Source organism: Streptomyces sp. NPDC005878, from assembly GCF_040629815.1.
Taxonomy (GTDB): domain Bacteria; phylum Actinomycetota; class Actinomycetes; order Streptomycetales; family Streptomycetaceae; genus Streptomyces.
In genome coordinates, this window is record NZ_JBEXWK010000006.1 from 1 (window position 1) to 56,220 (window position 56,220).

Genomic DNA, 56,220 nt, shown 5'->3' on the forward strand with positions numbered 1-56,220 from the left:
GTGAACGGGCCGGGTGAGGCGCGTGAGGCGGATCTGGGGGTGGCTTCCGGCAACGGCAAGGGGCAGATCTTCGTGAAGGGGGAGGTCATCAAGACGGTCCCGGAGTCGAAGATCGTGGAGACGCTGATCGAGGAAGCGATGAAGATCGCGGAGCGGATGGAGGGAGAGGGCGCCGTCTCCGGCGTCCCCAGCGTCACCGCACGGGGCTGACCGCAACCACCGAGAGCTGAACGGGATCCGAAGGGGGCTCCAGCGTGACGATCTTGGAGAATGTTCGGGGGCCGCACGACCTGAAGGCGCTCCAGGGCGCCGAACTCCCCGCGCTGGCACAGGAGATCAGGGAGTTCCTGATTCAGGCGGTGGCGCGGACCGGGGGCCACCTGGGCCCGAACCTCGGGGTGGTGGAACTCTCCATCGCCCTCCACCGGGTCTTCGACTCGCCCGCCGACCGCGTCCTGTGGGACACCGGGCACCAGAGCTACGTACACAAACTGCTCACCGGGCGGCAGGACTTCTCGAAGCTGCGCTCCAAGGGCGGCCTCTCCGGCTACCCCTCGCGCGCCGAGTCCGAGCACGACGTCATCGAGAACAGCCACGCCTCGACCGTGCTCGGCTGGGCCGACGGCCTCGCCAAGGCCAACGAGGTCCTGAAGAGGGACGACCACGTCGTCGCGGTCATCGGCGACGGCGCCCTGACCGGCGGTATGGCCTGGGAGGCGCTGAACAACATCGCCGCCGCCCGCGACCGGCCCCTGATCATCGTCGTCAACGACAACGAGCGCTCCTACGGCCCCACCATCGGCGGCCTCGCCGACCACCTGGCGACCCTGCGCACCACCGACGGTTACGAACGGTTCCTGGCCTGGGGCAAGCAGGTGCTCCAGCAGACGCCGGTGCTCGGACGCCCGCTCTACGAGTCCCTGCACGGCGCCAAGAAGGGGTTCAAGGACGCCGTCGCGCCGCAGGGGATGTTCGAGGACCTGGGGCTGAAGTACGTGGGACCCATCGACGGGCACGACATCGAGGCCGTCGAGTCGGCGCTGCGGCGCGCCAAACGCTTCCACGGCCCCGTCCTGGTGCACTGCCTCACCGAGAAGGGCCGCGGCTACCAGCCCGCCCTGGACGACGAGGCCGACCGCTTCCACGCCGTCGGCGCCATGGACCCGCTGACCTGCGTCCCGCTCACCCCCGCCGGCGGCCCCTCCTGGACCTCGGTGTTCGGCAAGGAGCTGGCGGCGCTCGGCGGGGAGCGCGAGGACATCGTGGCGATCACCGCCGCCATGCTCCACCCCACCGGGCTCACCGAGTTCGCCGCGCGCTTCCCCGACCGGGTCTGGGACGTCGGGATCGCCGAGCAGCACGCCGCCGTCTCGGCGGCCGGGCTCGCCACCGGCGGGCTGCACCCGGTAGTCGCCGTCTACGCCACCTTCCTCAACCGCGCCTTCGACCAGGTCCTGATGGACGTGGCCCTGCACAGGTGCGGAGTGACGTTCGTCCTGGACCGGGCCGGCGTCACCGGAGTCGACGGCGCCTCCCACAACGGCATGTGGGACCTCTCCGTCCTCCAGGTCGTGCCCGGCCTGCGCATCGCCGCCCCGCGCGACGCGGCCCAGCTGCGGGCCCAGCTGCGCGAGGCGGTCGCGGTCGACGACGCCCCGACCGTGCTCCGCTTCCCCAAGGAGGCGGTCGGCCCGGACCTCGCGGCCCTCGGGCGGATCGGCTCGATGGACGTGCTGCGCCGGGACGAGGACGCCGAGGTGCTGCTGGTGGCGGTCGGGGTGCTCGCGCCCGTCTGCCTCCAGGCCGCCGACCTGCTCGCCGGGCGCGGCATCCGCTGCACGGTGGTGGACCCCCGCTGGGTCAAGCCCGTCGACGAGCAGCTCGCGCCGCTGGCCGAGCGGCACGCGCTGGTCGCGGTCGTGGAGGACAACTGCCGTACCGGGGGCGTCGGCTGGGCGGTCGGGCAGGCGCTGCGGGACGCCGGGGTGGACACCCCGCTGCGCACCTTCGGCATCCCCGAGCAGTTCCTCGCGCACGCCAAGCGCGCCGAGGTCCTCGCCGACATCGGGCTCACCCCGGTGGAGATCGCGGGACGGATCAGCGCCGCCCTCGCGGCGCGCCAGGACGCCGCAGCGGCGGCCGAGAAGGGACACGACGGATGACCGACGGCGGACCCAAGGGCTTCGACCTGGCCCGGCTCCTCGCCGAACGCGGCGGGGAGCGCTACGAGCTGCACACGAAGTACCTCAACCACCAGCTGCCGCGCATGCTGCACACCATCGGCTTCGACAAGGTCTACGAGCGGGCCGAGGGCGCGTACTTCTGGGACACGGAAGGCCAGGACTACCTGGACATGCTCGCCGGGTTCGGGGTGATGGGCCTGGGCCGCCACCACCCCGTGGTGCGCAAGGCGCTGCACGACGTCCTCGACGCCTCGCTCGCCGACCTCACCCGCTTCGACTGCCAGCCGCTGCCCGGCCTGCTCGCCGAGAAGCTGCTCGCCCACAGCCCGCACCTGGACCGGGTGTTCTTCGGCAACAGCGGTACGGAGGCGGTGGAGACCGCCCTGAAGTTCGCCCGGTACGCCACCGGCAGGCCCAGGGTCCTGTACTGCTCCCACGCCTTCCACGGGCTGACCACCGGCTCCCTCTCCGTCAACGGCGAGTCCGGCTTCCGCGACGGCTTCGCCCCGCTGCTGCCCGACACGGCCGTCCCCCTCGGCGATCTCGCGGCCCTGGAGCGGGAGCTGAAGCGCGGGGACGTGGCCGCGCTGATCGTCGAGCCGATCCAGGGCAAGGGCGTCCACGAGGCGCCGCCCGGCTATCTGCTCGCCGCGCAGGAGCTGCTGCACCGGCACAGGGCGCTGCTGATCGCGGACGAGGTGCAGACCGGTCTCGGCCGGACCGGCGACTTCTACGCCTACCAGCACGAGCAGGGCGTCGAGCCGGACCTGGTCTGTGTCGCCAAGGCGCTCTCCGGCGGGTACGTGCCCGTCGGGGCGACCCTCGGCAAGGAGTGGATCTTCAAGAAGGTCTACTCGTCGATGGACCGGGTCCTGGTCCACTCCGCGAGCTTCGGCTCCAACGCCCAGGCGATGGCGGCGGGCCTCGCGGTGCTCGCGGTGATGGAGGACGAGGAGGTCGTCGCCAACGCCCGCGCCGCCGGCGAACTCCTGAAGTCGAGACTGGCCGCGCTGGTCGACCGCTACGAGTTGCTGCACGACGTGCGCGGGCGCGGCCTGATGGTCGGCATCGAGTTCGGCAAGCCCTCCTCGATCCGGCTGCGCGGGCGCTGGACCATGCTCCAGGCCGCCCGCAAGGGCCTGTTCGCGCAGATGGTCGTGGTGCCGCTGCTCCAGAAGCACCGCATCCTCACCCAGGTCTCCGGGGACCATCTGGAGGTGATCAAGCTGATCCCGCCGCTGACGATCGGCGAGCGCGAGGTGGACCGCTTCGTCGAGGCGTTCACGGCCGTGATGGACGACGCACACGGCGGGGGTGGCCTGATGTGGGACTTCGGGCGCACCCTGGTCAAGCAGGCGGTGGCCAACCGGTAGCGCTTTTTGCCTCTGGGGCAAAAAATTTGCCCCAGAGGCAAGGCGCTGACTGAATGGAGTGCATGAGCACTCCCGCCGAAGGCGCCGGGGAGCCGGCGGGCCCCGCCCTCCCCGATGTCGCCCCGCGCCTGCGCGACCTGCGCCGCCGCCGGGGCCTCACCCTGGAGGCCGCCGCCCCGCGGGCCGGTCTCTCGCCGGCGCACCTCTCCCGCCTGGAGACGGGCGCCCGCCAGCCCTCGCTGCCGATGCTGCTGGCGCTCGCCCGTACCTACGGTACGACCGTCTCGGAGCTGCTGGGCGAGATGCCGCCCGGGCGCGAGCCCGTCATCCGGGGCGGCCGGGCCGAGCCCGCCGAGGCCGACGGCTGGACCTACCACCGGGCCGGGCACCCAGGCCGCGCCATGCAGGCCCTGCGCGTCGAGGTCCCGTACGGCACCCAGCGCGAGCTCGTCCGCGTCCACCCGGGCGAGGAGTGGCTGCACGTCCTGTCCGGGCGGCTGCGGCTCACCCTGGGCGACGCCACGCACGAACTCGACCCCGGCGACAGCGCGCACTTCGACTCGCTCACCCCGCACCGGATCTCCGCCGTCTCGCCCGGCGGGGCCGCGTTCCTGTTCGTCCACACCCTGCTCCAGAGCCCCGATCCGCACCCGCACCATCCGCACGGCTGAGAGGTACGACATGTCGCAGAACCAGGAACGGTCCGGCGTCGACACCCGGGAGACGAAGTTCCCCCGGGGTCTCGTGGTCCGGCTGTTCGCCTATCTGATCGCGGGCCACATCTTCGCGGCCTTCCTCTACCTGCTGTTCACGGTCGGCAAGTGACCCGGCGCGCCCGTTAGACGGCGTCCTCGACCAGCCGCTCGCGCAGCCGCTCACGGGTCTCGGGGGAGAGCCCGAGGCCTTCGGAGAGGTAGCGCTCGGTGCTGCCCCAGGTCTCCTCGATGGTCTCGAAGGCCGCGTCGAGATAGCCGGCGCGGGCGTCGAAGAGGGGGTTGAGCAGCTCCACGACCTCGGTGCTCAGGCCGGCGGGGGAGCTGTCGCTGCGGTGCATCTTGTAACGGCGGTGCGGGTCGTTGGACTTGAGGTAGTCGGCCTCGATGGCGTCGCGCTCGACGCCCACCGCGAGCAGCGCCACCGCGATGGACAGGCCCGCGCGGTCCTTGCCCGCCGCGCAGTGCATCAGGGCCGGGACGCTGTCCTCGGCGAGCGCGTGCAGCACCCGGCTGTGCTCGGCCGTGCGCTGCCGGATGATCGTGCGGTACGAGCGCGCCATCCGCTCGGCGCCCCGGCCGTCGGAGAGCACCGACCGCAGCTGGTTGATGTCGCCGTCGCGAACCATCTTCCAGAACTCCGCCCCGTCCGCCGGGTCCGTCAGCGGTATGTTCACGTTGCGCACCCCCGGCAGCTCCACGTCCGGGCCCTCCAGCTTCTGGTCCGCCGCGTTGCGGAAGTCGAAGACGGTGTGCAGGCCGAGCGAGGCGAGGAAGGCCGCGTCCTGCGCGGTCGCGTGGGCGAGGTGGCCGCTGCGGAAGAGCCGTCCGTACCGCAGCCGCCGGCCGGGCACGGTCGGCAGTCCGCCCACGTCACGGAAGTTGCGGACGCCGGAGAGCTCGGGTTCGGTCGAAGGGATCTGCGGAGTCTGCTGGGTCACGTTGGCTCCTGATGGGGGTCGAAAGAAGATCACGCCGCCTCGGTCCCGACGATACGACATGGGTTCCCGGGGCAATCATCTCGATCGTCTGGCCGGAATGCGACCCCTTCGCGCCCATTGCCCGCGCGATGTCCTGTCCCGAAGCCGGCGCCGCTGTTCGTGCCTGTGTGTACCTGTGCCGTACTGGGGCTCGGGATGCTCCGGACCGGGGGCGACGGGTGAGCCCGGCGGCTTTCCGGTCGCATCGGATCAAAACGGGCAGAGTGGGGCGATGGTGTGGGAGAGGGGTGAAGAGGGGCAGAACTTTCGACCTTATGGGGCGATTTGGTGGCCCCTGTCCATCTCCCGCTCGGCACAGGGGGATTACCCGTGAGCAGCGTCATATCCGTGACGTTCCGTGGTGGCGGCCCCGGATGAATTCCCCCGTCCGGCCGGGCCCGTTGGGAATGACGGTCGACGCAGGGTGACCGCGATTCCCGTAGGAATTCCCGGCCGGGAATGCCGAAGGGAAATCGGCACTTGTCGTGGCCCACCGGGCTCGCTTACGGTCACCGCAATCCGAGTGGACCGCCGAATCCTGCCACCGCTCGGAATCCGCACCCATCCACGCGTGGCAGGAGCGGGGGACCCAGGTAAGCGCCGTCCGGAATTCCGGCACGGCTCGGGGTGAAGCCGAAGCACCGTGACCGGTGCCCGGCCGGGCATCTCCAGCCCGAACCCGACAGCTCACCTCGCAGGCGCCGGAGAGGAATCCGCCATGCCCGCGAAGGGTAAGCACCGCCGTCCCAAGTCCAGCCCGATATCCCGGGGCATCGCCGCCGCCGGTACGGGTGGCGCCGCACTCGCCATCCCGCTGCTCGGCGCCACCGGCGCGCACGCCGCGGTGCAGACCGCCGCCCCCGCCACCGCGCCCCAGCAGGCCGCCCGCACCACCGGGACCCTCGCCGCCGCCGCGCCCCAGGCCGCCCCCACCACGTACAAGGTCAAGAGCGGCGACTGCCTCTCGCGGATCGCCGAGGACCACCGGCTCGGCAGCTGGCAGCGGCTCTACCGGGACAACCGCGAGGTCGTCGGCGCCGACCCGGCGCTGATCCGCCCGGGCATGAAGCTCGTGCTCGGCGCCAAGGCCAAGACCGGCGCGCCGCACGGGTCCGCCAGGACGACCACGCACGAGTCCGGCACGAAGGCGTCGACCCCCGCGCCCCGCACCCCGGCGCCGTCCTCGCCGGCCCCGGCCACGAACACCTCCACCACCACGGACCAGGGCTCCACCACCGCGGACCAGGGCTCCTCCACCGGCTTCCGCGCGCCGCTCGACAGCGTGAGCATCGGCACCCCGTACCGCATGGCCGGGTCCATGTGGTCCAGCGGCTACCACACCGGCGTCGACTTCGCGGCCGAGACCGGCACCACGGTCAGGGCCGTCGGCCCGGGCACGGTCGTCTCGGCCGGCTGGGGCGGCGCCTACGGCAACCAGGTCGTCATCCGGCACGCCGACGGCATGTACTCCCAGTACGCCCACTTCTCCCAGCTCTCCGTCTCGGCCGGGCAGACCGTGACCGCGGGCCAGCAGATCGGGCTCTCCGGCGCCACCGGCAACGTCACCGGCCCGCACCTGCACTTCGAGATCCGCACCACGCCCGACTACGGCTCGGACGTCGACCCGATCGCCTACCTCAGGCAGCAGGGCGCGGCTCTCTAAACGAAGCCGGCCGGCCCCGGTTTTGTCCGGTGGGCCGGAGGTATTCGGCGTATTCCCGCTGGGCGAAACTGACCGGGTGGTCTATATCACCCACCGTCAACCCCTCCTTACGGTCGCGTAGGTCACACCGGTAGGGGAAAGATATGGTCCCGTGGCAGACGATTCGAGATCATTCAACAGCGGTACGTTCGGGTCGTACACGGCGATCGGCGACAGCTTCACGGAAGGCGTCGGCGACCCCGGCCCGGACGGGGCGTTCGTCGGCTGGGCGGACAGGTTCGCCGTGCTACTGGCAGATCAGCGACCGGAGGGGGCCTTTCGCTACGCCAATCTCGCGGTCCGCGGCAGGCTCCTCGACCAGATCGTCGAGGAGCAGGTGCCGCGGGCCAAGGAACTCGCGCCCGACCTGGTGACCTTCTGCGCGGGGGGCAACGACATCATCCGGCCGGGCAGTGACCCGGACGACGTGGCCGAGCGCTTCGAGCGCGCGGTCGCGGACCTGAAGAGCACGATCCCGACGGTGATGGTGACCACCGGGTTCGACACGCGCGGGGTGCCGGTCTTCAAGCATCTGCGCGGCAAGGTGGCGACGTACACCGCGCACGTGCGCTCCATCGCGGACCGCTACGGGTGCCCGGTGCTCGACCTGTGGTCGCTGAAGTCCGTGCAGGACAGGCGGGCGTGGGACGGCGACCGGCTCCACCTGTCGCCCGAGGGGCACACCCGGGTCGCGCTGCGCGCCGCCCAGGTGCTCGGGCTCGCGGTGCCGGCCGACCCGGACCAGCCGTGGCCGCCGCAGCCGCCGCGCGGCACCCTGGAGGTGCGGCGCGACGACATCCAGTGGGCGCGCGAGCACCTGGCGCCGTGGATCGGGCGACGGCTGCGGGGCGAGAGCTCGGGCGACCACGTGGAGCCCAAGCGCCCCGATCTGCTGCCCCTCTGACGGGGCATCAGCCCAGTCGGCCCTCCGTGGGCCGACGGCGTCACCGACGGACCGCCCCGAGGGCGGCGCCCGCACGGCTCAGCCGTGCAGCAGCTTCCGCTCCGTCTCCGGGTCCAGTCCGACCCGGGGGCGGTCCGGCCGCTGCGGCGCCTCGCCGCCGAGGGACCCGAGCCACGCCCAGGTGTCGGCGACCGTCTCCTCGACGGGCCGGCAGTCGAGCCCCGCCAGCACGGCCTTCCACACGTTCGAGCCGTGCATCGTGTCGTGCAGCTCACCCGGCGGAATCCACACCGGCAGATGGTTCCAGGGCTCGACCCCGGCGGCCAGGATCGGCTCCGGGTCCGTCCAGCGCAGCTCCGCGCCGCCGCCGGTGACCCGCGCACACGCGTCGAGCAGCTCGCCCATGGTGGTGTGGTCCGGCGGGCAGACCAGGTTGTAGGGCCCGCAGAGCCCGAAGTCGGCGGCGCTCACGATCCACTCCGCCAGGTCCCGGACGTCGATGAACTGCACCGGAAGACCGCGCGGCCCCGGCGCGAGCACCTCACCGCCGCGCGCCATGCGCCCCAGCCACCACGGCAGCCGCCCGATGTTCTCGTACGGGCCGAGGATCAGCCCGGCGCGCACCAGCAGCGAGCGGTCGGGGCCGAACTCCCGCACCGCGGCCAGCTCGCCGCCGCGCTTGGCCTGCGCGTACGCCACCTCGCCCTCGGCGTCCGGCGACCCGTCGACCAGCGGCGCGCCCTCGTCCGCCCCGGCCGGGACCGGGTACGCGTACACGGAACGGCTCGACACGTACACGTACCGGGCGGCGCGGCCCTCCGCCAGCAGCCGGGCGGCGTCGCGGACCGCCGAGGGCGCGCCCGACCAGGTGTCCACCACCACGTCCCAGCGGCCGTCGGCCAGCGCCGCCAGACCGTCCTCGGCCGTCCGGTCGCCGAGGAGCGCCCGCACTCCGGCGGGCGGCTCGTGGCGGCCCCGGTGAAAGACCGTCACCTCGTGCCCCCGCGCCACGGCGGATTCGGCCACGGCACGTCCGACGAACTCCGTACCACCCAGTATCAACAGCTTCATGGCCGCAACTCTGCCCGCTCGCAGGGGTCCTGAGAACAGCTCCATGCTGAGGGCGAAATCGCGACACCCACCGGGCCGTGCGGGCACGGCCGGCGGGGCGGGGTGCGTCAGGGGCGGTAGAGCCGGCCCGGCTCCGGAGCCGCGGGGGCGAGCAGCTGGGGCACGGTCACGAAGGTGAAGCCGCGCGTCTTCAGCGCGTCGATGATCCCGGGCACGGCGGGCACGGTCCCGTCGTAGATGTCGTGCAGCAGGATGATGCCGTCGCGGTCGGCCTGGTCGAGGATGCGCTCGGTGATCAGGGCCGAGTCGTTGGTGGAGTAGTCCTTGGCGGTCGCGCTCCACAGGATCTGCGAGAGCCCGAGCTCCTTGCTGACCTTGGTGACCTCCTTGTTGGTACGGCCCTGGGGCGGCCGCATCAGGACCGGCTTGCGGCCGGTCAGCGCGGCCACCGCCTCCTGGGTGCGGTTGAGCTCGGCGCGTATCTCGGCGGGCTTGAGCTTGTCCAGGCGCTCGTGCGACCAGGTGTGGTTGGCGACCTCGTGCCCCTCGGCCGCGATGCGGCGCACGGTGTCGGGGTACTTCTCCACGTGGTTCGCGCCGAGCAGGAAGAAGGTGGCGTGCACCTTCTTCTCCTTGAGCGTGTCGAGCAGTTGGGGCGTCTTCACGCCCGGTCCGGCGTCGAAGGTCAGGGCTATGCACTTGGCCTTGCGGCAGTCGACCCCGGTGGCGCTGCCCGCGTCGGCGCCGGCCGCGGCCTTGCTGTCGAGCGCGTCGTCGCGGGCCGAGCGCGGCGAGACGGCGTTGTCGGAGCAGCCGGTCAGCGCCAGTCCGAGCGCGGCCACCGCCACCAGTGCGGCCGCGGACCGCCCCCGGGCACGGCGGACTCCGGAATTGCTGCTGCGCATGAGGCGACTCCCCTTCGGCCTGGACCTGAACATGCTAAGGACTATACGCGAGGTGTATACACGCAATGCATAGTGGGGTCGGGGCTGCGGCCGACGGACAGCAGGCCGACCGGCTACGACCGGCGCGATCCGGCCGGGCCGGCGCCCCGGCGCCGGGCGCCACCGGACCTGCGGGACGGACCGCCCCGGCGGCCGGCGGTACCCGGGGCCTTCTCCCGGCCGCCGGACCGCGCCGCGGGCCCCGTCGTCCCCGCGCGCCAGTGCGAGGGCCGGTCGAGTCCGGCCGGGAGTACGGTGGCGTCGTCGCCCCGGGCCGCGTTGACCTGTGTCTGGGTGAGGAAGAGGCAGTCCGTGAGGTCCGCCCCCGCGAGGTCGGCGTCCCGGAAGTCCGCGCCGATCACATCGGCGAGCCGCAGATCCGCCCCGCTCAGATCGGCCGCGATGAGGTACGCCCCGCGCAGGTCCGCGCCGCGCAGATCGGCGCCCCTGAGCCGGGCCCCGAACAGATCGGCGCCCCTGCGGTCCTTCCTGCCCCTGACCTCTGCGCGCACCAGTTCGCTGGTGCGCAGCAGCAGGGTGTTCACCCCGGCGCGGAGTTCGGCGACATCCAGCTCCAGGAGCGTGTCCACGTCGCTGAGGGTCAGCCGCTCGATCCGCTCCCGCTCGGCCGCCGCCCGGCGGTGGACCGGACGCGCGGCGGGACGGCTCCCCGCCTCGGCGAGGTACCAGAGCAGCTCGTGCAGCTGGCGCATCACCGGGAGCGCCGCGAACATCTGCCGCGACCCGTCCGGAGACTCACGCCAGTTCCGGCCGACGAAGGTGACCTGCGAGATCTTCTGGCCCGCGCCGAAGCAGTCGTACACCGTGCAGCCCTGGAAGCCCTGGGGGCGCAGCCGGTCGTGGATGCCGCAGCGGAAGTCCTGCTGGAGGTTGGCGCAGGGATCCCCGGCGGCCTTGTCGACGGCGAAGTCCGTGGACCGCGAGAACGCCAGCGCCACACAGCACAGGCCGAAGCAGTTCGCGCAGTCGGCCCGCAGCCCGGAGCGGTCGTCCACCGGGCCGGGCGCCGCCGCGGCCCGCTCCTGTACGCGGTTCTCGGATGTCTCGGACACGGCGGACGCTCTCCTGCGGTTCTCTGGGGCCCCGGGGGTGCCGCGTGACGGTGGGACGCGGGCCCGGGCGGGCACAAAGGAGGGTCGAGCCTACCGCCGGGAGGTCACACGGACCGCAACGGACCGGGCCGTGACGGACCGGACCGTGACGGACCGGTTCGCAGCGAGACGTCACCGGACGTACGAGACGTGCGGGCAACGGCCGCCGGGGGGCCGGGCCGGCCCGGCAGGCGCTACGCGGCCTCGTCGAGGTCGGCCGTCGTGGCCTGCGCCCACACCGTGAGCAGTCGCTCGTACTCCTCCGACGGCCAGCCGCCCTCGGGGTCCGTGCTCTCGACGAGGTCGCGGATCGCCGCGTTGGCGGCTTCGGCGTCCGGCAGTACGGAACCAGGCTGGTCGGAGGAAGTGGACATGCGTCCAGACTAGGGCCCCGGCCCGCCGTTCCGCTCCGTACAGTCATGCCAGGTCCATCACACAGTCATCGAGCGCTCCCCACACGACCTTCACCCCGCGGGGGCCCACCGGGGAATCCGGAGCCCCGCGCGCGCTGTTCCAGTGGCCATGACGGCATTCGACGCATCCGAGGAAGCCCTGCTCAAGCTGGTCGCACAGGAGAAGGGCGGCGTACTCGCCACCCTCAAGCGCGACGGCCGGCCGCAGCTGTCCAACGTGAACCACGCGTACTACCCGGACGAGGGCGTGATCAAGGTCTCCCTCACCGACGACCGCGCCAAGACCCGGAACCTGCGCCGCGACCCACGCGCCGGCTACCACGTCACCAGCGCCGACCGCTGGGCCTGGACCGTCGCCGAGGGGGTGGCGGACCTCTCCCCGGTGGCCGCCGATCCGTACGACGCGACCGTCGAGGAGCTGGTCCGGCTCTACCGGGACGTCCAGGGCGAGCACCCGGACTGGGAGGACTACCGGCGGGCCATGGTCCGCGACCGGCGCCTCGTGCTCCGGCTGCGGGTCGAGCGTGCCTACGGGCAGCCGCGCGCCTGAGCCGTCCCCGGCGGGCCGCCACCGCCGCACGGCGCGGTTCCCGCGTTGTCGTACCCGTTGCACATAATGGAATGACCCCCGAGCCCCAGGAGGTGCCGTGACCGGCGCTGGTTCTCTGCTCCCACTCCGCTCCCGGCTGCGCGAGCTGCGCCCCGCCGCCTTCGGGGCCGACCCGGCGGGGGACCGCCTGGAGCGGATCCGCCGCTCACCGAACTTCGCGGACGGCGTCTTCCAGAACCCCGAGGGCGCGCGCACGCGTCCCTCGGGCTCGATGGTGGAGTTCGCCAAGATCTACTTCCAGAAGGAGCAGCGGGCCCTGCGCGCCCCCGTGGGCAACATCCCGGTGCACGCGACGACGCTCGCCGACCTCGCCAAGCCGCCCGCCACGGGCCTGCGGATCACCTGGATGGGGCACTCCAGCGTCCTGGCCGAGATCGACGGCCGCCGGGTGCTCTTCGACCCGGTCTGGGGCGAGCGCTGCTCCCCCTTCGCCTTCGCCGGTCCCAAGCGGCTGCACCCGGTGCCCGTCCCGCTGGCCTCCCTCGGCCCGGTCGACGTGGTGGTCATCTCGCACGACCACTACGACCACCTGGACCTGCCCACCATCCGCGCCCTCGCGGGTACGGGGACGGTGTTCGCGGTCCCGCTCGGCGTCGGCGCCCACCTGGAGCACTGGGGCGTCCCCGCAGAGCGCCTCCACGAGCTCGACTGGAACGAGTCGACGAAGGTCAACGGCCTCACCCTCACCGCCACCCCCGCGCGCCACTTCTGCGGCCGCGGCCTGCGCAACCAGCAGCACACCCTCTGGGCGTCCTGGGCCGTCGCCGGTCCCGAGCACCGGATCTATCACAGCGGTGACACGGGCTACTTCGACGGCTTCACGGCCATCGGCGCCGAGCACGGCCCGTTCGACGCCACGATGATCCAGATCGGCGCCTACAGCGAGTTCTGGCCGGACATCCACATGACCCCGGCCGAAGGCATGCGCGCCCACCTCGACCTCCAGGGCGGCCGGCCGCACGGCCTGATGCTCCCGATCCACTGGGGCACCTTCAACCTCGCCCCGCACCCGTGGTCCGAGCCGGGCGAGGGCACGATGGCCGCCGCGGCGGCCGCCGACGCCAGGATCGCGCTGCCGATCCCGGGCGAGCCCTTCGAGCCCGCCGCGCAGAGCGTGCCGTCCGCCCCCTGGTGGCGCCCGGTCGCACCGCCCCCGGCGGACGGCTGGCCCACCCACACCCGCAGGCCCGCCAAGGCGGGGGAGCAGGAGGCGGCGCCGGTCGTCTCCTAGGACACGCCCGGCGGCGGCCGGGACGAGCCCGGTATTTCGTGCTGCCGTACGAGGCGTCATACCAGAGCGGGACACGGAAGGGGGGAATTTTCCAACTGCGCACCGAGGGTGAGGGGTTGACCCCTACTGTGAGTGGCCGACGATCAACGCGGGCCCTCATGGAACGAGCGGGGCCCGGGACCACGATCTCTGGGACCCCACGTACCGAGGACGCAGATGTCTCATCTTCGCGCACCCGCCGCGCGGTCCGACCGCCGCGAGGGCGGGCGGCACGGACGTACGGCACACCGGGCGACCCCCCCGGCCGCACCCGCGGGCGCCCCGGCCCCGGCGGGACGTCCGCCGAGCGGGCAGCGCCCGTCCACCGAGAGCCGGATACGGCCCCAGCTGCTGCGCAGCGCGGTGCTGCCCGCCATGGCCGCCGTGCTGTGCGGCACGGCCGCCGTCGTCGTCACCCTCCACTCCACCCACGCCCACCCCTCGAAGACGCTCTGGGCCGCGCTCGCCGGGATGGCGCTGCTCGCCCTCGCGGCCGTGGCCGCCGCCGCCATCGGCGCCGACCGGGCCGCCAGGACCGTGCTCGCACGCGCCAACGGACTGCGCAGGGGCAGCGCCCGCTCGGCCGCCGACCTGCGCACGGTGGTCGACGGACTGCGCCGCGGCGAGGGGCCGCCCGCCCGTCGCGGACCCGCGCAACTCCCGTCGGGCGCGGACGAGTTCGACCTCCTGGCGCACGAGCTGACCCGCTCCCACGAAGCGGCCGTCGCCGCCGTGGTGCAGGCGTCCCAGCTCTCCAGCAGCGTCGGCAACGAACAGAAGGTCGAGGTCTTCGTCAACCTCGCCCGCCGCCTCCAGTCCCTGGTGCACCGCGAGATCCAGCTCCTGGACGAGCTGGAGAACGAGGTCGAGGACCCGGAGCTGCTCAAGGGCCTCTTCCACGTCGACCACCTGGCCACCCGCATCCGCCGGCACGCGGAGAACCTCGCCGTCCTCGGCGGTGCCATCGCCCGCCGCCAGTGGTCCCACCCGGTGACCATGACCGAGGTGCTGCGCTCCTCGATCGCCGAGGTCGAGCAGTACCCCCGGGTCAAGCTGGTGCCGCCGATCGACGGCACCCTGCGCGGCCACGCGGTCGCCGACGTCATCCACCTGCTGGCCGAACTCGTCGAGAACGCCACCCTGTTCTCCGCCCCGCACACCCAGGTCCTGCTGCGCGCCCAGCTGGTGACCGCCGGGCTCGCCGTCGAGGTCGAGGACCGGGGCCTGGGCATGCCGGTCACCGAGCAGAACAAGATGAACGCGCTGCTCGCCGACCCCGATCAGGTGAACGTGGCCCACCTCCTCCAGGACGGCCGGATCGGCCTGTTCGTGGTCTCGGCGCTGGCCCGCCGGCACGGCATCGCCGTCCGCCTCCAGACCAACATCTACGGCGGCGTCCAGGCCGTACTGGTGCTGCCGCAGGGCCTGTTGGGCGCCGACTCCGAAGCCCCGAAGGAGGGGCAGTCGAGCGAGCGGCAACCCCTGCCCGAGCCGGCCCGCACCCCGCTCCCGGCCCAGCCCCAGGCCCCCGCGGTCCCGCCGCAGGCACCCCCGCCTGCCCCGGCCGCGGCGCCGATGGCGCCGCCCGCCCCCCGCGCGCCCGAGCACGCCGAGCCGCCGGTGTCGTCGCCCGGCCGGCCCCGGCACGGCGAGACCGTGTCCGCCCAGGGCACGGCGCCCCTCCCGGTCCGCGCCGCCCACGAGGAGCGGCCCGGCCCGGCCGGCGCCGTCCCCGGCACCCACCGCGTCACCGGGGAAACCGCGGTGCCTCCCATACCCCCGGCGAACGGTACGGTGCACGGCGCGGGCCGCCCCGACCTGCCCCGGCGCCGCAGCCAGGAGCATCTCGTCCCGCAGCTGCGCGACGCCCCGGCCGCCCGCAGGGAGGACGAGCACGCCGTGCACGACCCGGGGCTGATGGCGGCGTTCCAGCGGGGCATCGGCCTCGCCGAGTCGCAGCCCGCCCCGCACGACCACACGGCCGTACCGCAGCCGCACCCGCCCCACCCCGCCCAGTCGTTACAGCACCCGGCAGAAACTGACGCCGAACACTCCAAGGAGTAGATGCACCATGGCGAGCGATGCGCCGACCGGACACGTCTCGGACCTCGACTGGCTGCTCAGCGGACTGGTCCAGCGGGTGCCCTACACACGCAACGCGGTCCTGCTCTCCTCCGACGGGCTGGTGAAGTCCGTGCACGGTCTCGACGTCGACAGCGCCGACCACATGGCGGCCCTCGCCTCCGGGCTCTACTCGCTGGGCCGCAGCGCGGGCGCGCGCTTCGGCGACGGCGGCGAGGTCCGCCAGGTGGTGGTGGAGCTCGACTCCACGCTGCTCTTCGTCTCCACGGCCGGCTCGGGCACCTGTCTGGCCGTACTCGCCGGGCGCGAGGCGGACGCGGCGGTGCTCGGGTACGAGATGGCGATGCTGGTCAAGAGCGTACGGCCCTACCTCGTGACGCCGGCCCGGCAAGGGGCCGGCACGCCGAGCGGCACGAGGCGCTGAGCGTGCCCGCCCCGCAGGAAGGCCCCTGGCTCGACGACGCGGCCGGGCGGCTGATCCGGCCGTACACCGTCAGCAACGGGCGTACCCGGCCGACCGCCACGCTGGACCTGCTCTCGCAGGTGATGGCGACCGGACAGCCGCCCCGGACACCGCTGGGGCCCGAGCACTCGCAGGCGCTCGGGCTCTGCGAGGGACCCACCTCGGTGGCGGAGATCGCGGCCCATCTGCGGCTGCCCGCCGTCGTCACCAAGGTGCTGCTGTCCGACCTGGTGGACTGCGGAGCGGTGACGGCCCGCGCACCCCGCTTCCACCACACCCCGACCGACCGTTCTCTGCTGGAGGCAGTGCTCGATGGCCTACGACGACGGCTCTGACGTCAGCCCCGCCGTGGATCTCTTCCCCACCGCGCTGAAGATCCTCGTCGCCGGCGGCTTCGGGGTCGGCAAGACGACCTTCGTGGGCGCGGTCAGCGAGATCGAACCGCTCTCCACCGAGGAGCTGCTCACCACGGTCAGCGTGGCGCATGACAGCCTCGAAGGGGTGGAGTCCAAGACCACCACGACGGTCGCCATGGACTTCGGGCGCATCACGCTCGACGAGCGGCACGTGCTGTACCTGTTCGGCACGCCCGGACAGGAGCGGTTCTGGTTCATGTGGGACGAGCTCTCCGAGGGCGCGCTCGGCGCGGTGATCCTCGCGGACACCCGGCGCCTGGAGGACTGCTTCTCCGCCGTGGACTTCTTCGAGCGGCGCGGGATCGGCTTCCTCGTCGCGGTCAACGAGTTCGACGGTGCCTACCGCTACAGCCCCGACGAGGTCCGCTCCGCCATAGACCTCAAGCCGGAGGTTCCCGTCGTGCTGTGCGACGCCCGTATCGGCAGCTCCGGGATCGGGACCCTGGTCACCCTGGTCCAGCACCTGCTGTCCACCTATCCGGCCGCCACCAGCCATGGAGCCCACACATGACGTACGACCCCACCGGCCATCTGCTGCTCACCCCGGTCGACCGGGAGGCGCCCGTCCGCGTCCAGCGGCTGCGCCAGCTCGGTATCGGGGAGCATGTCGATCCGGCGTTCGACGAGTTCGCGCACAAACTCGCGGAGGTCACCGGGGCGCCCTATTCGATGGTCAACTTCATCGACGAGCACCAGCAGTTCTTCGCCGGGCTGCACACCCCCGAGGGGGCGCACGCGGGCACCGATCTCAACGCGGTGGCCGCGTCCGGCGGGGTGAGCCGGTTCATGGCCCGCGACCACGGCTACTGCCCGCACGTCGTGGTGCGCCGAAAAGCCCTGGTCCTGGAGGACGTCTGCGACTACCCGCGGTTCGCGGGCAACCCGGTGGTCGACGAGATCGGCATCCGCTCCTATCTGGGCGCGCCGCTGATCGACCGGACCGGTATCGCGCTCGGCACGATCTGCGTCGTCGACACCGAGCCCCGGCCGTGGGGCCGGGCCGGTCTCGAGACGATCAAGTCGATGGCGGCCGAGCTGATCGAGCAGATCCACCACCGGGAGGACGGCGGCTTCTGACCGCCGCCCCCGATGACCTCCGCGCGGTCAGTGGGCCGCCGCGAACTCGTCCGTGCGTACGACGTCGGAGAGCCGCTGGGACCACTGGCCCTTCGCCGTGCCCAGCGCCACCTCCGCCAGCCGCAGCAGCTGGACGTCCGTGGTGCCGGCCGGGGCGAAGATGTGGTGCGCGTCGCGCAGGTACCGCTCGATGGGGCAGTCGGTGAAGAGACCGGCCGCCGCGTGGATCTCCATGGCGCTGCGGGCCGAGTCGAGCGTGGACTCGACGTTGACCACCTTGGCGTTCATCAGCTCGGCGTCGCAGGGGAGCCCCTGGTCGAGCAGGTGCACCGCGTGGTAGGCCGCGAGCCGGGCCGTCATCAGCCGGGACTGGAGCTGGCCCAGCTTGATCTTGATGTTGGGCAGTTCGTACAGCGGTTTTCCGTAGCGGACGCGCTCCGCGCAGAACCTGCTGGTCTCCTCCAGGATCGCCCGGTGGATGCCGAGCGAGACGGCCGTCAGATTGGCCCGGCCGTACAGGACGCTGGAGGAGTAGGCCACGGCGAGCCCGTCGCCCTCCTCGCCGAGGCGGCTCTCCACCGGCACCCGGCAGTTGTCGAAGCGGAGTTCGCCGAAGCTGAAGCCGTGCAGGCCCATCGTGTCGCGCTCGGCGCCGAGGGAGAACCCGGGCCGGTCGGACTCGACCAGGAACGCGGTCAGCCCGCCGGAGCCGGGGCCGGTGCGGACGACGACGCCGTGCACGTCCCCGACATGGCTGTTCCCCACGTACACCTTGCGCCCGTTGAGGACGTAGCTGTCGCCGTCGCGGACGGCGCTCGCCGTCATCCCGAGGACATGCCCGCCGGACTCGGGCTCGGTCACCGCGATCGTGGGCAGGCAGTCACCGGCGGCGATCGCGGGCAGCCAGTGCTTCTTCTGCTCCTCGCTGCCGAAGTGGACTATCTTGGCGACCCCCAGCTGGGAGGCCTGGACCATGGCGCCCATGGCGCCGCTGACCCGGGAGAGCTCCTCGATGATGATCGTCTTCCCGAGGTGTCCGACCCCCATCCCTCCGTACGACGGACTGACGGTGGCACCTATCCAGCCCTGCCGGGCGATCAGCCGTGACAGGTCGTACTGGACGGAACGCGCCGCCTCCATCGCCGCTATCCGGGGCCGGATCTCGCGTTCCGCGAACTGGCGTACACGCTCCCGTAGTTGATGGTGCGGGCGGCTGCTGAAGTATCCGTCCATGGCGAGCCCTCCTCCGCGAAACGCCTGCTCGTCACGGTGTTCGAGCAGGTGGTGCATCGGCAGTGGTCCCCGTCCCGAAGAGGCCGACCCACTCATGTTGTTGATCATTCAGTGGCGCTACAACGTGCTTGTCAACTTTGGCCGAAACAGGGCGTGTTGACGTTTGACTACTGGTGTGTTCTGTGAGGTTGGCCTCCTCGGTTCCACTCGGTTGGCATTCCCCGGTCTCGTCTTCTTGCCACATGCCAACGGCAAAGGTTTCGTGGGCATACGGCACTGAGGGACGGGTTCTGGTCCCGGACGCGCACCGAAATGGCATCGAGGAGCACCCGGGAAGGCGCGGCGAGGCCGCGCGCGAACGCGTCCGGAGGCCATTCGGCCATCCGCCGTACGGCCTCCGCCTGTGCGAACCTGATCGTTTCACCCGGCGGCCCTCGGGCAGGACCACGTACCGGCGCCTTGGGGCGGAGTCCGGTGGAGATGGCGCGAAAGCGTTGTCGCAGGCGCGCGCCCCGGCGCGCGGTAACGGCCCGGGCGCCGATGTCATCATCGGGCAGCGGGGCGGTCCGGCGAGCGGGCCATCCCGCCCGGACCGTAAGGAAGTTGACCATGACCGACCTCCGTATCGGCGTCCTCGGCTACGGCCTGCGCGGCAGCCTCGCCCGCGTCGCCCACCGCCCCGGCCGCGGCTCCGTCGTGACCGCGCTCGCCGACCCCGACCCCCGGGCCCGCGCGGAGGCGGCCGGGGCCTTCCCCGAGGCCGCCCTGACCGGCGACCACCGCAAGGTCGTCGAGGACCCCGACATCGACGCCCTGCTCGTCCTCACCCCCGACCACACCCACGCCGACCTCGCCTGCGCGGCCCTGCGCACCGGCAAGGCCGTGCTGGTGGAGAAGCCCCTGGACATCTCGGTCGAGCGGTGTGACACGATCCTGCGTACGGCGTACGAGACCGGGTCGCGGCTCTACGTCGGCCACAACATGCGCCACATGCCGGTGGTCCGCCTGATGCGCGACCTGGTCGGGCGCGGGGCGGTCGGGGCCGTCAAGACGGTGTGGATCCGCCATTTCGTCGGCTACGGCGGCGACTGGTACTTCAAGGACTGGCACGCCGAGCGGGCCCGCACCACCGGGCTGCTGCTCCAGAAGGCCGCCCACGACATCGACGTGCTGCACTGGCTGGCCGGCGGCTACGCGCGCGACGTCCAGGCGATGGGCGACCTCATGGTCTACGGGGACAACCCGCACCGGCGCGCGGCGGGGGAGCCCAAGGCGGACGACTGGTACACCAAGGACGGCCACTGGCCGCCGCACACCCAGCGGGCGCTCAACCCGGTGATCGACATCGAGGACGTCTCCCTGCTGAACATGCGCCTGGACAACGGGGTGCTCGCCGCCTACCAGCAGTGCCACTTCACCCCCGACTACTGGCGCAACTACACCGTCATCGGGGACGCGGGCCGCCTGGAGAACTTCGGCGACGGGCCGGGCAGCCGGGTCAAGGTGTGGAACACCCGCCGCTCCCACTTCCGGGACGAGCCCGACGAGGTCCACGAGGTGCCGCCCGCCCGGGACGGCTCCGGGCACGGCGGGGCGGACCCGCTGCTGATGGACGAGTTCCTGCGGTTCGCCCGCGAGGGCGGCCCCACCGACACCTCGCCGGTCGCCGCGCGGATGGCGGTGGCGGCGGGCTACGAGGCGACCATGTCCCTGCGCGACGGCGGCACGCCCCGCCGGGTCGAGCCGCCGGCCCCGGATCTGGTGGCGTATTTCGCGGGCGGTCAGCGGCGCCGCTCCACGGCGCCGGACCCGACGGCCGAAAGCGGTTCGTGACCACCGGTCGAAGTGCGGTATTGTTCTCGTGCACGTTCGGCCGGGGGAAACCCCAGGTCAGGCGGGCACCGGGACGTGGCGCAGCTTGGTAGCGCACTTGACTGGGGGTCAAGGGGTCGCAGGTTCAAATCCTGTCGTCCCGACCAGCGTTTTCGCAGGTCGGAAGCCGTCTTCTCCATCGGAGAAGGCGGCTTTCCGTGTGTTTTCTCCCGTTCCCGGGTCCCTTCGCGGGCCCGCCACCCCGGGGCAGGGCCCTGTCCGGGCCGGGGCCACCACGAGATATCTTGATGTCGAGCAATGTTGCATACGTGGAGTGGAGCACCCGGTGACTGACTCGACCATCATCTACACCCACACTGACGAGGCGCCCGCGCTGGCGACGTACTCGTTCCTGCCTGTGGTCCAGGCGTATGCCTCGACGGCCGGGGTCACTGTGGAGACGCGGGACATCTCGCTGGCCGGGCGGATCATCGCCCTCTTCCCGGAGTACCTCCAGGAGGGGCAGCGCATCGACGACGCCCTCGCCGAGCTCGGCGAGCTGGCGAAGACGCCCGACGCCAACATCATCAAGCTGCCGAACATCTCGGCCTCGATCCCGCAGCTCAAGGCCGCCGTCGCCGAGCTTCAGGCGCAGGGCTACGCCCTCCCGGACTACCCGGACGACCCGAAGACCGACGAGGAGCGCGACATCCGCGCCCGCTACGACAAGGTCAAGGGCAGCGCCGTGAACCCGGTGCTGCGCGAGGGCAACTCCGACCGCCGCGCCCCCGCCTCGGTGAAGAACTACGCCAAGGCCCACCCGCACCGCATGGGCGCCTGGACCCCCGAGTCCAAGACCAACGTGGCGACCATGGGCGAGAACGACTTCCGCTCCACGGAGAAGTCCGCGGTCATGCCGGCCGACGGCACGCTGCGCATCGAGCTCAAGGGCGACGACGGCTCGACCACCGTGCTGCGCGAGTCGGTACCGGTCCTGGCCGGCGAGGTCGTCGACGCCTCGGTGATGCGCGTCGCGGCGCTGCGCGAGTTCCTGACCGCGCAGATCGCCCGTGCCAAGCAGGAGGGCGTGCTGTTCTCGGTGCACCTCAAGGCCACGATGATGAAGGTCTCCGACCCGATCGTCTTCGGTCACGTCGTACGCGCCTTCTTCCCCGGCACCTTCGCCAAGTACGGCGAGGCGCTCGCCGCCGCGGGGCTGACCCCCAACGACGGCCTCGGCGGCATCCTCGCGGGCCTCGCGGCCCTGCCGAACGGCGACGAGATCAAGGCCTCCTTCGACGCCGAGCTGGCCGAGGGCCCCGCGCTCGCCATGGTCGACTCCGACAAGGGCATCACCAACCTGCACGTGCCGTCCGACGTGATCGTGGACGCCTCCATGCCGGCCATGATCCGCACCTCCGGCCACATGTGGGGCCCGGACGGCCAGGAGGCCGACACCCTCGCGGTGCTCCCGGACTCCTCCTACTCCGGCGTCTACCAGGCCGTGATCGAGGACTGCCGCGCCCACGGCGCCTACGACCCGGCGACCATGGGCTCCGTGCCGAACGTCGGCCTCATGGCGCAGAAGGCCGAGGAGTACGGCAGCCACGACAAGACCTTCGAGGTCTCCACCACCGGCACCGTCCGCCTGGTCGACCAGAACGGCGACGTCGTCCTGGAGCAGGCCGTCGCGGCCGGCGACATCTTCCGCGCCTGCCAGACCAAGGACGCGCCGATCAAGGACTGGGTGAAGCTCGCCGTCACCCGCGCCCGTGCCACCGGTGACCCGGCCGTCTTCTGGCTCGACGAGACCCGCGCCCACGACGCCAACCTGATCGCCAAGGTCCGCCAGTACCTGGGCGAGCACGACACCGACGGCCTGGACATCCGGATCCTCGCCCCGGTCGAGGCCACCAAGCTGTCGGTGGAGCGCATCCGCCGCGGTGAGAACACGATCTCCGTCACCGGCAACGTGCTGCGCGACTACCTCACCGACCTCTTCCCGATCCTGGAGCTGGGCACCAGCGCCAAGATGCTCTCGGTGGTCCCGCTGATGAACGGCGGCGGCCTCTTCGAGACGGGCGCCGGCGGCTCCGCGCCCAAGCACGTCCAGCAGCTGGTCAAGGAGAACTACCTGCGCTGGGACAGCCTGGGTGAGTTCCTGGCCCTCGCGGTCAGCTTCGAGCACCTCGCCACGACCAAGGGCAACGCGCGCGCCCAGGTCCTGGCCGACACGCTCGACCGCGCCACGGGCTCCTTCCTCAACGAGGACAAGTCCCCGAGCCGCAAGCTCGGCGGCATCGACAACCGCGGCAGCCACTTCTACCTGGCCCTGTACTGGGCCCAGGAGCTGGCCAAGCAGACCGAGGACGCGCAGCTCGCGCAGGCCTTCGCCCCGCTGGCCAAGACGCTGGCCGAGCAGGAGGAGACCATCGTCGCCGAGCTGATCGCGGTCCAGGGCTCCCCGGCCGAGATCGGCGGCTACTACCAGCCCGACCCGGCGAAGGCGGCGGCGGTCATGCGCCCGTCGACGACGTTCAACGAGGCCCTCGCGCTCCTCGGCTGATCCCGAGCGGCACCCGACCGCCCCGGCCGGCACCACGCCCGGCCGGGGCGGTCCGCTTTTCCCGGATCTTCCCGTGTTCCCCTGCGGCTTCCCGTACGTGACGTGCCGTCAGCGTACGGATACCGTCGCCCGGCGTACGGCCGCCCGCTCCGGCGCGCGTTCCCGCGGCCACACCGCCGTCGCCGCCCCGGCCGCCGCCAGCGAGACCAACCCCAGCACCCCGGCCGTCACCGGCACCCCGGCCCCCGCCGCCAGCCATCCCGCCAGCGGATACGTCAGCAGCCAGCAGCCGTGGGAGAGCGAGAACTGGGCGGCGAACGCGGCCGGCAGTTCGGCCGCGGGAGCGCAGCGGCGGATCAGCCGGCCACCGGGGGTCAGTACCGCCGAACTGGCCGCGCCGATCGCCGCCCAGGTCACCAGCATCCCCGCCCAGCTCCCCCTCCCCGCCGGGGCCAGGGTGGCGAGGGCCACCGCGACCAGGACGCCCGGCAGTGCGTAGGCGGCGCGGAGCATCACCGCGCGGTCGCTCGCCCGGGACAGCAGCCGGGGGAGCCACAGGGCGGCGGCGATGGAGCCCGCGCCGTACGCGCCGAGGGCCAGCGAGACCGCGCCGGCGGACTCGTGGAAGTGGCCGCGCACCACGACCACCGTGTTGACGAAGACCATCGCGCCGGCCGCCGCCACCGCGAGGTCGAGGGCGAGCAGCGCCCGCAGCCGCGGCTCCGCCCAGAACAGCCGGGTCCCGGACGCCGCCTTGGCGTAGGCGCCGCCGGTGCGCGCGGGCTCCGGCGCGGGCCGGGGCAGTACGGCCGACACGACCAGGGCGGCGGACCCAAGGAAGCCCAGGGTCGTGCCCGCGAAGAGCCAGTGGTAGGAGACGGCGGTCAGCAGCAGGGCCGCGAGCGCGGGGCTCAGCAGGCTCTCCAGGTCGTAGGCGAGGCGTGACATGGACAGCGCGTGGGTGTAGTCGCGCTCGGCGGGCAGCACCTCGGGCACGGTCGCCTGGAAGACCGGCGTGAAGGCGGCCGAGGCCGCCTGGAGCAGGAAGATCAGGACGTACACCTGCCAGACCTGCGCGACGAACGGCAGGGTCAGGGCCACGCCCGCGCGCAGCAGATCGCTCGCCACGAGCAGGGCCCGGCGCGGGACGCGGTGGGCGAAGGCGCCCACGAGCGGGGCGACGCCCACGTACGCCACCATTTTGATCGCCAGCGCGGTGCCGAGGACGGCCGAGGCGTGGCCGCCCGCCATGTCGTAGGCGAGCAGGCCCAGCGCGACCGTGGCGAGGCCGGTGCCGAGGAGCGCGACGACCTGCGCGGTGAACAGGTGGCGGTAGGCGCGGTTGCGCAGTACGGACAGCATGGGATCCGTCCCGGGGGCACGAGAAGGTGCGGGGAGCCCCATCGTAACCAATGCGTGCGTACTTATGCACATGTTCGACGGTCGTCACCCGTGGGACGCCGGTGCCGGGCGGGTCGGTCGTGCGGGACGGTCGTGCGGGTCAGTCGTGCGGCGGGAGGGCGCCGAGCTGGTGGTCGGCCACGTTCATGGCCTCGTCGACCAGCCGGCGCAGATGGCCGTGGCGCAGCGAGTAGACCACCCGGCGGCCGTCCTTGCGGGTCGCCACCAGACCGGCCAGGCGCAGCTTGGCCAGGTGCTGGCTGACCGAGGGGCGGGCGGCCCCGCAGGCCTCGGTGAGGGTGGTGACATCGGCCTCGCCCGCGCCCAGCTCCTTGAGCAGGGCGAGCCGGGTACGGTCCGCGAGCAGCGTCAGGACGGCGACCGCGACATCCAGACGCTCGTCCTCGCCCGTGATGCGCGGGTGCGAGGAGTGCGCATCCGGAAGGTGCTTGCTCGCGCTCATGGGCCCATCGTAGAGGTCCGGTACGGGCACGACGGGCGGCCGGCCCGCACCGGTCCGCCGCTCAGCGACGGGCTCTCACCGGGTGGGGATCACGCCGCCGTCGACCCGGACGACCTGCCCGGTGATGTGGCGGGCGGCGGGCGAGGCGAGGAACCGGACGACCGCCGCCATGTCCTCGGGCTGTCCGGCCCGGCCCAGCATGGTCTCCGCCACCCGGGCCTCGTGGAACTGCTCCGAGCGGCGGTCGCGGAAGAACTCCGTCTTGTCGACGTAGCCCGGCGCGACCACGTTGCAGGTCACCCCGCGCGGCCCGAGCTGGCGGGCGGCGAAGATGTTCCAGCTGTTCATGGCCGCCTTGGCGGCGCCGTACGAACCCGCGCCCCGGTCGGCCGCGAAGGAGCTGATGTTGACCACGGCGCCCCCGGACGCGAGCTGCTTGTCGACGGCGGCCGTGGTCAGCACGGCGCCCAGCAGGTTCGCCTCCAGGTTCGCCCGCCAGCGTTCGGCCATGGCCCGCAGATCGCCCGGCGGCGGGGCGTCGAACTCCCGGTTGCCGCCCGCGTTGTTGACCAGGACGTGCAGCACGTCGGGCAGCCGCTCGCGCAGGCCCTCCAGCTGCTCGGGGTCGGTGACGTCGCAGGGCAGCGCCGTCACCCGGCCGTCGAGCTCCTCGGCGGCCCGCAGCAGCACGTCCTCGCGGCGGCCGCTGATGACGACGTGGTCGCCGTCGGCGAGGAAGGCCGCGGCTATCGCCTTGCCGATGCCGGTGCCGCCGCCGGTCACCAGGACGGTTCGAGTCATCTCCACACACTCCAGGGGTCGTTGCAGCGCAGTAGGGCGGGGTCGCGCGGGCGGCTCGCGGGCCGCGTCTCAGGCCGAGGTGCCGAAGGCCCGGGCCTCCATCAGGTCGTGGCTCAGATAGCCGTCGTGCGGACTGGTCCGGCCCGCCTGGTACGTCGGGATGGGGCCCAGCAGGACCTTGCGGATCGACCGCTCCCGCAGCGCCTCGCGCGCCAGCGGCTCGTCGCCGCCGAGGATGGTGAGGGCGAGGGCGTCCCGCAGCGGCCCGAACCCCTCCTCGCGCCGCCACGGCAGGATCCACACGCACGGGAACGAGAGCTCGATCCGGGCGCCGGGATGGTCGGAGCGGTCGCAGAGCAGGACGGCGGGTCGCAGCGCGGCCGACCCGTCGCCGAGGTCCGCCACCGGCCCCTCGGGATACAGCGGCGCGGCCACGTCGACCGCCCCCTCCAGGCGTGCCGTCAGATGCTCGCGCAGCGCCTTCGCCTCCGCCAGCGGCAGCACCGGTACCTGCGCCTCGGGCGACTGGGGCGGCGCCGGGGTCAGTCGGGCGAGCCGCTCGGCCACGGCCGCGGCCAGCGCCGCCGGGTCGGCGTCGGTGAACACGGCGGTCGCGTTGGTGCAGCGCATCCCCGCGTCGTAGCCCACCGAACGGCAGATCACGTCGACGGTCTGCTCGGTGATCGCGCCGGTGTGCAGCAGCTTGGAGCGGCCAGGGCCGCGCAGGATGACCCGGCGGTCCTCGCCGTAGCGCCGGGCCGCCGCGTCCCCGCCGAAGACCAGGCTCAGATCGGCCGCCTCCACCAGCGCGTCCCCGGTGGCGTGGCTGCCGGGCAGCAGCGAGAGGTAGTGCGGGGCGACGCCCGCGTCCAGGAGCGCGGCGATCATCCGGGCCGGGGTGAACGGATCGCGGGTCCCCGGCCGCACCACCAGCCGGTACCCGCAGGCCAGCGCGGTGAGCCACTGGGTGTGCGTACCGGGGTTGTTGCTGGGCGCGATCACGGCGAGGACGTCGCCGCGGCGCGTCCACACCGTGGAGATCTCGCCCGGGACGGGCGCGGCCGGGACGCCGGCCGGGCGCTCGGCGAGGAACTTCGCGCCCACGTCTGCGAACGTCTCGGCGACATCGTTCAGCGAGTGCCGGGCCACCGCGACGGGCACCCCCGTGACCCGGGACTGGAGTTCGCCGTAGGCCCGCGGTGTCAGCCCGCCCAGGGTCGCGGTGGCGAAGAGCTCGCCCGCCGCGGCGATGCGCTCCGGCTCCGGTGTCCGCTCGGCCCCGGCCCGCGCGTCCGCCACGGTCAGCCGCGCCAGCAGCGGCGGGGCGAGGTGGACCAGCGCCAGCGGGGTGCCGTCGACGCCCGCGAGTTCGGCGCGCTCGGCCGACTGCCGGGGCAGACCCGCCCGGATCAGCGGGATCTCGTACAGGTCCTCGGCCCCGTCCATCAGTACACCCCTTCGACCACGGAGGTGCCGACCGACTCGTACGGGCGGACCCCGGAGAGCTCGATGCCGGGGAAGCCGTCGACCGTGGCGCGGCGGGTCGCCAGGTCCCGCTCCAGGGTCGGCGGGGTGAAGTAGTCCCGGGTCAGCACGGTGATGACGACCCGCCCGTCCTCGTCGTCGCAGATGATCCGGTCCGGCTGCGCGGGGTCGACGAGTTCGACGACGGTGTACGGATAGAAGGGGCGGAAGACGCACGGCGCCGCGTCGCCGGGGCGCGGGGTGCGCTGCGGGGCGACGCCCATCATGGTGTTGCCGTACGCGCCGGCCAGCCTGGCCTGCGGGAACATCTCCTCGTCCAGCAGGCGCAGGGTCTCGCCGTCCATGCTGGTGCCGCCCCAGATGATGCCGCGCACGCTGTCGCGCAGCAGGGCGTGGACGTCCTCGCGGGCGCCGATGGACTCCAGGATGCGCGGGGTGGTGGAGATGCCCCGGATGTCCTGGGTGCGCAGGACGTCCTTGACCTGGTCGAGGATGTGGTCGACATAGCGGCGGAACTCGCTCTGGCGGCCCTCGCTGACACAGCGCCGGACCCAGCGCGGGTCGAGGTCGACGAAGTAGCAGAGCATGCCGCGCAGTTCGGAGAGGGTGCCGATGTTCTTGGCCATGACATGGGGGCCGGTGGGGCCGATGTGCAGCCAGTTGCCCTCGCCGGAGGGGAAGCCCTGCTCGTCGAGCATCCGGCTCTGCCACTGGACGTTGCGGCGCCGCGAGGTGGCGTCCACGATCCGCTTGGGCGCCCCGGTGGCCCCGCCCGACTCGTAGATCCCGTACCGCGTGCCCGGCGCGCTGCCGCGCGGCACCAGCTGGTCGGCGGCTATCCGGCTCCAGTCGACCGGCACGTCCGCGAACAGGCGCAGGTCCGCCAGGCTCTGGACGTCGGTGCGCGGGTCGAAGGAGAAGCCCTTGGCGCGTTCGACCCAGTACGGGCTGCCGGTCAGCGGCGAGAAGTGCCACTCCATGGTCGCGCGGACGAGGTCGTCGATGTCGGGCAGCTGGTCAAGTGGGGGCTCGAACACGGAAGTGAAGTCGTCGGCCATCTCGGTTCGGTCCTGTCCGTTCTGGAGGGATCGGCGACCCGGCGTCTCGACACGCGGCGGGCGTAGAACAGGTGACTGATTGTCAGAGGTCCTGATTGTTGGCAGTATGTTGAGCGCGGGAAGGGGCGTCAAGACTGCCCGCGCCGCCGGTGGGGAGTCGGCCGCGCGGAGGCGACGCCCCGATCGGCCGGGGGGCCGGGCCCGGCCCCCCGGCCTCACCCCGCGGCCGGTGACCCCGGGCGGGCCCGGGGCGCGGGCAGTGCCGCGGCCGGCCGGATGCCGTGCACCGCGAAGGCGGTCAGGAGTGCCCGGGTCAGCCCCGGACGGCAGATCACCGCCAGCGGCGCCCGGCGGCCGGGGTCCACCGGACCGGAGCGCTCCTCCTGCGGCGGGTACAGCCGGCTCACCCGGAGCCCGGCGGCCCGGGCCACCCGGAACAGCGCCTCGTCGCCCCACTCCCAGGCGCCCGCGGTGTGGATGTAGGCGTCCGCGTCGCCCTGGACCACCGCCAGGACCTTGGCCCCGGACGAGCCCATCGGGACCAGCTCGCCCCCGGTCTGGCGCACCACCGTACGGGCGAACGCGGCCGGGTCGCGGGTGTCGATCACCACCCTCGGCCGCTGCCGGGGCACCGGCCGGGGCCGGCGCCACCCCGCGTCCCGGTCCGCGGTGCACACCACCTCGCACAGCGCGGGGACCGCGACGGCCGCGGCCACCACACCCCGCTCCCGCTCCCAGAGCGCGAGCTGCACCGACCAGTGCGGATCGCCGCCGGCGTGGTACTCCTCGGCCGAGTCCAGCGGCTCGACCAGCCACACCCGGCGTCTGCGCAGGGACTCCGGCGCCCGGTCGGCCGGGCCGGTGAGCATCCCGTCGCGCGGATAGCGGGCGCGGATCCGGTTGCGCAGCAGCAGCCCCGACCAGGTGCGGCCGAGCTGCGCCATCTTGGCGCCGCCGGGGGCGAGGCCGTCCTCGTGCTGCATCCGCAGATCGAGGAGGAGCCGTCCGGCCGCCACCGCGGAGCGGGCGGCGAAGCCCGCGGCGAGGAAGTCGTCGGCGACGACCGTCCGTTCGGCGGCGCGTGGGGTCACGGGCATCGGCTCAGCCCTCCGCGTCCGGCAGGAAGTGCGGGAGGTGGGCCTTGAGGAAGTCCGCGACGGGGCGCGGCTCGTGCCCGGTGAGCCGGCGCACGTCGTCGGTCACCGGCTCGCCCGCGCCCTCCCGGAACTGCCCGAACAGCGCGTCCAGTTCGGCCTCCCACGGCCGGTGCTCCCGCGCCAGCCACGCCGCGAGCTCCGCCCCGGCGAGCTCCCGCGCCGAGACCGGCGCCGACAGCAGCCCGGCCAGCACCCGGGCGAGCTGGGCGAAGGTGGGTGCGGCCGGGCCGGTGAGGGCGTAGGTGCGGCCCTCGTGCCCCGGCTCGGTCAGGACGCGGGCCGCGGCCTCGGCCACGTCGTGCTCGTCGACGACGCTCACCCCGCGCCCGCCCGCCGGGTCGACCAGCACCCCGCGCCGGCGCACCTCGGGCGCGTAGTGCCGGATCAGCTCCTGCATCGGGTAGTTGGGGGACAGGATCGTGTACGGCAGGTCCCGCTTGGCCAGGTACCGCTCGGTGATCCAGTGGTGGCGGGCCCCGGGCGCCGGGCTGTCCTCCCGTACCGCCGCCTGCCACGGCGACATCTTCACCAGCCGCGCGCCCACGTCGGCGGCGACGTCCACCGCGGCGCTCTGGCACTCCACGTCGCAGGCGGCCGAGAGGAACAGGCTCGCGCAGCCCTCGGCCGCCGCCCTGACCGGGCCCGGGTCCGAGAGGTCCCCGGCCACCACCCGCACGCCCGGCCCGGCCGGGACCCGCTCGGGGTCCCGCGCCAGGACGGCCACCTCCACCTCACGCTCCCGCAGCGTGCGGACCACCAGCTGTCCCAGTCCGCCCGCCGCGCCGATCACGAACACTGTCACGGCCCCTGGGCCCCTTCCGCACGTACGCGCTCGGTCGGCATCGGTCAGTGCTTGTGGTCGTGCTGGTGGCCGTGGCGGTGCTGGTGGCTCTGCGGGTGGTGCCCGTGGTCGCCGTGCCCCTCGGGCAGTACCCCGCCGTGCGCGGCCAGATGGCAGGCCGGGCAGACCATGCGGCCCCGGTGGTCGTGGAGCGTCTCCACACTGGTGGGCTCGCCGCAGTCCACGCAGAGGTCCGTGCGGGCCAGGTGTTTGACGCCGGGCGCGGGTGCCTCGACCTTCTCGACCGCGAGGATCTCCTCGTCCGCCACGCTCAGCAGCTTCGCGATCCGCTCGCCCTGGAGCCGTGCGAAGGCCGCCTCGTCCTCCAGGGTCGCGGTGCCGTCGTCGATCCGGCCGGCCAGCGCCCAGATCTCCTCGGTGCGGAAGACGACGCTGTCCGCCTTCGCCCGTATCCGCACCCCCTGGGAGCCGTCGCGCTCCCAGAGCGTGAAGACGTTGCGGCCCGCGTCCTGGTGGATCAGGTTGCGCTTGCCGTACGTACAGCCCGTGAGCACCTGGAGCGCGTCGACCGCACACGCGTCGGTCTCGGAGACCAGGACCAGGGGCGTGCCCGGGTCCTTGAGGTCGAGGGCGGCGAGCCCGGCCTCGGCGACCCGGACGCCGAAGGCGGCGCCGGGGCACTCGTGGCCGTGGAAGCGGATGACGTCGTTGTAAGCCTGGGTGCGATCCATGACGACCTCTTTACGGATGTACGGATGGGATGCGGAACGGTCGGTACTGCGCGGGGGACCGGGCGGTTCAGGCCCGGGGCGTGCGCATGCCGGGCAGCGGCGGGACGATGCGGACGGTCGCCTCGCGGTCGTTGTCGCCCTCGAAGAAGGCCCGCAGGAGCGGCCGGTGCAGATCGACGACGGACAGGATGAACGTCCACTGGCCCGACTCGGCGGCCAGCACCCGGTCCAGATGGGTGCAGGTGTCCCGCAGCGGATCGTGCGGCCAGGGCACCCGGTGGGTGTGGTAGTTGCCGAACAGCACCCACCCGGCGTCGTCGCAGGCGTCGTCGATGGCCATCAGCTCACGCGGATCGGCGATCCAGCCGCGCTGCTCCATCGGGGTCTCGGACGGGATGGCGTGCTCCTGGACCACCTCGTCCATCCGGGCCCGGTGGCCGCTGTCGTGGCGCATGTTGACGATGAGCGGGAAGACGGAGCCGACCTGGATGCCGCCCGGCACCGGGCGGCCCGCGAGCATCCCGAACGCCTTGCGCTCCTCGGTCTCGCCCGCCAGGTAGTGGCCGGTGAACTTCCGTACGGCGTGGGCGACCAGGCTGGAGTAGAGGGGACGCGGGAAGACGATCTCGCGGGCCCGGGATATCTCCCCGGTGCCGGACTCGGCGGGCGCGAGCGCGGCGCTCATCGCGCGTCGCCGCCCTCGGCGTGCCGCGCGGGCCGGGCCAGCGCCTCGCGCGCCCCGGCCACCGCCCGGCCGGTCAGGGCCACCGACTGGCCCAGATAGGTCGCCGGGTCGAAGATCTCGTCGAGGGCGGCGGCGTCCAGCGGCGCGCCCGCCAGCCCGTCGCGGCCGGTCACCTCGCGCATGGAGGTGCCGTTGTCCCGCGCCGCCTGGACGAGTTCGTACACGTACTCGTGGGCGGTCTGCTTCCCGATGTGCTTGCCGAGCGCGAGCATCAGCTTCTCGGTGGCGATCTGCTCGGCGACCGCGGCGACGTTGGTCCGCAGCCGCTCCGGGCGCACCGCGAGGCCGCTCACCAGGTGCGTGACGATCTCGCACGCCGACAGGGCGTAGTGCGAGGCGTCGGGCACGCAGGCCCATTCGATGCGCAGCGCCCGCGAGTCGCGTTCGTGGTCACCGCCCATGCAGGCCAGGGCGTTGGCCATCTGGGCGGCCGCGAGCCGCGCCATGACGACCGCCTGCTCGCACGCCTCCGGGTTGCGCTTGTGCGGCATGGTGCTGCTGCCGACCTGGCCGTGCCGCCAGCCGATCTCCAGCTCGCCGAACTCGGGCCGGGACAGGACGCGCACCTCGTCCCCGATCCGGCCCATCGTCCCCGCCACCATCGCGAGCGTGGAGACGAACTCCACCACCCGGTCCCGTGACACGTGCCAGCCGACCGCGGGCGCCGCGAGGCCGAGCCGGGCGGCGAACGCCTCCAGGAGCGGCAGCGCCCGCTCCCCGAAGCCGGCCATGGTGCCGACGCCGCCGAAGAGCTGCGCCGCCAGCACCCGCGGCCGCAGCTGCTCGACGCGCTCCAGATGCCGAACGACCTCGTCCAGCCAGCTGGCGATCTTGATCCCGAAGCCCATCGGGAGGGCGGGCTGGGCGTGGGTGCGGCCCAGGGCCACGGTGGCGCCGTTGGCCTCGGCCAGGTCGGCGAGCTGCCCGGCGAGCCCCCGCAGCAGCCCCTCCATCTCGTCCAGGACGTCCCGCATCTCCAGCACCTGCGCGGTGTCCTGGATGTCCTGGGTGGTGGCGCCGTAGTGCACGTACTCACCCGCGCCGCCCTCGCAGGAGGCCTGGAAGACGCGGAGGAAACCGACGAGGGAGTGGCTGGTGCGGCGGATCTCGGCCTGGATCGCGGCCAGGTCGAGCCGGTCCACGTCGGCGGCCTCCGCGATCATCCGGGCGGCCGCCGCCGGGATGATGCCCAGCTCGCCCTGGCTCAGGGCGAGCGCCGCCTCGACGTCGAGCCACCGTTGGTAGCGACATCGGTCACAGAAGATGCGGTGGCTGGCCTGGGTGCTGTAGCGGTGCCCGTAGAACCGCGAGTCGGTGATGTGGCCGCGTAAGTGGGCGCACTCGGTGGCCTCCGGGGCGGGGGCCGGACGGGTGGCCGGGGTCTCGGGCGAGGGTGCGGTGGTCATGACGGTCGCCTCTCGGACTTCTGCGGGGTACGGACGGAACGCCCCCGGCTGCCCCGCGGCGCGGGGCGGACCGGGCGGTACGGACTGGTGCCATACGGCTTCTCGCCGGGCGAGACGATCGCCGACGCGGCGATTCCGGCGGCCACCTGGCGCGGGCTCACCCGCCGGTCGCGCGCTCCGCAGAGGATGTCCCCGACGAGCTCGCGCATCATCGCCCCGATGGTGTCGAGCACCTCGGGCGCCGTCGGTGTGGCGGGCGGACCGAACAGCGCCTCCATCGAGGCCGAGCCGCCGATCCCGCCGATGAAGTCGGGCACGACCACGACCCCGCGGTCCAGGAGCAGCCGCTCGGCGGTGGCGCTCAGCCCGCAGTTGGCGCCCACGGCCACGATCGGCACCGGCAGCACCGCCGCCCGCTCGGCCGTGACCGCGTCCTCGCCGCCCGCGAGGACCAGGACGTCGGCGGGCAGCTCGAACAGGGCCTCGCGGGGCAGCCGCATCGGCTCGGCCAGCAGGCTCTGGACCGGGCGGCGCTGGTCGAGGGTGAGCATCCGCGCGATGTCCAGGCCGCGCGGGTCGACCGCGCAGCCGTACTCGTCGGCGACGACCGTGATACGGACGCCCGCCTCCAGCAGGGCGAGCGCGGCGGCCCGCCCCAGGTTGCCGAAGCCCTGGAGGGCGACGCTGACCCGGCTGTCGCGGCGGCCGGTGTGGGCGGTCGCGGCGAGCGCGGAGTGGGCGAGGGCCTGGCCCGCCCGGCGCTGGCCGAGGGTGAGCAGACCGACGCGGGTGTCGAGCAGGCCCATCCGGGCGCGGAACTCGCGGTCGGTGATCCGCTGCGCCCGCCGGACGGCGATCTTGGCGGAGCCGATGCCGAGCGCCCCGGCCATCGCGTCGAGCTCCTCGAACCGGGTGCCCATGTCGCACCCCATGCTGAAGCGGGTGCTCAGCTCCTCGGCCAGGAAGGCGACGAAGCGGCGCAGCACCTCCGCGCGGTGCGGGCCGTGCGGGTCGTAGGCGATGCCGCACTTGGCACCGTCGACGTTGACCCCGAGCACGCGCTGCTTGAGCGTCATGCGTCCCGCGAGGGTCTGGAGGGTTTCGGCGGTGAGCCCGGCCTGCATACGGCACCCGCCCGCCGCGAGGCGGCAGTCCGTGGCGTCGTAGACCAGGTAACCGGGGCAGTGCTCGACCGGATCGACATACTCGATGACGCTGACCATGGTTCCCCCGTAGGTCATGAAGATCGCGCGGATGAGGGCGCGCGAATTGAGCAAGATAGATTGTCTGCTACAGTGACAATCAGGTGCTCTGTCAAATCGGGAGCATGGCCGACCGGTGACTGGAGAGTCAAGGGCCCTGTTTCGCGGCCCTCATGATGGACCGTCACCACGGGAGGGTGAACCGAAAAAGTGGTGGCGAAGAGGGAACCGAACAGTGGGACACAGCCGTTGTTCCCCGGGTTGCAGGGCTGGCACGGCTTCCTTCTCCGCAAGGCCGGCCAGCGTTTCACCGAGCAGGCCGAGCAGGCCCTGAGTCATCTGGACATCACGCTGCGTCAGTTCGGCGTGCTGAACGTGGTGGACTCCGAGCCCGGGATCAATCAGCGGATGGTCGGGCAGACCCTGCGCATCGACCGCACGACCATCGTCGGGCTCGTCGACGACCTGGAGCGCAAGGACCTGTTGGAGCGCCGTCGCGGCGCCGACCGCAGGACCTTCGCGCTCTATCTGACCGACCGCGGCACCGTGTGCTTGCGGGACGCGGGAGACCTGATGGTCAAGGTCCATGAATCGTTCCTGCAGCCCCTGTCGGCGGCGGAGCGCGATGTGCTGCGTGAGCTACTGCAACGGCTCGCGGTCGCGGACGAGTCGACGGCCCTGTAGCGGTCCGGGGCCCCCGTACGGCCCCGACTCCCGTGTGCCTGGCCCGGGCGGGCGTTCGGCAGGCCATTGCGGTGCGTCACTCTTGCGCATCATGTGCAATTACGCCAGCCTGGCAGTGGCCCCTTCGTGCTGCCGCCCGTCCCACGGACCGCCCGTCGGCTGCCGCGCCGCGCGCCCTAAGCGTCCCCGCCCCCTTGAGGGTCCGGGGCCGTCGCGCACATCAGGGGGTTCGGGCCGACGGCCGGACGGCACCGGCGGACGGAAGTACCAGAGCATCTCAGTCCCTCGGGGGACACCCCGGTACGCCCGCGGCCCCGCACCTCCCTACGCATCCCCCTCACCGGTGGCCGGGAGGACCGTCACGACATGCGCCGAATCGATTCGCCGCGGGCCCGGGCGGCCGCCTCGGGATGATGCGCGAACCCCGGCCGCAGCTCCGCCGGGTCGTAGGTGCGGTGGAAGACCTCGGTGGTCGCGCCGGACATCGGGGGCACGATCCAGGACCAGTCGGCCGGCACCGATCGGCCCTTGTGCTCCTCGCGCTCCAGATGCCGTACGAAGCGCCGGGACTCGGTGTGGTGGTCGGCCATGGTCACCCCGGCCCGGTCGAAGGAGTGCAGCACCGCCCGGTTCAGCTCGACCAGGGCGCGGTCCTTCCACAGCGAGCGGTCGTCCGCGGTGTCCAGGCCGAGCCGCTCGGCGACGCGCGGCAGCAGGTCGTAGCGGTCGGTGTCGGCGAGGTTGCGGGCGCCGATCTCCGTCCCCATGTACCAGCCGTTGAAGGGCGCCGCCGGATAGTGGATCCCGCCGATCTCCAGGCACATCCCCGAGATCGCGGGCACGGCGTGCCAGCGCAGCCCCCACGCGCGGCCCCAGTCGTCCTCGGGGTGGTCGAGGGGCACTTCGAGGACCGCGTCGGCGGGCAGTTCGAAGGTCCGCGGCTTGTCGTCGACGCCCTCGACGATCAGCGGCAGTACGTCGAAGGCCGTGCGCGGCCCGCCCGGCCAGCCGAGGCACAGCGCCAGGTCCGTGAGCCCGGCGTTGCGCGGGTCGCCCAGGACGCGGCCGTCGGCGGTGCGGTAGCCCGCGTACCGGATGAGCTGCTCGTTCCAGATGCGCGGCGCGGGGCGGCCCGGCGCCTCGGGGGCGAAGACGGTGATCAGGGGGCGGATGCGGCCGCCGTTGGTGGCCTCGCGCAGATGCCCGGCGCACGCCTCGGCGATCGGCTCGGCGTCGGTGAGGTGGCGCAGGTCGCGCACCCGAAGCGACCGCCAGTAGAGGCGGCCTATGCAGCGGTTGCTGTTGCGCCAGGCCACCCGGGCGCCGAACTCCAGTTCCGCGGTGGTGTGCCGGTAGGTGCCGGTCGCCCCGATCTCCTCGCGTATCTCCGCCAGCCGCCGCTCCGGGCCGCCGGGCGCGGGCTCCTCCGCGTGGTGCAGCCGGACGAACTCGGCGGCCTCCTCCCACAGCGCCGCCCCGGCCGGGCTCGGGCCGCCGCTCGCGGGGCGCCTCGGCCTGGCGAGGAATTTCCGTATCACGCGCACCTCCGGGCCCAACGACGATCGGTGGGCCGATGATGCCCGCGATCCGCCGGTGGGGGACGGCCGTTGCGGAGCAGTGATGGGCAATGGCGTGTTCGGATCGCGCGATGACTGTTTTCGATCGGGTCCAGGGCCATGTGCGGGGGACCAGGGGCACCCCCGTGACCCCCGGTCCCCGCCGGCCCCCGGGATTTTCCCCCCCCCCGGGACCCGCCCCCGCACCCATGGTGGCAAGCCCCACATGTGCGCGGCGTCAACCGGCCGTTGGGTCCGGGGTAAACCTGTGCGGTACACCGGAGGTGGGGGCGGCGAGTCCCGGCGTCGCCCGACGCGCCCCCGGTGTGTGCCCGAACGCCCGGCGGAAGACGTCGATGAACGCGCTCGTCGAGGACCAGCCGCACCGCCGCGCCACCGAGGTCACCGTGGCGTCCCCCGAGAGCAGCACCAGCGCGTGGTGGAGCCGCAGTTGGGTGCGCCACTGCGGGAACGTCATGCCCATCTCGGCGCGGAACAGCCGGGCCAGGGTGCGGGCGCTCGCCCCCACCGCCGCCCCGAGCTCCGCCAGCGGCCGGGGGTCGGCCGGGTCGTCGTCCAGGAGCGCGCAGAGCGCCGCCAGCCGGGGATCGCGGGCCGTGGGCAGGTGCAGCGGCTGCTCCGGCGCGTGCCGCAGCTGGTCCAGGACGACCGCCAGCATCCGGTCGGCCTCGGGCGTCCCCCTCGGGCCCGGCGAGCTGTACGCGATGACCAGCTCGCGCAGCAGCGGCCCCATCGCCAGGACCGCGGGCCGGGCGAGTCCCAGCGGATCGCGGTCCACCGGAACGCCGACGGTGTGCAGATCCGTCTCGCCGTACGCCCGGTGCTCGTGCGGCGTCCCGGCGGGCACCCAGATCGCCCGGGTGGCCGGGGCCACCCAGGTGCCCGCGTCCGTCGTCACCGACAGGACGCCCCGGCCCGCGTAGACGACCTGGTGCACTTCGTGGCGGTGGGTCCGCACCCCCGTGCCCGGGGCGAGGTACCGGGTCATGGTGGGGATGTGCGGCGGCCCGTGGCGGAATATCGGCACAGCTCGGCACTTTATCGGAAGCCCGCCGACCGGCGGCGCCCACAGGATCGAGGGGTGACGACGACAGCGCCGCCCGCCGGCCCCGCCAAGAGACCGTCCCCTGTGGCCGTACTGGCCCTCGGCCACGCCACGGTCGACTTCTACCAGGGGGCGGTGCCCGCCCTCGTCCCCTTCCTGGTCGCCGGTCGCGGCTACGGCTATACGGCCGCCTCCGGCATCGTGCTCGCCGCGACCCTGCTCTCCTCCGTCGTCCAGCCGGTGTTCGGGGCGCTCACCGACCGCTGGACGATGCCGTGGCTGATCCCGCTGAGCAGCCTCGGCGCGGGCGTGGGCATCGCCCTGTCCGGCCTCGGCGACTCCTATCCGCTCACCTGGCTCGCCGTCGCGCTCGCCGGGACCGGCGTCGCCGCCTACCACCCGGAGTCCGCGCGGCTGGCCCGCGCCGCCGGGCGGGGCAGCCATGTCGCCATGGGGTGGTATTCCCTGGGCGGCACCCTCGGCTTCGCCCTCGCGCCGGTCGTGGTCGGGCCGGTGCTCACGGCCGGGGGACTCGGGGCGACGCCGTGGCTGGTGGTGCCCGCGGTGGCCGGGGTGGTGTGCACGGCACCGGCGGTACGGCTGCTGGCGCGGCGGACGGCGGCGGCCGGACGCGCGGGCGCCGCGCACCCGGCCGGGCCGGACAACTGGCCGGTGTTCCTGCGGCTGTCGGTGATCGTGGTGTGCCGCTCGGTGGTCTTCGTGGGCCTGAGCGCCTTCATCGGCCTCTACGCCCAGGAGCGCGCCGGGGGCGGCCCCGCGACCGGCTCGGCCGCGCTGTTCACCCTGTTCGCGGGCGGCGCCGCCGGGACCGTCGCGGGGGGACGGCTCGCGGCGCGGTGGGGCCGGGTCCGTACCGTACGGAGGGCCTACGCGGCCTCGGTCCCGGCCGTGGCGGGCGTGGTCCTGGTGCCCGGGCCCGCGTTCTTCGGCTGCGCGGCGCTGGCGGCAGCCGTGCTGTACGCGCCGTTCTCCCTCCACGTCACCCTCGGGCAGGACTTCCTGCCGAACCGGGTCGGCACGGCGAGCGGGGTCACGCTCGGGCTCGCGGTGAGCGTCGGGGGAGTGGTCTCGCCGGGGATCGGAGCCCTGGGGGAGGCGGCCGGGCTCGGCGTGGCGCTCGCCCCGCTGATCGCGCTGTGCGCCCTCGCCTGGTGGCTGGCGCGCGGGCTGCCCGAGCCGGAGGCGCCGCGGGGCCACGGGGCGAGCGCCGGGAGCGCGCGCGGGACCGTGTCCGGCGGGTAGCGGGTGCCGCGGGCGGGCTCCTCGCCCCCTCGCCGCGCACCAGGACGGCCGGGCCGCCCGGCCCGCCCGCGGTGCGGACGAGCTGCTGGGCGGGGCCCGGCCGCTCTGTCACAGCCGGCTCGCCGGGCGTACCGGCCCCCGCGATCCGTCGCGCGACCTCGTGCCCCGTCCCCGCGTGCCGTTCCGGTGGCCGGACTGTCCACCACCGGGGGCGGCTCGGGGGACGGACACATCGACGGACGTCTCGGCGCGCCCGACGCAGCAGTGCTGTGGCGGAGAGGGCAGGACTCGAACCTGCGCGGGCCGCCGGCGCCCGGTCCGGCGCCTGCCCGCAACCCCCGTCGGACCCCTTCGGGTACCTCTCCCGTCCTCGTACGGATGGATCCTCGCCGGGGCCGCTGAGACCGCGCTGAGACGCCACTGAGACGCGTGTTTCGCCGGTCCGGCGCCCGGTACCCGCCGCGGGGCGGCCGGGTGGCCCGATCCGGGCCGGTCCGTCCGCCCCGGCTCCACGGGCGGTTGACGGCCGGCGCCGCGGTCACTACGACGGCAGCGCGGGGGCGAGGGAAAGGCTGGGCTGTGCGATGGAGGACGACGATCCGCGCTGTCTGCGCCCGGGCGAGGCCCGGACCCTGCTCGGCGGCCTCCCGTGGCGGCGCGCGGTGGTGCTCAGCGGGCAGGAGGGCCGGCTCGCCCGGGCCGCGGCGGTCCCCGGCTACCGGCCCCGGGTGTGGCCCGACCGGGTGGCCCGGGCGCTGCGCGAGGCCCGCCCGGGCCTGGCCTGTCTGCTCGTCCAGGCCCGGCGCGAACTCGTCCTCGCCGAGGTGCGCTCGCGCCAGCTGGCCCAGGCGCTCGCCTTCCGGTCCGACCTCGCGGTGATCGCGTGCGGCGGGCCCGATGTACGGGCGCGCCGGTTCGACGCGGATGTGGTGGAGACCGAACTCAGCCGAATTCTCGCCTCGTTGAAGGAGATGGCGTGCCGCCACACGGTGGTGGTCAGCCCGTTCGACTGGTCCGCCTCGGGCCAGGTTGCCCCGGCCCACCGCGACCGGGTGCGCTCCCGCCAGCGCCTCCTGGTGGAACGCCTGGCGATAGTGACCCTCCGTCATGGGGCCCTGCACATCGACCTGATGAAGCACCAGGACGCCGATCCCGGAGCGCTGTGGAGCCCGCAGCCGGGCCGTCTGAACAGCCGGGGGCACGCGGTGGCCGCGGCGGCGGTGGTACGGACCCTGGCCTCCTGCCCGGCGTCCTAGCCCAACCGCTCGGCGGCGGGTGCGCCGCGAGCGCTCTGATACCCGACTGAGACGCGCGTGTCAGGGAATTGGGGCCCGCGGCTGCGAGGATGCTCATGACAGGGGGGAATGTCATGAGCATCGACACCTTCGCCGTGCGCGGCGGCGATACGGTCCGCGAGAACTTACGTGCCTACGGCGACCATCCCGGCGCCTTTCTGGCGATGAGCGAGGGAGCGGAATACTTCCGTGTGGCGGGCAGGACCGGAGTGATCCCTTTTCGGGATACCGGTGGCCATCTGCACCAGAGCGGCGGAGTGATCGCTCCCCATGACGGCCAGGAACCGCTGCTGCGCGCTTTCACGGAATTCGCCGCGGAACGGCGCAGGAAAGTCGTGGCCACCCGGCTGCGGCGCCCGGAGGCCGCGCTCTTCGCCCGCTGCGGCTTCACCGTGAACCAGGCCGGCTCGTCCTACGCGGTCTACCTCCCCGAATTCCGCCTCGGCGGCCCGCGCCTGGCCGAGCTGCGTCTGGCGGTCACCCGGGCGTGGCTCGCCGGGGTCGAGACGGCCGAAGTGGCGTACGGGGACAGCGCGGGCGGTCGCGAGGTGGCCGGCGCGGCCGACGGGAGGCGGGTGTTCGCCGGGCAGGCCGGGGGCCGGGACATCGCGTCCGTCACCTACCTGCCGGTGTTCGGCTCCCGCCCCGGCTGGCTGCACCACACCGCGCGCCGGGCGCCGGACGCGCCCCGGGGCGCCGTGGAGGCGGTCAACCTGGCGGCCGCAGGGGCGTTCACCACCGAGGGGGCGCAGTGGCTGCACCTCGGCTTCACCGCCTTCGCCGGGCTCTGCGCCCAGTACGAGCTCGGGACCGCGAGCGCGGCGGCGGCGCGGCTGCTTCGGCTCGCCGCCGGGCACGGTGCGTGGCGGCACGCGACGGCCCGGCGGCTCGCCTACCAGCGGATCTGGGACCCGCACCTGGTGCAGCCCGGTTACCTCGCCTGGCAGGGCCGGGCGGCCGGCGGGGCGCTGGGCCGACTGCTGAGGTCGGCCGCGGCGCCCTGACGGCCGGGGCGGCGTCTCAGAGGGCGACCGGCTCCCTTCGCAGGATGTCCTGGAAGCGGGCGCGCAGCGCGTCCCCCGGCTCCAGGCCGAGACTGTGGGAGAGCCGCTGGCGGGTGCGGTGGTAGGCGTCGAGCGCCTCGGCCTGGCGCCCCGAGCGGTAGAGCGCGGTGATGAGCTGCTCGCAGAAGCGCTCGCGCAACGGGTACTGGGCGTGCAGCTGCTGGAGTTCGGTGACCGCCTCGCGGTGCCTGCCGAGGTCCAGCTCGGCGTCGAAGAGATGCTCGTACGCCATCAGCCGCACCTCGGTCAGCCGGGTGTAGGCGAGCCGGCTGATCATGCCCTGGCCGGTGTCGAGGAGCGCGGGCCCGCGCCACAGGGCCAGCGCCTCGGTGAGCAGTCTGACCACGCGCTCGGGCGAGGCCCGGCGCGCGGCGGTGGCCTGCCGCACCAGGGCGGTGAACAGCGAGGCGTCGACGTCGCGTTCGGGCAGCGAGAGCGCGTAGCCGAAGCTGGACGTCTGGATGAGTCCGCGCGGCCCGTCGCGGCCCGTGCGGGACTCGATGATGCGGCGCAGCCGGGCGACATGGCCCTGGAGCGAGTTCTCGGCGTTGCGGGGGAGTTCCTCTCCCCACAACTCGTCGATGAGATCGTGCCGTGAGACCGGCCGGCCCGGCGACAGGGCGAGGGCGGCCACGATCGCCCGTAACTTCTCGCCGGGAATCCGGAACGTGAGATGGCCGTCGGTTATTTCCAGTGATCCGAGCAGACGAACTTTCACCGTGCTTCCCCCGTGCTTCGTGCTGGAATCCCCCGACTCCGCCGATGCCCTGAAGGGATCTTCCGGCAGTGCCGGTGGATATGGATGATCTCCGCTTCGAAGAGCGGCGATCCTACCCCGTATCGCACATGGATGAAGCCTATTTGTTCGCTTCTGGCAGGGTCAACGAGAGAGGAGAAAGTGGATTACGCACTGTGAGGGGGCTCACGCGCTCACGGGGCAGCGTGATCACGGGCCGACGTCGCTATCCGACGAGCCGCAGCGCCGTGTCGGCCCGCCCCAGGCGCACCGTCTGACCCCATGTCAACTCCAGTGCGTCCGACTCGATTCCGTCGCCGAAGGCCACCATGCGGTCCGACTCGACGGTGACCCGCAGGCGTTCGGCGCTCTCCAGCACCCCTTCCACCCGGCTCGTCCCGGTCGTGGGGGAGGGCCACGCCTCCCGTACGAACCAGATGAGCCGGGGATCGGCCGGACCGGGCAGCGCGAGCCCGCTGCCGCGCTGCTGCCAGAGCGAGCGCAGCCAGCCCGTGGCCCCGGTACCGGTGCCCACCAGCAGCCCGGAGGAGGCCTGGGGTTCGGGGGCGGAGTCCGGGTCGTCCGGGCCCAGACGGTAGCGGGCGGTCTGATGGCCGGGCGGACCCAGATAGATCTCGTTGAGCGCGAGCAGCCGCTGGGTGTCGTCCGCCACCGCCTCCACCATGGTGAGCTCGTCGGCGCGGCCGGTGGCGGCGGAGGCGAGCAACGCGGCCGCGTCGGACGGGCGGTGGCGGACCAGGACGCCCGGGTTGCGGCCCGGGTCGGTGTCGATGCCGATCACGGGCTGGCCCGCGAGGTACTTGGCCGCGTTGGCGACCAGCCCGTCCTGGCCGACGACGACGACCACGTCCTGCGGCGCGAACAGGAACCGGTCCAGGTCGGCGCGCTCCACCCGCGACTGCCGCCAGCGCAGCGGCACCGCCGCCGCCACCTCGGTGAGCGCCCGCCGGGCGCGGTGGTGGCGCTCGGCCACCTCGTCGAGGGAGCGCCCGCGCGAGGCGAGGAAGAAGGCGGCCTGCCCGTGCGTGCCGTGCCGGGCGAGCAACTCCTCGTACTCCGTGGTGCGGTGGACCAGCACCGCGCGCGGCGCGAGGCTCACCGCTCCTCACCGCCCGGGCGGGCCAGCTTGGCGAGCAGGCCGGTGAGCACGTCGGGGGAGAGGGTGAGGCTGTCGATCCGGGGCAGGTTCTCGGCCAGCCGGGTCGCGGTGAGCGCGTGGAGCGTCGCCGTGTCGGTGTCGGTGTGCACCCGCAGCCAGGCAGCCTGCGCCTGGGCACGCGCCTCGCCGGTGGTGCGGGCGGCCTCGGCCTCGGCGCGGGCGAGCCGGACCGTACGGGCGCCCTCGGCCTCGGCGCGTACCCCGTCGGCGGCGGCGTTCTCCTCGGCCTCGCGGCGGGCGTTGGTGCCGCGCTGCTCGACCAACTGCTCCTCCCGGCGGGCGAGTTCGATCTTGCTGGCCAGCTCGTTCTCGGCGATCGTGCGCTCGCGCTCGACGGCCACCGCCCGCCGCTCGTACGTCGCCCGGTCGGCCTCCTGCTGGATCTGCTCGCGGGCCGGCGTGCGCAGCGCCCGCTCCACCTCCGGCTCGGGGCGGATGGCGACCACGCGTACGGCCACCACCTCGATCCCGGTGGCGGGCAGCCGGGGCTCGGCCGCGAGACCGTCCGAGATCCGCTCGCGCACCGAGGCCACCCCGTCGACGAGGGCCGCCGCCAGCGGAGTGCGGGCGAGGACGTCGAGCGCGTGCTGCTGGGCGGTCTCGGTGAGCAGGGTGGACAGCTGTTCCAGCGGGGCGCCGCGCCAGACCCCGCTGTCGGGGTCGACGGAGAAGTCCAGCCGGGCCGCGGCGACGGCCGGGTCGCTGATCCGGTAGGTGACGGTGGCCTGCACGGTGACGTCCTGGAAGTCCGAGGTGCGGGCGTGGAAGGCCATCGCCAGCTCCCGGTCGTCGACCGGCACTTCGGAGAGCGCGGCGCTCAGCGGCCGGAACCAGAAGCTGAGCCCGGGCCCGTCGTGGACGAGCCGGCCGCGCTTGTGGTGGCGGATGTGGGAGGTGGGGGCGGAGCGCAGATGACGCAGGCCCAGTCTGCGGTTGATGTCGGCCATGGCGGCGGGACCTCCTCGTTTTCGTCACAGCGACGATATTGGGTCGCGCGAATATCGTCAAGGTGACGAAAGTGGGGAGCCGGCCGTACGGCTTTACTCGTCCGGTATGCGCGAAGCCGTTGACATGTACCGGCCGTGTCATGAATCTTGATGCTCGAAACCCAGCAGTTCCAAGCATGAACGCGCACGCACCGCATCCCTGTTGTTCGACAGCGGCTTCGGCGGCAGCTCGGAGACACCCCCGGGCGCGGCTCGGAAGCGGCTCGGTACGAACGGAGAACACTCCTTGCGGAATCTTCGACACCGTCCGGGGAGAGTGGCCGCCGCCGTGCTCGCGGCGGCCGCGCTGACCCTCACCGCCCTCACGGTCCCGGCCGCCTCGGCGGCCGACGCCGCCCCGCCCTCGGGCACGCTCGACGGCGCCTCCACGAGCGTCACCTGGCAGAGCCCGGTCTATCCCAAGGGCACGGTCGGCTCGCCCGACAAGTGCGGCACCCCCGCCGAGGACCCGGCCGACGCCGTCTGCGCCCGGTTCGACCTGACGGTGAACCCGCCCGCCGGTGAGTGGGACGACAACCCCGAGGGCGGGGTCCCCGTCTCCATCCAGTGGGAGAAACCCACCGACGACTTCGACCTCTACATCTACGACGCGGCGGGCAGGAAGGTCGCCGAGAGCGCCGGGACCGCCGACCCCGAGGCCACGGTCATCCCCAGGGCGTCGGGCACGTACCACGTGGTCGTCGTCCCCTACGACGTGCACGACAACTTCTTCACGGGCAAGGCCTATCTGCCCGAGGCGAGCGACGCCGGGAACCTCACGGGCTTCACCGGCGGGCAGGGCAGGTACGAGATCGCGGCGGGCGCGCTCACGGCGCGGGCCGAGTTCTTCGCCGACGACACCCTGCGCCTCCAGGCCTCGCCCGACGGCGTCCTCGCCGACCCGCCGGGAAGCCGCATGATCCAGCGGCAGCCGGAGCCGCGCCGGGCCACCACCTCCTTCGACGCGGGCGCCTACCACGGCATCCGCGCCGGGGGCACCGTCCTGCGCGTCTACAAGAAGCCCCTGCGGTTCGCCCTCTACAAGGCCGACAACCGCACCCCGATATGGCAGGAGGCCGACCCGCTGCGCTGGACCACCGGCGGCCTGCGCCAGAGCCTGACGCGCGGCGCCACCGAGCAGTTCTTCGGCGGCGGCGAGCAGAACGGCAGCTTCTCCCACCGCGACCAGGTCATGAACGTCGGCAACAACACCAACTGGAACGAGGGCGGTTACAACAACTCCCAGCCCTTCTACGTCTCCTCGGCGGGCTACGGCGTCTTCCGCCACACCTTCGCGCCCGGCGTCTACGACTTCGGCCCCCACGTCCGCACCGGCCAGCAGGAACGCCGCCTGGACGCCTACTACTTCACCGGTGACGTGAAGTCCGTGATCGGCAAGTACACCTCCCTGGTGGGCAAGCCGTTCATGCCTCCGGTGTACGGGCTCGAACCCGGCGACTCCGACTGCTATCTGCACAACGCCAACCGGGGCGAGCGGCACACCCTGGACGCGCTCAAGGTCGCTGATGGATACACGCAGAACCGGATGCCACTGGGCTGGATGCTCGTCAACGACGGCTACGGCTGCGGCTACGAGAACCTCGCCGAGACCGGCCAGGGCCTCAACGCCCACCACGCCCAGCTGGGCCTGTGGACCCAGGACGGCCTCGACAAGCTCGCCGAGCAGGTCAAGGCGGGCCAGCGCGTCGCCAAGCTCGACGTCGCCTGGGTCGGCAACGGCTACGGCTTCGCCCTGAACGCCTGCGACCAGGCGAAGGCCGGCATCGAGGACAACAGCGACGCCCGCGGCTTCGTCTGGCTGCCCGTCTCCTGGGCGGGCGCCCAGCGGTGCGGCGTGCTGTGGAGCGGCGACCAGAAGCTAAGCTGGGACTACATCCGCTGGCAGATCCCCACCTACGCGGGAGCCACCCTCTCGGGGATCGCCTACAACACCGGCGACGTGGGCAGCATCTACGCCCACGACCCGAAGATGTACGCCCGCGACCTCCAGTGGAAGGCGTTCCTGCCCGCCATCATGACCATGGACGGCTGGTCCAGCGACCTCACCACGCACCAGCCGCACGACCAGCAGCCCTGGCTCGACGGCGAGCCGTACACCTCCATCAACCGCAAGTACCTCCAGCTCAAGGAGCGGCTCATCCCGTACATGTACGGGCTCTCCCGGGAGGCGACGAAGACCGGTGTCGGCGCGGTCCGGCCGCTCTCCCTGGAGTACCCGGACGACCCGGACACGCTCGGCCCGAACGCGAAGTACGAGTTCCTGGCGGGCCCGGACTTCCTGGTCGCCCCGGTCTACAGCGACACCGAGGTGCGCGACGGGATCTATCTGCCCAAGGGCACCTGGACGGACTACTGGACGGGGAAGACCTACCGGGGCCCGACCACGGTCAACGGCTACAAGGCACCGCTCGTCACCCTTCCGCTGTTCGTGAAGGGCGGCTCCATCGTGCCGATGTGGCCCGAGGGCACGCTGTCCTGGCAGACCCGGGACAAGGGCGAGATGGACTACGACATCTACCCGCGGGCGGGCAGGTCCTCGTACACGCTGTACGAGGACGACGGCGTGACCCGCCGGTTCGCGCAAGGAGCCTCCGCCACCCAGAAGGTCCAGGTGCACGCGGGGGGCCGCGCCTCGGTCATCGAGGTCGGCCCCAGCGTGGGCACGTACACGGGCAAGCCCTCGGCGCGCGCGTACCGCTTCACGGTGCACGCCGCGTCCGCGCCCGCCGCGGTGGTCATGGGCGGCGAGCGGCTGCACCGCCACGGCTCGGCGCGGGAGTTGGCCGAGGCCGGCTCGGGGTGGTTCCACGACGCCCGGACCGGCGTGACGGAGGTGAGGACGGCCTCCGTCCCGACCGCCCACGGCTTCACGGTCACCCTCGTCTGACCCCACACGGACAGCGGGGCCGCACCGGGAATCCCGGTGCGGCCCCGCTGTCCGTCCGCGCTCTCAGACCGGTAGGCGCGCCGGTTCCGGGGCGCGCGGGGCCGGGACCTGCGGGGGCTCGGCGCCGGTCAGCATCAGCACGCCACGGGCGGCGACCGCCGCCGCCACCGCGGCCGTGAGCCAGCCGAGCGGGCCTCCGTGGAACCGCTCGCCCAGCAGCGCCACCCCGATCACGGCGGCCGCCGCCGGGTTGGCGAGGTTCACCACGGCGAGCGGCGCCGCGAGGCCGCCCCGGAACGCGGACTGCGAGAGCAGCAGCCCGCCCACGGCGAACGCCGCCACGAGCACGGCCAGCAGAGCCGTCTGCCACCAGGCGAGCGGGCCGCCCGGCAGCTCGCGGGCGAGCGAGGCGGTGACGGTCTGGGTGAGCGCGGAGCCCACACCGGAGGCGACACCCGAGGCGGTGGCGTGGCCGAGGCCGACGCGGCCGTGGCCCTCCCCGGCCCGGGAGGCCGCCGCGATCAGGAGCGCGGTGGCCGCCGCGACCGCGAGCGCCTCCCGCAGACTCAGCGCGTCCCCGGGCGAGGCGGGCCCGGTCACCGCGATCAGTCCGGCCAGCCCCGCCAGCGTCCAGGCGGCGCCGCGCCACTCGCGGCGGGTGACCCGGCGCCGCTGGTAGTACGCGCCGATGGGCAGCGCGGCGACGAGCGTGAGTGCGCCCAGCGGCTGCACCAGGGTGAGCGGGCCGTAGTGGAGCGCGGCGACGTGCATCAGGGCACCCGCCGCGTTGAGCCCGACGGCCCACCACCACTGGGGGCGGGCGAGCAGCGCGGCCAGTCCGCCGCCCCCGTCGGTGGAGGCCAGCCGGGACTGGGCGACGGCGGCGAGGGCGTACCCGGCGGCCGAGGCGAGCGAGAGCAGGACGGCGAGGACCGCGGACTCGTTCATCGCAGGGCCTCCGCGAGCACGGGCTCGTCGGCGGGGCGGGGGGTGCCCGTGCGCCCGGAGGTCAGGGCAGATTCCGGGGCACGGGCGGTTTCGGGGGCCACGGCGGGCCGGGGGGCGGGGGCACGGCGTACCCGCACGGCGAGGGTGCGTCCGGTGCGTACCGGCGCCGGCCGCGGCACCAGGTACAGGGCGGCGCCGAGCAGCGCGGTCGCGACGAGCGCGTCCAGCCAGTAGTGGTTGGCGGTGCCGACGATCACCAGCAGGGTGAGCACCGGGTGCAGCAGCCACAGCAGGCGCCACCGGCCGCGGGTCGCGGCGATCAGACCGATCGCCACCATCAGCGCCCAGCCGAAGTGCAGCGACGGCATCGCCGCGAACTGGTTGGCCATGGTGTCGGTGTCCGGTGTCGCCGCGTACACCGACGGTCCGTACACCTGCGCGGTGTCGACGAGCCCGGCCGCCGCCAGCATCCGGGGCGGCGCCAGCGGCACCAGGATGTGCAGGGCGAGCGCGGCCGTGGTCACCAGGGCCAGGACCCGGCGGGACCAGAGGTAGTGGGCGGGCCGGCGGACGTACAGCCAGACCAGGAAGGCGACCGTCGCGGGGAAGTGGACGGTGGCGTAGAAGGTGTTGGCGACGTGGATCACAGTGTCGTCGTGGAGCAGCAGGCGCTGCACCGCGCCCTCGCCGGGCAGATGGAGCGCGCGCTCCCAGTCCCAGACGCGGTCGGCGTTGTCGAAGGCGCGTGTCTCGTAACCGTTGGCCACCTGGCGGCCGAACTTGTACACGAGGAAGAGCGCGGTCACGAGCAGCAGCTCGCGCACCAGGGGCGGCCGGAGGGTACCGGTCGTCTCCGGTCCGGTGGGACGCCGGGTCCCTGGACGTATACCGGCAGTCATTCTCCGGCCCCTCTGAGACGAGAATTCGAGCAGAAATCGGACAAGCAAACGTAGGAAGGCTAGATCGGATTTCATCGAGACGCAAACGTCTCGATACGTTTGCGTCTCGGAGGGGCGGGGCTTACCCTCGTACCAGCAGGAGCCCTGCCCCACGCACCGGAGGGACACGATGTCCACGCAGGCCGCGACGGCCGCCGCACGCCGCAGCAAGATCAGCCCCGAGCGGGAGCTGGAGCTGTACGAGGCGGTGCTGGACCTGCTGCGCGAGGGCGGCTACGACGCCGTGACCATGGAGGGCGTCGCCGCGCGCACCAAGTGCGGCAAGGCCACGCTCTACCGCCAGTGGAAGTCCAAGCCGGTCCTGGTCACCGCGGCGCTCGGCGCGAGCCGCTGCTCGTTCTTCACCGGGATCGACACGGGCACCCTGGCCGGCGACCTGCGCGAGGCGGCCCGCGCCGCGTCACGCGGCAAGGGCCGCGACGCCGAGCTGATGGAGGCCGTGGGCCAGGCCTATGTGATGCACCCCGATCTGCGCGAGGCGCTGCGCGAGACCGTACTGAACCCGGAGATCGCGGCGCTGGACGCGATGCTGCGGCGCGGGGTGGAGCGCGGCGAGGTGGCCGCGGACAACCGCGCGATCGACTTCGTGGCGCCCGCGTTCATGGGCGTCCTGCGGGTGGAACGCCTCTTCGAGGACCGGTTCACCGGCGAGGACACGCTGCTCGACTTCCTGGAAGCGGTCCTGCTGCCGGCGCTCGGCCTGGACTGACGCTCCGTCAACTCGGCCGGTTTCCCAAGGGGTTGGCGGACCCGTCCTTCCCCGGTGCACGGGCTCGAAAGCCCTCCGTCGCCCGCGACCGCCCAGCCACCCGCCCGAGGCCCCGAACCCGGACGGTCTTGCTCAGACCGCCAGCACCCTGACCCCCGCGTCGGTGAACCGCGCGACCGTTTCCGCGGAGACACCCGCGTCGGTTACCAGCGTGCCCACCTGGTCGGTCGCGCAGATCCGCGCGAATGTCCGCCGCCCCAGCTTCGTGGAGTCGGCGGCGACCACGACCCGCTCGGCCCGCTCGCACAGCAGCCGGTTGATCCCCGCCTCGTCCTCGTCGTGGGCGGTCGCCCCGTGCGCCACGTCGAACGCGCCGACCCCGAGCACCGCCACGTCCATGGTGATCTGGTTCAGTACGCCCCCGGCCAGCGGGCCCGTGAGTTCGTACGACTGCGGCCGGGCCACCCCGCCGGTCACCACGATCTTGAACTGCGGCCGTACCGCCAGCTCGTTGGCGATGTTCAGCGCGTTGGTCACGATCGTCAACGCCGGTGAGCCGGAGGCGAGTTCCGGCCGCACGGCGAGGGCCCGCGCCACCTCCGTGGTCGTCGTGCCACCGGTGAGCCCCACCGCCTCGCCGGGCGCGACCAGATCCGCCACGGCCTTCGCGATGCGCTGCTTCTCCGAGGCCCGCCGGGCGGTCTTGTAGCGCAGCGGCAGTTCGTAACTGACCCCGTGGACGACCGCGCCCCCGCGCGTACGCACCAGCATCTGCTGCTCGGCGAGCTGGTCGAAGTCGCGGCGGATGGTCGCGGCCGAGACGCCGAGCACCGTCGCCGCCTCCTCGACGTCGAGGCGGCCCTGCTCCACGAGCAGTTCGAGCAGTGCCTGCCAGCGGGCGTCGCGCGACATCCGGATCCTCTTCTCTCCTGTGCTCTCCCCCACCGACCTGTGACTTTAACCCACGCTCGAATGCTTGATTGTGCTCGAAAGCTAGCTATATTTTGCAGAAACATGCATCCGGAAACATGCATCGACGGATCCAGAGGGAGTGGGAGCCCGGCATGAGCCACGTCGAGAACGAACTGAGCAGCCAGCCCGAGTGCTGGAAGCGCGCCGCCGAGCTGGCGGTGCACCGCAAGGACGCCCTCCCCGCGCCGGGCGAGCGGGTCGCGATCGTCGGCTGCGGCACCTCGCTCTTCATGGCCCAGGCCGCCGCCGCCCTGCGCGAGGGCGCGGGCCAGGGCGAGACCGACGCCTTCGCCGCCTCCGAGTACCCGGCGGGCCGCTCCTACGACCGGGTGGTCGCCCTCACCCGCTCCGGCACCACCACCGAGGTCCTCGAACTCCTCACCCGGGTGCGCGGCGGCGCCCGCACCACCGCGATCACCGCCGACCCGGAGACGCCGGTGATGCGGGCCGCCGACGACCTCGTGGTCCTGGAGTTCGCGGACGAGGAGTCCGTGGTGCAGACCCGCTTCGCCACCACCGCCCTCACCCTGCTCCGCGCCCACCTCGGCCTCCCCACCGAGCAGGCCGTCGCCGACGCCCGCACCGCGCTGGCCGAGCCGCTGCCCGAAGGGCTCGTCGGCCGGAGCCAGTTCACGTTCCTCGGGCGCGGGTGGACCGTCGGGCTCGCCCAAGAGGCCGCGCTGAAGATGCGCGAGGCCTCGCTGTCGTGGACCGAGGCCTACCCCGCGATGGAGTACCGCCACGGTCCGATCAGCATCTCCACCGCCACCACCGCCACCTGGATGTTCGGCGAGGCCCCGGACGGCCTCGCCGACCAGGTGCGGGCCACCGGCGCCCAGTGGGTGGCCGGGCACCTCGACCCGCTGGCCGAACTCGTCCGGGCGCAGCGGCTCGCGGTCGCCGTCGCCGCCGCCCGGGGCCTGGACCCGGACCGCCCGCGCCACCTCACCCGCTCGGTGATCCTCGACGGCTCCTGACCCGGGCCCGACAACGCCACGAGCACGAGGACACCACAGGACAGGGGAAGCACGATGCCACTCGCCCGGACCGGGGCACTGGTCGCCGAAGCCGCCGCCAAGCGCGGCGCCGTCGCCGCCTTCAACATCATCACGCTGGAGCACGCCGAGGCCGTCATCGCCGGCGCCGAGGCCGCGCACTCGCCGGTCGTCCTCCAGATCAGCGAGAACGCGGTGACATACCGCTACGGCCGGGTGCTGCCGCTCGCCCGGGCCGCCGTCGCCGCCGCCGAGGCCGCCGCCGTACCGGTGGCGCTCCACCTCGACCACGTCAAACGCGACGACCTGCTGCGGCAGGCGGCCGACGCCGGGTTCAGCTCGGTGATGTACGACGGCGGCCATCTGCCGTACGAGCAGAACCTCGCCGCGACGCGTGCCGCCGCTGATTGGGCGCACACCCAGGGGCTGTGGATCGAGGCCGAGCTGGGGGAGGTCGGCGGCAAGAACGGCCGGCCGCCGCTGGACGCGCACGCGCCCGGCGCCCGGACCGACCCCGGGGAGGCGCGCGCCTTCGTCGCGGAGTCCGGGGTGGACGCGCTCGCCGTCGCCATCGGCAACACCCACGCCATGACCACCCGCACGGCCGCGCTCGACCACGCGCTGCTCGCCCGCCTCGACGCGGCGCTGCACGTCCCGCTGGTGCTCCACGGCTCCTCGGGCGTCCCCGACGAGGAGCTGACGGCGGCGGTCGCCGGCGGTATGTCGAAGATCAACATCGGTACGGCGCTGAACATCGCCATGACCGACGCGATCCGCGCCTATCTCGCCGCCCATCCCGAGGCGGTCGACGCCCGCGGCTATCTCACCGTCGGGCGGCAGGCGATGGTGCAGACGGTCACCCGGCTGATCGGGGTGCTGACCACGGAGGGGTGAGGCGGGGGGCCGGGACGGGGCGGGGCGAAGCGGGCTTGCCCCGGGGTGCGGACCCCGCCGCCCCGCCCCCGGACATGTCCGCCCCTACCGGTGCTCTTCCCCTACCGGTGCTCTTCCGCCGGAGAGCCGCTTCGTACACGATGAGCCTGTGGACAGGCATGAGCACGCACGGCTCGACGCGCTCCAGCGCGACCCCTATCCGCACTACGCGCGCGCCCGCCGCGCCGAGGGCCTGACCTTCGTCCCCGAACTGGACGCCTGGCTGGTGGCGCGCGACGCCGACGTACGCGAGGTACTGCGCCGCCCCGAGGCGTTCTCCTCGGCGAACGCGCTGCGCCCCGACGTCATCCCCGGCCCCGCCGTCCTCGCCGAACTCGGCTCCGGCTTCGGCGGCCGCCCGGTCGTCGTCACCTCCGACGGCCCCCAGCACCACCGGCTGCGCGCCCCCATCGTCCACGGCCTGTCGGCCGCCCGGGTCGCCGCCGTGCTGCCGTACGCCACCGAGCGCGCCACTGCCCTGGTGGAGTCGTTCGCGGGGCGGGGGCGGGTGGAGCTGATGGGGGAGTACGCGACGCTGCTGCCCGGGGACGTCGTCGGACGGCTGATCGGCCTGGACCCGGCGGATGTGCCGGTGGCGGTACACGGCGGCAACCGGGCCGAGGAACTGCTGTTCCGGCCGCTGGAGGAGCCGGAGCAGATCGCCGCGGCGCGGGACGTGGTGACGATGCAGCAACTGCTCGACACGTATCTGCGCGCGAGACGGGCCCGGCCGCGCGACGACCTGTGCACGGCGCTGCTCACCGCGCTCGCGCCCGGCACGGGTGAACTGACCCTGGAGGAGCGCCACGAAATGGTGGCCCACCTCCAGAACTTCCTCCTCGCCGGGCATCTGACGACGAGCGCGCAGATCGGCACGACGGTGCTGCACCTGCTGCGCCATCGCGCGCAGTGGGAGCTGCTCTGCGAGAAGCCGGAGCTGATTCCGGCGGCGGTGGAGGAGGCGGCGCGGTACGACTCCGCCCTTCAGGGGTTCCGGCGCATCACGACGCGGCCGGTGCTGCTGTCCGGGACGGAGCTGCCCACGGGCGCGGCCGTCTTCGTGGCCTTCGGCTCGGCGAACCGGGACGCGCGGCGCCACGAGCGCCCCGACGTCTTCGACATCACCCGCCCGGCCTCCCGCCACCTCGCGTTCGGCCACGGGGCCCACAGCTGCCCGGGCGCGCAGCTGGCGCGCGAGCAACTCCGCATCACCATCCAACTGCTGACCAGCCGCTTCCCCACCCTGCGCCTGGCGTCCCCGGACGCACCGGTACGGATGAGACCAACGCTGATCCACCGGTCACCGGAGGTGCTGGAGCTGGCGTGGTGAGGGGTGTTGTGGGCGGTCTTTCGTCTGCGGGTGGGGGGTCGGCCGGTCGCGCGGTTCCCCGCGCCCCTTCGAGCCGGGCCTCGTGCCCCTGAGGGGGACGGTGTGGCGGGGGAACAGGGGCCGAAGGCCCCGTTCCTTCAGGTGCGCGGGGAACTGCGCGACCAGCCCCCACCGGCCCGCGGGAGAGGACGAAAGCGGGGCCCCGGGGCCGCGGGCCACCGCGCCGGGGCCCGGGGACCTCGCCCCCGCCCACCCGCCTCCGGAGGATTCAGGGAAGGGGCGGGGCGCGGGGAACTATCCTCGGCCCATGCCCACCCCCGCCAACCCCCTGCCCCCCCACACCCTGATCCTCGCCGGCACCACCGAAGCCCGCGAGCTCGCCGCCGCCCTCGACGCCGTCGGCATCCGCGTCACCACCTCCCTCGCCGGACGCGTCGGCACCCCCCGCGCGCTCCCGGGCGAGCTCCGCGTGGGAGGGTTCGGCGGCGCCGAGGGGCTCGCGGCGTGGATGCGGGAGCACCACGTCACCGCGCTCCTCGACGCCACCCACCCCTTCGCCCACCGCATCAGCGAGAACGCCGCCGACGCCGCCCGCCGCACCGGCACCCCGCTCATCGCCCTGCGCCGCCCCGGCTGGGCCCCGGGCCCGGGCGACCGCTGGCACAGCGTGCGCACCCTCGACGAGGCCGCCGCCCTGCTGCCCTCGCTCGGCCGCCGGGTGTTCCTCACCACCGGCCGCCTCGGCCTCGCCGCCTTCGTACCCGTCGGCGACAGCGGTCCCGACCCGCTCTGGTTCCTCGTCCGGTCCGTGGAGCTTCCGGACCCGCCGACCCCCCGCCACTGCCAAGTCCTCCTCGACCGGGGCCCGTTCACCCTCGACGGGGAGCGGCGGCTGCTGCGGGAGCACCGCGTCGACGTGCTCGTCACCAAGGACAGCGGCGGCCCCGCCACCGCCGCCAAACTCACCGCCGCCCGCGAACTCGGCCTGCCGGTCGTCGTGGTGCGGCGCCCCGAGCCGCCCGCGGGGGTCACCACCGTCCCGGACGTGGACAGCGTCCTCGCGCTGCTCAGTTCCGCCGCAGCAGATACGTGTCCATGATCCAGCCCTTGCGCTCCCGGGCCCGCGCCCGCAGCTCCTCGATACGGCCGGAGACCTCCGACAGGCGCCCCTGAACCAGGATCTCGTCCGGCGTGCCGACGTAGGCGCCCCAGTAGATGTACGCGTCCTGGTCGAGGTGGCGGGTGAACGCCTGGCGTGCGTCGAGCATCACCACCACGTCGTCCACCCCCTCCGGCCAGCCCTCCGCGAACCGCCGCCCGGTGGTGATCTGCACGGGCCTCGCCACCCGGTTCAGCCCCGTACGGTGCTTGGCCAGGAGCGCCGAGACGCTGCTGATGCCCGGCACCACCTCATGGTCGAACTCCACCGTGCCCCGCTCCAGGATCTCCTCCAGGATGCCGAGCGTGGAGTCGTACAGCGCCGGGTCGCCCCACACCAGGAACGCCCCGCACTCGTCCTCGGCCAGATCGTCCACGATGAACCGCTCGTAGAGGTCGGCCCGGCGGCGCCGCCAGTCGTCGACGGCCGGTGAGTAGTTTGACGTCCCGCGGTCGCGCTCCGGGTCGCGCGCCTCGACCAGGCGGTACGGGCGCCCGCCGGCATGCGCGTCGAGAATGTCCCGGCGCAGCCCGGTCAGATCGGACTTCTCCTCGCCCTTCTCCATGATGAAGAAGGCATCCGCCTTGTTCAGCGCCTTGACGGCCTGGAGCGTCAGATGGTCGGGGTCGCCCGCCCCGATGCCGATCACATAGATCTTTCTCACGGCCCCGAGTCTGCCGCATCCGTACCACGGCGCGAACAGCGAGGCCTGTCGGGACGGGGGAGCACCGCCTATCCTCCGACCATGCGTGTCGCACTCTTCGTCACCTGCGTCAATGACGCGGTGTACCCGGCCACGGGCATCGCGACGGTGAGGCTCCTCGAACGCCTCGGCGTGGAGGTCGACTTCCCGGCCGGCCAGACGTGCTGCGGCCAGGCCCAGTTCAACACCGGCTACCGCCGTGAGACCGAGCCGCTGGTGCGCAGGATGGGCGCGGTGTTCGAGGGGTACGACCATGTGGTCACCCCGTCCGGTTCCTGCGCGGCGATGGTCCGCGACAACTACCCCCGCCTGGCCCGCCGGGCCGCCGCCGAGGGCCGGGGCACCGAGCTCGGCGGGATCGCCCGGTCGCTGGTCCCGAGGATGTACGAGCTGTCGGAGTTCCTGGTCGACGTCCTCGGCGTCACGGACGTCGGCGCGTACTTCCCGTACACCGTCACGTATCACCCCTCCTGTCATGGTCTGCGCGTGCTGGGACTCGGGGACCGGCCGCGCCGGCTCCTGGACGCCGTCAAGGGACTTGAACTGCGGGAACTCCCCGGCGCCGAGGAGTGCTGCGGCTTCGGCGGCACCTTCGCCCT

At 73.2% G+C, this 56,220-nt stretch carries 53 protein-coding genes, 2 tRNA genes and 1 riboswitch (1 of these 56 only partly in view); of the genes, 28 read left to right on the plus strand and 27 right to left on the minus strand.

The features are described from left to right. The 5 genes from ABZ404_RS12220 to ABZ404_RS12240 all read left to right on the plus strand — a co-directional run. Positions 1-210 (plus strand): flavodoxin-dependent (E)-4-hydroxy-3-methylbut-2-enyl-diphosphate synthase (locus tag ABZ404_RS12220; protein ID WP_358990350.1); only part of this gene is annotated, 210 nt, incomplete at its 5' end. Between the two features lie 44 nt (positions 211-254). Beyond that, positions 255-2,162 carry a 1-deoxy-D-xylulose-5-phosphate synthase gene (dxs, locus tag ABZ404_RS12225; RefSeq protein WP_358834413.1) on the plus strand — a complete coding sequence of 636 codons (1,908 nt, stop codon included), beginning with the start codon at positions 255-257 and terminating at the stop codon, positions 2,160-2,162. Then, the gene (locus ABZ404_RS12230) at positions 2,159-3,556 is read left to right on the plus strand and encodes an aspartate aminotransferase family protein (protein ID WP_358834412.1); all 1,398 of its coding nucleotides are present in this window, start codon (positions 2,159-2,161) and stop codon (positions 3,554-3,556) included. The genes dxs and ABZ404_RS12230 overlap by 4 nt, the downstream gene beginning before the upstream one ends. Positions 3,557-3,618: 62 nt before the next feature. Then, a complete protein-coding gene (locus ABZ404_RS12235; RefSeq protein WP_358834411.1) occupies positions 3,619-4,227 on the plus strand; it encodes a helix-turn-helix domain-containing protein in 609 nt (202 codons plus the stop codon). Positions 4,228-4,237: 10 nt separating this feature from the next. Continuing rightward, positions 4,238-4,381 (plus strand): DUF6126 family protein, encoded by a 144-nt coding sequence (locus ABZ404_RS12240; protein WP_358834410.1) that lies wholly within the window; start codon positions 4,238-4,240, stop codon positions 4,379-4,381. A 13-nt stretch (positions 4,382-4,394) separates the two neighbouring features. Here the strand turns inward: ABZ404_RS12240 and ABZ404_RS12245 are convergent, their stop codons facing one another. Further along, positions 4,395-5,210, minus strand: a complete 816-nt coding sequence (locus ABZ404_RS12245; RefSeq protein WP_358834409.1) for a tyrosine-protein phosphatase — start codon at positions 5,208-5,210, stop codon at positions 4,395-4,397. 558 nt (positions 5,211-5,768) lie between these two features. Beyond that, positions 5,769-5,963, plus strand: a riboswitch (cyclic di-AMP (ydaO/yuaA leader). Between the two features lie 4 nt (positions 5,964-5,967). Here ABZ404_RS12245 and ABZ404_RS12250 point away from each other — a divergent pair. Next, the gene (locus ABZ404_RS12250; protein ID WP_358834408.1) at positions 5,968-6,912 is read left to right on the plus strand and encodes a LysM peptidoglycan-binding domain-containing M23 family metallopeptidase; all 945 of its coding nucleotides are present in this window, start codon (positions 5,968-5,970) and stop codon (positions 6,910-6,912) included. Positions 6,913-7,063: 151 nt separating this feature from the next. After that, entirely contained in the window at positions 7,064-7,855 is a 792-nt protein-coding gene (locus tag ABZ404_RS12255) for an SGNH/GDSL hydrolase family protein (protein WP_358834407.1), read from the plus strand. A gap of 78 nt (positions 7,856-7,933) precedes the next feature. Here ABZ404_RS12255 and ABZ404_RS12260 read toward each other — a convergent pair whose 3' ends face one another. From ABZ404_RS12260 to ABZ404_RS12275, 4 genes are all read right to left on the minus strand, one after another. Beyond that, positions 7,934-8,926 carry an NAD-dependent epimerase/dehydratase family protein gene (locus ABZ404_RS12260; protein ID WP_358834406.1) on the minus strand — a complete coding sequence of 331 codons (993 nt, stop codon included), beginning with the start codon at positions 8,924-8,926 and terminating at the stop codon, positions 7,934-7,936. A 107-nt stretch (positions 8,927-9,033) separates the two neighbouring features. Beyond that, a complete protein-coding gene (locus ABZ404_RS12265; RefSeq protein WP_358834405.1) occupies positions 9,034-9,831 on the minus strand; it encodes a polysaccharide deacetylase family protein in 798 nt (265 codons plus the stop codon). A gap of 113 nt (positions 9,832-9,944) precedes the next feature. Continuing rightward, entirely contained in the window at positions 9,945-10,943 is a 999-nt protein-coding gene (locus ABZ404_RS12270; RefSeq protein WP_358834404.1) for a pentapeptide repeat-containing protein, read from the minus strand. A 233-nt stretch (positions 10,944-11,176) separates the two neighbouring features. After that, positions 11,177-11,356 carry a hypothetical protein gene (locus ABZ404_RS12275; protein WP_358834403.1) on the minus strand — a complete coding sequence of 60 codons (180 nt, stop codon included), beginning with the start codon at positions 11,354-11,356 and terminating at the stop codon, positions 11,177-11,179. 148 nt (positions 11,357-11,504) lie between these two features. Between ABZ404_RS12275 and ABZ404_RS12280 the strand changes: the two genes are divergently transcribed. The 7 genes from ABZ404_RS12280 to ABZ404_RS12310 all read left to right on the plus strand — a co-directional run bounded on the left by ABZ404_RS12280 (position 11,505) and on the right by ABZ404_RS12310 (position 17,313). Continuing rightward, entirely contained in the window at positions 11,505-11,945 is a 441-nt protein-coding gene (locus ABZ404_RS12280) for a TIGR03618 family F420-dependent PPOX class oxidoreductase (protein ID WP_358834402.1), read from the plus strand. Between the two features lie 97 nt (positions 11,946-12,042). Continuing rightward, complete coding sequence (locus ABZ404_RS12285) at positions 12,043-13,236, plus strand: MBL fold metallo-hydrolase (RefSeq protein WP_358834401.1); 1,194 nt, start codon at positions 12,043-12,045, stop codon at positions 13,234-13,236. Positions 13,237-13,452: 216 nt separating this feature from the next. Further along, positions 13,453-15,339, plus strand: a complete 1,887-nt coding sequence (locus ABZ404_RS12290) for an ATP-binding protein (protein ID WP_358990353.1) — start codon at positions 13,453-13,455, stop codon at positions 15,337-15,339. A 7-nt stretch (positions 15,340-15,346) separates the two neighbouring features. Then, complete coding sequence (locus ABZ404_RS12295) at positions 15,347-15,781, plus strand: roadblock/LC7 domain-containing protein (RefSeq protein WP_067166122.1); 435 nt, start codon at positions 15,347-15,349, stop codon at positions 15,779-15,781. 2 nt (positions 15,782-15,783) lie between these two features. After that, on the plus strand, positions 15,784-16,155 hold the full coding sequence (locus ABZ404_RS12300) for a DUF742 domain-containing protein (protein ID WP_358836060.1): 372 nt from the start codon (positions 15,784-15,786) through the stop codon (positions 16,153-16,155). Next, on the plus strand, positions 16,133-16,747 hold the full coding sequence (locus ABZ404_RS12305) for an ATP/GTP-binding protein (protein WP_358836059.1): 615 nt from the start codon (positions 16,133-16,135) through the stop codon (positions 16,745-16,747). Before ABZ404_RS12300 ends, ABZ404_RS12305 begins: the two co-directional genes overlap by 23 nt. Next, complete coding sequence (locus tag ABZ404_RS12310) at positions 16,744-17,313, plus strand: GAF domain-containing protein (RefSeq protein WP_358836058.1); 570 nt, start codon at positions 16,744-16,746, stop codon at positions 17,311-17,313. The genes ABZ404_RS12305 and ABZ404_RS12310 overlap by 4 nt, the downstream gene beginning before the upstream one ends. Positions 17,314-17,340: 27 nt before the next feature. On the opposite strand, the gene ABZ404_RS12315 is transcribed toward ABZ404_RS12310, so the two are convergent. Further along, complete coding sequence (locus ABZ404_RS12315) at positions 17,341-18,546, minus strand: acyl-CoA dehydrogenase family protein (RefSeq protein WP_358836057.1); 1,206 nt, start codon at positions 18,544-18,546, stop codon at positions 17,341-17,343. Between the two features lie 609 nt (positions 18,547-19,155). On the opposite strand from ABZ404_RS12315, the gene ABZ404_RS12320 reads away from it, so the two are divergent. The 3 genes from ABZ404_RS12320 to ABZ404_RS12330 all read left to right on the plus strand — a co-directional run bounded on the left by ABZ404_RS12320 (position 19,156) and on the right by ABZ404_RS12330 (position 22,924). Next, positions 19,156-20,379 carry a Gfo/Idh/MocA family oxidoreductase gene (locus ABZ404_RS12320; protein ID WP_358836056.1) on the plus strand — a complete coding sequence of 408 codons (1,224 nt, stop codon included), beginning with the start codon at positions 19,156-19,158 and terminating at the stop codon, positions 20,377-20,379. 69 nt (positions 20,380-20,448) lie between these two features. Continuing rightward, positions 20,449-20,525, plus strand: a tRNA-Pro gene (locus tag ABZ404_RS12325). Between the two features lie 179 nt (positions 20,526-20,704). After that, positions 20,705-22,924 (plus strand): NADP-dependent isocitrate dehydrogenase, encoded by a 2,220-nt coding sequence (locus ABZ404_RS12330; protein WP_358836055.1) that lies wholly within the window; start codon positions 20,705-20,707, stop codon positions 22,922-22,924. 108 nt (positions 22,925-23,032) lie between these two features. On the opposite strand, the gene ABZ404_RS12335 is transcribed toward ABZ404_RS12330, so the two are convergent. The 11 genes from ABZ404_RS12335 to ABZ404_RS12385 all read right to left on the minus strand — a co-directional run bounded on the left by ABZ404_RS12335 (position 23,033) and on the right by ABZ404_RS12385 (position 34,250). Beyond that, the gene (locus ABZ404_RS12335) at positions 23,033-24,286 is read right to left on the minus strand and encodes an MFS transporter (RefSeq protein WP_358836054.1); all 1,254 of its coding nucleotides are present in this window, start codon (positions 24,284-24,286) and stop codon (positions 23,033-23,035) included. A gap of 139 nt (positions 24,287-24,425) precedes the next feature. After that, entirely contained in the window at positions 24,426-24,788 is a 363-nt protein-coding gene (locus tag ABZ404_RS12340) for a metalloregulator ArsR/SmtB family transcription factor (RefSeq protein WP_358836053.1), read from the minus strand. A gap of 75 nt (positions 24,789-24,863) precedes the next feature. After that, positions 24,864-25,589 carry an SDR family NAD(P)-dependent oxidoreductase gene (locus ABZ404_RS12345; RefSeq protein WP_358836052.1) on the minus strand — a complete coding sequence of 242 codons (726 nt, stop codon included), beginning with the start codon at positions 25,587-25,589 and terminating at the stop codon, positions 24,864-24,866. Between the two features lie 69 nt (positions 25,590-25,658). Next, on the minus strand, positions 25,659-27,035 hold the full coding sequence (locus tag ABZ404_RS12350; RefSeq protein ID WP_358990357.1) for an aldehyde dehydrogenase family protein: 1,377 nt from the start codon (positions 27,033-27,035) through the stop codon (positions 25,659-25,661). Beyond that, positions 27,035-28,132 (minus strand): phenazine biosynthesis protein, encoded by a 1,098-nt coding sequence (locus ABZ404_RS12355; RefSeq protein ID WP_358835615.1) that lies wholly within the window; start codon positions 28,130-28,132, stop codon positions 27,035-27,037. Before ABZ404_RS12355 ends, ABZ404_RS12350 begins: the two co-directional genes overlap by 1 nt. Before the next feature lie 215 nt (positions 28,133-28,347). Then, positions 28,348-29,229 carry an inositol monophosphatase family protein gene (locus tag ABZ404_RS12360; protein ID WP_358835616.1) on the minus strand — a complete coding sequence of 294 codons (882 nt, stop codon included), beginning with the start codon at positions 29,227-29,229 and terminating at the stop codon, positions 28,348-28,350. A 4-nt stretch (positions 29,230-29,233) separates the two neighbouring features. Continuing rightward, a complete protein-coding gene (locus tag ABZ404_RS12365) occupies positions 29,234-30,091 on the minus strand; it encodes an NAD(P)H-binding protein (RefSeq protein ID WP_358835617.1) in 858 nt (285 codons plus the stop codon). Between the two features lie 44 nt (positions 30,092-30,135). After that, the gene (locus tag ABZ404_RS12370) at positions 30,136-30,822 is read right to left on the minus strand and encodes an FmdE family protein (protein WP_358835618.1); all 687 of its coding nucleotides are present in this window, start codon (positions 30,820-30,822) and stop codon (positions 30,136-30,138) included. A gap of 67 nt (positions 30,823-30,889) precedes the next feature. Then, the gene (locus ABZ404_RS12375) at positions 30,890-31,507 is read right to left on the minus strand and encodes a hypothetical protein (protein ID WP_358835619.1); all 618 of its coding nucleotides are present in this window, start codon (positions 31,505-31,507) and stop codon (positions 30,890-30,892) included. Beyond that, entirely contained in the window at positions 31,504-32,973 is a 1,470-nt protein-coding gene (locus ABZ404_RS12380; protein WP_358835620.1) for an adenylosuccinate lyase family protein, read from the minus strand. Before ABZ404_RS12380 ends, ABZ404_RS12375 begins: the two co-directional genes overlap by 4 nt. Beyond that, complete coding sequence (locus ABZ404_RS12385) at positions 32,970-34,250, minus strand: Glu/Leu/Phe/Val dehydrogenase dimerization domain-containing protein (protein ID WP_358835621.1); 1,281 nt, start codon at positions 34,248-34,250, stop codon at positions 32,970-32,972. The genes ABZ404_RS12380 and ABZ404_RS12385 overlap by 4 nt, the downstream gene beginning before the upstream one ends. Before the next feature lie 174 nt (positions 34,251-34,424). On the opposite strand from ABZ404_RS12385, the gene ABZ404_RS12390 reads away from it, so the two are divergent. After that, positions 34,425-34,859 (plus strand): MarR family transcriptional regulator, encoded by a 435-nt coding sequence (locus ABZ404_RS12390; RefSeq protein WP_358835622.1) that lies wholly within the window; start codon positions 34,425-34,427, stop codon positions 34,857-34,859. A gap of 359 nt (positions 34,860-35,218) precedes the next feature. On the opposite strand, the gene ABZ404_RS12395 is transcribed toward ABZ404_RS12390, so the two are convergent. Together ABZ404_RS12395 and ABZ404_RS12400 are read right to left on the minus strand one after the other, a co-directional pair. Then, the gene (locus ABZ404_RS12395) at positions 35,219-36,328 is read right to left on the minus strand and encodes a nitric oxide synthase oxygenase (RefSeq protein WP_358835626.1); all 1,110 of its coding nucleotides are present in this window, start codon (positions 36,326-36,328) and stop codon (positions 35,219-35,221) included. A 325-nt stretch (positions 36,329-36,653) separates the two neighbouring features. Next, positions 36,654-37,424 carry a helix-turn-helix transcriptional regulator gene (locus ABZ404_RS12400; RefSeq protein WP_358835627.1) on the minus strand — a complete coding sequence of 257 codons (771 nt, stop codon included), beginning with the start codon at positions 37,422-37,424 and terminating at the stop codon, positions 36,654-36,656. Between the two features lie 93 nt (positions 37,425-37,517). Between ABZ404_RS12400 and ABZ404_RS12405 the strand changes: the two genes are divergently transcribed. Next, positions 37,518-38,744, plus strand: a complete 1,227-nt coding sequence (locus tag ABZ404_RS12405; RefSeq protein WP_358835623.1) for an MFS transporter — start codon at positions 37,518-37,520, stop codon at positions 38,742-38,744. Between the two features lie 270 nt (positions 38,745-39,014). Here ABZ404_RS12405 and ABZ404_RS12410 read toward each other — a convergent pair. Further along, a tRNA-OTHER gene (locus ABZ404_RS12410) sits at positions 39,015-39,109 on the minus strand. Between the two features lie 219 nt (positions 39,110-39,328). On the opposite strand from ABZ404_RS12410, the gene ABZ404_RS12415 reads away from it, so the two are divergent. Next, entirely contained in the window at positions 39,329-40,000 is a 672-nt protein-coding gene (locus ABZ404_RS12415; protein WP_358835624.1) for a GDSL-type esterase/lipase family protein, read from the plus strand. A 113-nt stretch (positions 40,001-40,113) separates the two neighbouring features. Continuing rightward, positions 40,114-41,043: a phosphatidylglycerol lysyltransferase domain-containing protein gene (locus ABZ404_RS12420; RefSeq protein WP_358990360.1), complete on the plus strand. Its 930-nt coding sequence runs from the start codon at positions 40,114-40,116 to the stop codon at positions 41,041-41,043. A 16-nt stretch (positions 41,044-41,059) separates the two neighbouring features. On the opposite strand, the gene ABZ404_RS12425 is transcribed toward ABZ404_RS12420, so the two are convergent. The 3 genes from ABZ404_RS12425 to ABZ404_RS12435 all read right to left on the minus strand — a co-directional run bounded on the left by ABZ404_RS12425 (position 41,060) and on the right by ABZ404_RS12435 (position 43,966). Then, entirely contained in the window at positions 41,060-41,821 is a 762-nt protein-coding gene (locus tag ABZ404_RS12425; protein ID WP_358837626.1) for an AfsR/SARP family transcriptional regulator, read from the minus strand. Positions 41,822-42,065: 244 nt separating this feature from the next. Continuing rightward, the gene (locus ABZ404_RS12430; RefSeq protein ID WP_358990363.1) at positions 42,066-42,959 is read right to left on the minus strand and encodes a hypothetical protein; all 894 of its coding nucleotides are present in this window, start codon (positions 42,957-42,959) and stop codon (positions 42,066-42,068) included. Further along, positions 42,956-43,966 (minus strand): SPFH domain-containing protein, encoded by a 1,011-nt coding sequence (locus tag ABZ404_RS12435; protein ID WP_358837628.1) that lies wholly within the window; start codon positions 43,964-43,966, stop codon positions 42,956-42,958. The genes ABZ404_RS12430 and ABZ404_RS12435 overlap by 4 nt, the downstream gene beginning before the upstream one ends. Positions 43,967-44,282: 316 nt before the next feature. Between ABZ404_RS12435 and ABZ404_RS12440 the strand changes: the two genes are divergently transcribed. Further along, positions 44,283-46,913: a TIM-barrel domain-containing protein gene (locus ABZ404_RS12440; RefSeq protein WP_358990366.1), complete on the plus strand. Its 2,631-nt coding sequence runs from the start codon at positions 44,283-44,285 to the stop codon at positions 46,911-46,913. 63 nt (positions 46,914-46,976) lie between these two features. Here the strand turns inward: ABZ404_RS12440 and ABZ404_RS12445 are convergent, their stop codons facing one another. After that, on the minus strand, positions 46,977-47,861 hold the full coding sequence (locus ABZ404_RS12445; protein ID WP_358835319.1) for a DMT family transporter: 885 nt from the start codon (positions 47,859-47,861) through the stop codon (positions 46,977-46,979). Continuing rightward, positions 47,858-48,760 (minus strand): phosphatase PAP2 family protein, encoded by a 903-nt coding sequence (locus ABZ404_RS12450; RefSeq protein ID WP_358835318.1) that lies wholly within the window; start codon positions 48,758-48,760, stop codon positions 47,858-47,860. The genes ABZ404_RS12445 and ABZ404_RS12450 overlap by 4 nt, the downstream gene beginning before the upstream one ends. A 169-nt stretch (positions 48,761-48,929) precedes the next feature. Between ABZ404_RS12450 and ABZ404_RS12455 the strand changes: the two genes are divergently transcribed. Then, the gene (locus ABZ404_RS12455; RefSeq protein WP_358835317.1) at positions 48,930-49,529 is read left to right on the plus strand and encodes a TetR/AcrR family transcriptional regulator; all 600 of its coding nucleotides are present in this window, start codon (positions 48,930-48,932) and stop codon (positions 49,527-49,529) included. Positions 49,530-49,661: 132 nt separating this feature from the next. On the opposite strand, the gene ABZ404_RS12460 is transcribed toward ABZ404_RS12455, so the two are convergent. Further along, entirely contained in the window at positions 49,662-50,441 is a 780-nt protein-coding gene (locus ABZ404_RS12460) for a DeoR/GlpR family DNA-binding transcription regulator (RefSeq protein WP_358835316.1), read from the minus strand. A gap of 152 nt (positions 50,442-50,593) precedes the next feature. Between ABZ404_RS12460 and ABZ404_RS12465 the strand changes: the two genes are divergently transcribed. The 4 genes from ABZ404_RS12465 to ABZ404_RS12480 all read left to right on the plus strand — a co-directional run bounded on the left by ABZ404_RS12465 (position 50,594) and on the right by ABZ404_RS12480 (position 54,858). Continuing rightward, positions 50,594-51,478 carry a sugar isomerase gene (locus ABZ404_RS12465; protein WP_358835315.1) on the plus strand — a complete coding sequence of 295 codons (885 nt, stop codon included), beginning with the start codon at positions 50,594-50,596 and terminating at the stop codon, positions 51,476-51,478. A gap of 54 nt (positions 51,479-51,532) precedes the next feature. Further along, a complete protein-coding gene (locus ABZ404_RS12470; RefSeq protein ID WP_358835314.1) occupies positions 51,533-52,390 on the plus strand; it encodes a ketose-bisphosphate aldolase in 858 nt (285 codons plus the stop codon). A 148-nt stretch (positions 52,391-52,538) separates the two neighbouring features. Continuing rightward, positions 52,539-53,759, plus strand: coding sequence for a cytochrome P450 (locus ABZ404_RS12475; RefSeq protein ID WP_358835313.1), 1,221 nt, complete (start codon positions 52,539-52,541; stop codon positions 53,757-53,759). A gap of 328 nt (positions 53,760-54,087) precedes the next feature. Beyond that, positions 54,088-54,858, plus strand: a complete 771-nt coding sequence (locus ABZ404_RS12480; RefSeq protein WP_358835320.1) for a cobalt-precorrin-6A reductase — start codon at positions 54,088-54,090, stop codon at positions 54,856-54,858. Here ABZ404_RS12480 and cobF read toward each other — a convergent pair. Then, positions 54,827-55,582, minus strand: a complete 756-nt coding sequence (cobF, locus tag ABZ404_RS12485; RefSeq protein WP_358835312.1) for a precorrin-6A synthase (deacetylating) — start codon at positions 55,580-55,582, stop codon at positions 54,827-54,829. The two genes, ABZ404_RS12480 and cobF, sit on opposite strands and share 32 nt — an antisense overlap. A gap of 81 nt (positions 55,583-55,663) precedes the next feature. Here cobF and ABZ404_RS12490 point away from each other — a divergent pair, with 81 nt between their 5' ends. After that, positions 55,664-56,220: the 5' portion of a (Fe-S)-binding protein gene (locus tag ABZ404_RS12490; RefSeq protein WP_358835311.1), read on the plus strand. Its footprint extends 199 nt past the window's final position; the window shows 557 of its 756 coding nt (coding positions 1-557); it begins with the start codon at positions 55,664-55,666; its stop codon lies beyond the right edge, outside the window.

Bases quoted from the DNA above. Each gene is read 5' to 3' on its own strand.
- ABZ404_RS12250 (WP_358834408.1), top strand. From the start codon at position 5,968: ATGCCCGCGAAGGGTAAGCACCGCCGTCCCAAGTCCAGCCCGATATCC.
- ABZ404_RS12380 (WP_358835620.1), bottom strand. From the start codon at position 32,973: ATGACCACCGCACCCTCGCCCGAGACCCCGGCCACCCGTCCGGCCCCC.
- ABZ404_RS12335 (WP_358836054.1), bottom strand. From the start codon at position 24,286: ATGCTGTCCGTACTGCGCAACCGCGCCTACCGCCACCTGTTCACCGCG.
- ABZ404_RS12320 (WP_358836056.1), top strand. From the start codon at position 19,156: ATGACCGACCTCCGTATCGGCGTCCTCGGCTACGGCCTGCGCGGCAGC.
- ABZ404_RS12315 (WP_358836057.1), bottom strand. From the start codon at position 18,546: ATGGACGGATACTTCAGCAGCCGCCCGCACCATCAACTACGGGAGCGT.
- ABZ404_RS12470 (WP_358835314.1), top strand. From the start codon at position 51,533: ATGCCACTCGCCCGGACCGGGGCACTGGTCGCCGAAGCCGCCGCCAAG.
- ABZ404_RS12240 (WP_358834410.1), top strand. From the start codon at position 4,238: ATGTCGCAGAACCAGGAACGGTCCGGCGTCGACACCCGGGAGACGAAG.
- ABZ404_RS12375 (WP_358835619.1), bottom strand. From the start codon at position 31,507: ATGAGCGCCGCGCTCGCGCCCGCCGAGTCCGGCACCGGGGAGATATCC.
- ABZ404_RS12465 (WP_358835315.1), top strand. From the start codon at position 50,594: ATGAGCCACGTCGAGAACGAACTGAGCAGCCAGCCCGAGTGCTGGAAG.
- ABZ404_RS12260 (WP_358834406.1), bottom strand. From the start codon at position 8,926: ATGAAGCTGTTGATACTGGGTGGTACGGAGTTCGTCGGACGTGCCGTG.
- ABZ404_RS12350 (WP_358990357.1), bottom strand. From the start codon at position 27,035: ATGGACGGGGCCGAGGACCTGTACGAGATCCCGCTGATCCGGGCGGGT.
- ABZ404_RS12420 (WP_358990360.1), top strand. From the start codon at position 40,114: ATGAGCATCGACACCTTCGCCGTGCGCGGCGGCGATACGGTCCGCGAG.
- ABZ404_RS12235 (WP_358834411.1), top strand. From the start codon at position 3,619: ATGAGCACTCCCGCCGAAGGCGCCGGGGAGCCGGCGGGCCCCGCCCTC.
- ABZ404_RS12370 (WP_358835618.1), bottom strand. From the start codon at position 30,822: ATGGATCGCACCCAGGCTTACAACGACGTCATCCGCTTCCACGGCCAC.
- ABZ404_RS12230 (WP_358834412.1), top strand. From the start codon at position 2,159: ATGACCGACGGCGGACCCAAGGGCTTCGACCTGGCCCGGCTCCTCGCC.
- ABZ404_RS12290 (WP_358990353.1), top strand. From the start codon at position 13,453: ATGTCTCATCTTCGCGCACCCGCCGCGCGGTCCGACCGCCGCGAGGGC.
- ABZ404_RS12415 (WP_358835624.1), top strand. From the start codon at position 39,329: ATGGAGGACGACGATCCGCGCTGTCTGCGCCCGGGCGAGGCCCGGACC.
- ABZ404_RS12305 (WP_358836059.1), top strand. From the start codon at position 16,133: ATGGCCTACGACGACGGCTCTGACGTCAGCCCCGCCGTGGATCTCTTC.
- ABZ404_RS12340 (WP_358836053.1), bottom strand. From the start codon at position 24,788: ATGAGCGCGAGCAAGCACCTTCCGGATGCGCACTCCTCGCACCCGCGC.
- ABZ404_RS12460 (WP_358835316.1), bottom strand. From the start codon at position 50,441: ATGTCGCGCGACGCCCGCTGGCAGGCACTGCTCGAACTGCTCGTGGAG.
- ABZ404_RS12265 (WP_358834405.1), bottom strand. From the start codon at position 9,831: ATGCGCAGCAGCAATTCCGGAGTCCGCCGTGCCCGGGGGCGGTCCGCG.
- ABZ404_RS12400 (WP_358835627.1), bottom strand. From the start codon at position 37,424: ATGACCCGGTACCTCGCCCCGGGCACGGGGGTGCGGACCCACCGCCAC.
- ABZ404_RS12295 (WP_067166122.1), top strand. From the start codon at position 15,347: ATGGCGAGCGATGCGCCGACCGGACACGTCTCGGACCTCGACTGGCTG.
- ABZ404_RS12450 (WP_358835318.1), bottom strand. From the start codon at position 48,760: ATGACTGCCGGTATACGTCCAGGGACCCGGCGTCCCACCGGACCGGAG.
- ABZ404_RS12455 (WP_358835317.1), top strand. From the start codon at position 48,930: ATGTCCACGCAGGCCGCGACGGCCGCCGCACGCCGCAGCAAGATCAGC.
- ABZ404_RS12280 (WP_358834402.1), top strand. From the start codon at position 11,505: ATGACGGCATTCGACGCATCCGAGGAAGCCCTGCTCAAGCTGGTCGCA.
- ABZ404_RS12435 (WP_358837628.1), bottom strand. From the start codon at position 43,966: ATGGCCGACATCAACCGCAGACTGGGCCTGCGTCATCTGCGCTCCGCC.
- ABZ404_RS12310 (WP_358836058.1), top strand. From the start codon at position 16,744: ATGACGTACGACCCCACCGGCCATCTGCTGCTCACCCCGGTCGACCGG.
- ABZ404_RS12345 (WP_358836052.1), bottom strand. From the start codon at position 25,589: ATGACTCGAACCGTCCTGGTGACCGGCGGCGGCACCGGCATCGGCAAG.
- ABZ404_RS12355 (WP_358835615.1), bottom strand. From the start codon at position 28,132: ATGGCCGACGACTTCACTTCCGTGTTCGAGCCCCCACTTGACCAGCTG.
- ABZ404_RS12445 (WP_358835319.1), bottom strand. From the start codon at position 47,861: ATGAACGAGTCCGCGGTCCTCGCCGTCCTGCTCTCGCTCGCCTCGGCC.
- ABZ404_RS12360 (WP_358835616.1), bottom strand. From the start codon at position 29,229: ATGCCCGTGACCCCACGCGCCGCCGAACGGACGGTCGTCGCCGACGAC.
- ABZ404_RS12275 (WP_358834403.1), bottom strand. From the start codon at position 11,356: ATGTCCACTTCCTCCGACCAGCCTGGTTCCGTACTGCCGGACGCCGAA.